Source organism: Liquorilactobacillus mali (genome assembly GCF_001437155.1).
GTDB classification, from domain to species: domain Bacteria; phylum Bacillota; class Bacilli; order Lactobacillales; family Lactobacillaceae; genus Liquorilactobacillus; species Liquorilactobacillus mali_A.
Genome location: NZ_JQAR01000011.1, coordinates 1 through 57,671 on the forward strand (window position 1 = coordinate 1; position 57,671 = coordinate 57,671).

Here is a 57,671-nt window from a genome sequence, read left to right on the forward strand (position 1 = left end):
AAAACCAAAGATTTTTCCAAACCGGCCTTTATTATGGAGACTTATGTCACAGCCTCTCCAGAAAGTAGAAGATTTTGATTATTAGTGAGTACGCTAATAATTAACTGCGGATTTACTGAATGATTGTTTAGTTGAAGTCAGTTCATAAGCGTCTCTGGCAATCATCAGTTCTTCATCTGTTGGGATTACCAATAAGCGTGCCTGACTATCAGTGGTTGCAAAATCAAAAGGTGAGTCATGGTATTGATCCTGTATTGACTCAAATTTAATACCCAAACAATTTAGACGCTTGCAAATCAATTCTCGCACGTGATTATCATTTTCACCGATTCCCCCAGTAAAGACTAGAGCATCGGCACCACCCAATTCAAGCCAGTATGCTCCGATATAATCGCAAATTCGTTTTACAAACATTTTTATTGCCAGTTCAGCTTGTGGGTTTCTTGGAGATTCACGTTCAATTTCGCGCATATCTCGGCTGACTTCAGATACACCCAGTAAACCGGAATGCTGGTTTAAAACTTTCATGCATTCGTCCATATTCGAAAAGGCGTGATGTTTCAGCAAATAAACCAAGGCCGATGGATCAACATCACCGCAGCGAGTACTCATCATTAGTCCTGTTAGAGGAGAGAAACCCATTGAAGTATCAAGACTTTTACCATTTTTAATTGCTGTTACCGAAGCCCCAGAGCCTAGATGTAATGTAATCAATTTCAATTCATTTAATGGTAACTTCAGCATTTTTGCTGCTTGTTGTGCAACAAAGCGGTGACTTGTACCATGTGCACCATACTTTCTAACTTTATATTTGCGGTAGTATTCAAGCGGTAATGCATACAAAAAGTTTTCTGGTGGTAGATCAGTATGAAAAGAAGTATCAAAGACAGCAATTTGAGGACAATTTGGTAGTATTAGTTCCGCGTCCAAAATACCAGCGACGTTTGCTGGGTTATGGAGAGGGGCTAGTTCGTTGATGCTTTCTAATTTTTGTATTACCTCTGGTGTAATTTTTGTTGAATGTTGAAAAAGTTCTCCACCTGCAACAATACGGTGGCCGATCGCAGTAATTTCTTGCGAGGTAGTGATAATTTGGTATTTCTTTAATAAATCTAAAGCGAGTTCAACAGGTGTAATTTTTCCTGTATAGTGTTGTGCAATTAACTCATGATTCGGTAACGTGATGGTAACTAGTTGATTAGTTTCATTTGAGTAATCAACCATAATTTTTGCTAAGCGCTGTTCTGTGGGCATTGCAAACAAGCTGATTTTCAACGATGAACTACCGGAATTGATCGATAATACTTTTTTCATCAACAAAATCTCCCTCCATACATGTGATTATATTCACACAAAATGGTAACACTATTAAATTTTTTGTCAATTATTAATTTTTGATCATTTATAATTGCTTATTTATAGGCTGTTATAAATTATAAAGCTTGTTTTGATTTTATTTTTATTAAGTGTTGTAATTCACAAGTGAAAGCGGTATTATTAACTTGTATCAAAATAGTGATTATTTTCACAAATGATTAAAGCAAAATTGACATTTAGGGAGGATTAACACATGACAATTACTAAAAAAGTTAAAAAAACGCTTTCTCCTGAAGAAAAAGCGAAACAATATGAACAGGCAGAAGCTTATACTGGTAGTTTGGTTGAGAAAGCCTTGATTGCTGAGAAGTCTTATGCTACTTATACTCAAGCTGAGGTTGATAAAATTGTAGCAGCTGCAGCCCTTGCAGGCTCCGAGGCAGCTTTGTTGCTAGCACATGAGGCTGTTGATGAAACTCAACGTGGTGTTGTTGAAGACAAGGATACAAAAAATCGTTTTGCAACTGAAAATGTTTACAATCTTATTAAAAATGAAAAAACAGTAGGTATTATTGGAGAGAATAAGGTTGCCGGTCAAGTTAAAATTGCTGCCCCGCTGGGTGTTTTAGCTGGGATTGTTCCTACTACCAATCCGACATCAACAGCAATGTTCAAAACTTTGTTGGCTCTAAAGACACGAAATGCAATTATCTTTGCCTTCCATCCGCAAGCACAAAAATGTTCAGCTCATGCCGCTAAAATATTGTATGATGCTGCAATCGCTGCGGGTGCTCCTAAAAATATCGTTCAGTGGATTGAAGTACCAAGTTTAGACAATACGACAGCCTTGATTCGCAATCCGAAAATTGCTTCAATCTTAGCTACTGGTGGTCCTGGGATGGTTAATGCTGCATTGAAATCCGGAAATCCCTCAATGGGTGTGGGTGCAGGAAATGGAGCAATCTTTGTAGATCATACGGCCGATTTGGATCGAGCGGTCGAAGATTTGCTGTTATCTAAAAGGTTTGATAATGGAATGATTTGTGCAACTGAAAACTCTGTTGTTGTTGAAGCACCTGTTTATAATGACTGGTTGAAAAAGATGCAAGATAAAGGTGCCTATATTGTTCCTAAGAAGGACTATCAAAAAGTTGCCGACTTTGTTTTCAACGATCGACATGGTGTTAATGGACCAGTTGCTGGGAAAACTGCTAGATGGATTGCAGAGCAATCGGGAGTTGTTTTGCCAGAAGATAAAGACGTTATGTTGTTTGAACTTGATCCGAAGAATATCGGTGAGAAACTCTCTTCTGAAAAACTTTCACCGCTGCTGTCAGTTTACAAAGCGAAAGATCGTCAAGATGGGATCGAAATTGTCAGCAAGTTACTCAATTATCAAGGTGCCGGTCATAACGCGGCTATTCAAATTGGTTCGCAGTCGGATCCATTTATTAATGATTATGCAGATCAGACCAAGGCTGCGCGAATCTTGGTTAATCAACCAGATTCACTTGGTGGGATAGGCGATGTTTATTCTGATGCATTGCGCCCAAGTATGACACTCGGAACTGGATCATGGGGGAAAAATTCATTGTCACATAATTTATCGACCAGTGATTTATTAAATGTAAAGACTGTTGCTAAACGCCGTAATCGACCTCAATGGGTCCGTTTACCAGAAAAAATATACTATGAGAAAAATGCAGTTTCCTATCTGCAAGATCAAGTTGAAAATATCAACCGTGCCTTTGTTGTTGCTGATCCCGGAATGGTAAAGTTCGGCTTTGTTGATAAGCTTTATGAACAATTATCGTTACGCGACGAACCTGTAAAGACTTCGATTTATGGGACAGTTAGACCTGATCCAACGCTAGGCCAAACAATTGAAATCGCAAAACAGATGGCTCAATTTGGGCCAGACACTATCATTGCTATCGGTGGTGGTTCGGCTTTGGATGCTGCTAAGATCGCGCGTTTCATTTACGAGTACTCTCTTGACCAGCCTGAAGGATTCTTAGATAGTTACGATCAGGTAAGTGAACTCTTTACGCGCTTGCAGCAGAAGTTTATTGATATCAGGAAGCGAATCGTTAAGTTCCACCATCAATTGAATACTAAGCTAGTAGCTGTTCCAACAACTTCTGGTACAGGTTCCGAAGTGACACCATATGCAGTTATTACTGATGATAATACACATGTTAAATATCCATTAACGGATTATGAGCTGACACCACAAATTGCGATTGTTGATCCAGAATTTGTTATGACAGTTCCAAAACGTACGGTTGCTTGGTCAGGACTTGATACTTTGTCACATGCACTTGAATCCTATGTTTCAGTAATGGCCTCAGACTTTACTCGTCCATGGGCATTGCAGGCAATCAAGTTAGTTTTTGAAAACTTGAGCGAATCGTACAAATTTGATGCAAAAAACCCAACACGTGGAGGAGAAAAAGCTCGTGAGAATATGCATTACGCCGCTTGCTTAGCCGGAATGTCGTTTGCCAATGCTTTCTTAGGGATTAATCATTCATTGGCACACAAAACTGGTGGTGAATTTGGATTACCTCATGGGTTAGCGATCTCTATTGCAATGCAGCATGTTGTTCGTTTCAATGGTGTTGCCGGTAAGGTTAAACGGACACCTTTCCCTCGCTATGAAGTCTATAGCGGACAAAAAGACTATGCTGATATTGCACGTTTTATCGGTCTTCAAGGTAAAAATGACGCTGAATTGGTTGAAAAGCTTTGCCAAAAGATTGAGGAGTTGATGGCTTCAGTTGATGTTACACCAAAATTATCAGCTAACGGTGTTACAAAGGAAAAATTTGAGGCTTCGCTGGATAAATTAGTGGACTTAGTCTATAACGATCAGTGCACACCAGCTAATCCACGTCAGCCTAGTCTAGATGAAATTCGTCAGATATTGATTGATCAATTTTAGAGTCTATTAGCTGATTAAGGTGGGCAAAATTGGCTAGTATATAAAATTTATCAATTTTACTGATGGATTTAAAGAGCTCTCTTCGGAGGGCTTTTTTTAGATTATGTATAAGTTTGCCTCACAAGTAGAGTAGCTATATTTTCCACCAATTATCGAATTATATATTGCAAAGAAAATATTGTGTCTGCATAATTTCACGTTAGTATTCAAATCTTACCAATTTAGTTACATACTAATAGTTAGTATATATAAATAACTACTATTTGGAACGTAAATTAATACTTGTAATCACTTAAACATTTTTGGAGTTTTCCGATAATATCTTTTGAAACGTTTTATAAAGGGATGGTGCGTCAAATGAAAAAAAGTTTAGGTAGGCTTATTGGTGAGATAGTATTTAGTGTTACACTGTTGACTATTCTGGTGTTAATGGCAAGTTTTTATATTTCAATGACAAAATTATTAACACAACGAAATCTGTTTAGCCAGCAAAGTGCTGTTGAGTCTTTGGTAAATAGTAATAAGAATTTCAAAGTTTCCACGCAAAAAGAATTAATTAGATTATCAAAAGGGGCAACTTTTAATGGTAAATCATTTAACAATAGTGATATTAAGCGAATATTAACAGATTCGCAAAATGCTAATGCACAGATTAAGTATAGTGGGTTTGGAACAAGTAAGGGAGATTATCTTACTTTATCAAAAATGCCCAAGGGTTATGATCCGCGTTCGCGTCCGTGGTATAAAAAAGCTATCGCCTCATTTGGGAAAGTCGTTTGGACAGCACCTTATCAAGATGCAGAAACTGGTCAAACTGTAACAACGGCTGCAATCGCATTGAAGAATGCTAGCGGACAGGTAGGTGTACTGGAACTGGATTTGACTTATGACGGAATCAGTCAAGCTATTGATGCAATGAAAATTGGACGAACTGGGAGTGTTACGTTGGTTCATAAAAATGGCATCGTGATTGTTTCAAATGGGAAATCCAAGAAGTACACATTTAAGCAAGGAAATAGTATAAAAGGACAAACTATTTTTAAAAAGATTGCTAAGGCAGATGCTATCAAAGGAACTTTGCAAATCGATAAGATTGGAAAAGTATATTACAATAAGGGAAACAAAAATAGTGATAATTGGAGTTTTGCCGTGGTTGATGGCGATGATTTAAATAGTGAATTGAATTCATTGCTTATTATTACAATCATTGTTGTAATACTTATGTTAATAATTGCAACATTATACGCAATCTATTCTTCTAAAGTAATTAAAGCAGCTATTGAAGTTTATGTTAAGCATTTTGAAGCGGCTAGCAAGGGAGAATTTGTTAAGATTAAGTCTTTTGGTGACAAGAAAAATTGGAAATTATATTTTCAGCCGGCTAAATTAGGTCGTAAAATGAGTGAGCCCGATAAAGATGGTCAAGAGTTTAATCAAATTTCGTATCAATATAATGAAATGCTAGATGCTGTTGGTAAATCATTTGTTCAGATTCAAGGTGAAAGCAAGGTCGTTGCCGATAAATCAGATTCTTTGTTAGAACTATCACAGCAAACCGATAGAGCCACCGAAGAAGTGGCTCAGGCCATTACTGGGATTGCACAAGTTACAACGTCACAAGCTCAAGAAACTTCAGGTAGTGTAGAACAAGTCAGAAATCTTTCAGATGTTATTACGACATTGCATGATAATGTTAAAAAGATGAATGAACGTTCATCAAATTCAAGCAAATTGAATCAGAAAAATCTTGATATCTCTAATGAGGTTATAACGAGTTGGCAACAAGAAGTAGCTAATATGCAAGAATTAGAAGATAGTGTTGGTAATTTAAATCAACAAGTTAAAAATATTAATAAAATCATCAGTGTAATTAATAGTATTTCACAACAAACTAATTTACTAGCTTTAAATGCTTCAATTGAAGCTGCAAGTGCAGGTGAAGCTGGAAAAGGATTTGCCGTAGTTGCAACAGAAATAAGGAAGCTCTCCGATCAGAGTAAAAAGGCCACCAAGGAAATTGATGATATTTTAGGTGGAATTCAATTAGACTCTGAAGAAATGGTCAAAAGAATGGATGATTCTGTGGCCGGAGGAGAACGACAAACAGAATTATTAAACCAAGCTATTAGCTCTTCAAAAGATGTATTCAGTGTAAATCAGGAATTAATTCAAGATATTCAGGAAATTGAACAAGCAAGTGGAAAAATTACGCAGGTCCAACTTAAAATTGAGGAAAGCTTAGAAAATATTTCTGCAGCAACGGAAGAAAATTCAGCCGGTGCAGAAGAAGTTTCGGCTAATTCAGAAGAGGTTCAAGCGACTATAGAAGAATTTACTAACCATATTGCAGAACTAGGGAAGACAGCTGATACATTGAAAAATGTCGTAGCAAGTTTTAAGTTTGAAAAAGAGGAATAGGTAATTTAATAACTGAAGTTTGAACTATTAAAAAAATACATTCAAAAGTGTACCGCAACAAGAAAAGGTGTTTATTTTCTTGCTGCGGTACTTTTGGCATATGAAAACAGAAAGATGTTGCAATGCAGTGAAATGTATGGGTTCAGACACTATTTTCAGTTGAACTGTGTTTGAAAGTATCAGAGAACAATTAGTAATAACTGAAGATGATATGTTGATTGGCACATTAATACAAATTAAAGGCTGAGAAAAAGCTTTGTAAATAAAATTTTAAAAATAGACTAGTTTTTGAACCCTTTCAGGATCTTACAGTCAATAGAATTATTGGAGACGTAAACATCCAGGTAGTTAAAAGAAATAATCTTTTTTTGAATAAATTAATCTCAATACTGAATCTCCGTAACCATGCTGTTAGATATTGTTTTTTGATAGTTCTACAACTGGCATTCACATTGCAGGTAGAATCTAGTCTTAAGACATCTGTTTGAAGTTTGTTCTACAAAGTACATATACTTTTATTAGAGCTGGCTGAAAAAATTGTTTGGTCATTGGTAATAACCTCCTTATATTATTGAAAAGTCCGTTTTAAGAAAGGCAGAGTGATCTGAAAATCGTAAAAAAGGAAAGCCGTTCCTGATTTCATCAAAAGGAGAATCTGTCGAGCTTGAAACAGGCATTATTGATTGGAATAAAAGTGATAAACTATATTTTATGGTCTCTGGAAACATGTTAACTCGAAATAGAAAGAGGAGCCAAGTCAAAAGTTAAATTCTGACTTGGCTCCTCTTTCTATTCAGGATAAACAATATGATACTTGTAATAAGTGGTAATAAAACTATTTTTTGAAGTCAAATTTCTCGATGACTTTTTTCAATGAAGCAGAAGATGCCTGCAGCTGAGCTACGTAATTAGTAAATTCTTCCATTGATGCTTGTACTTCCTCTGAATTTGCTGAAACTTCTTCTGTACCAGCTGAATTTTCCTCTGTAGAAGCAGCAATATTTTCCAAATCTGTCTGAATCTTAGCTTGAATTTTTTCAATTTTTTGACCAGCTTCTTCAAGTTCTTTGATTCCGAGAATTAATTCTTGATTTATGTCGAAAACATTTCTAGAAGACGTAATCGCTTGATCGATTAATTTGGTTTGTTTTTCTCCACCTTCAATAGAAACATTCATTTTATTAGCAATATCATCAGCATTATTTCTTATCTTTCCTAGAATATCAATAATCTCTTTAGTTGACGTCTTGCTCTGATCGGAGAGCTTTCTAATTTCTGTCGCAACTACGGCAAATCCTTTTCCAGCTTCACCTGCGCTTGCAGCTTCAATTGAAGCATTTAAAGCTAGTAAATTAGTTTGTTGTGTAATACCACTGATAACAGACACAATCTTGTTAACATTTTGAACTTGTTTATTTAAGTCTCTAATACCCTCTCCAAGTTCCCTTGTTTTAGCCAATTCATCTTTCCAGTTGTCAGCAACATGATTGGAGAGTTCAAGATTTTCTTGGTTCATCTTACCCGAATTCTGTGAATGTTTCATCATGCGATTAGTTTTAATTCCCAAGTCACTAATGATAGTAATTAAATTTTTTAATTGACTTACACTATCAGAGGTCTCTTGTGCCTGCGAAGTAGTAACTTCGGCAACGCCTGTGATGGCCTGTGCAACTTCTTCTGTTGCTTTGCTTGTTTGCTGTGACAAGGATAATAATGATTCAGACTTATCCGCAACAGTATCAATTTCTTTTTGTACGCTGTCAATTACTCTACCCACGGCATCGATCATCTTATTGTAGTGAAAACTAATTTTATTAAATTCATGTCCATTTTCGTCCGGGTTACTAAATCTCCGCCCTAATTCTTTTGGATTGAGGACAACACTGAATGGCTTTCCATTTTCTTCAGGACCATTTATTTTTGTGAATTTTCCCTTGCTTGAAGCTTCAAAATGCTGGGTATATATTGCAACAGTTTCTCGAATGAATTTTGAAACATACAATGCGAAAAATGATACGATAAGTATGAATACCAGCATAGTAATAATTGAGATTATTAATAAGGTATGCAATTCTGTTTGTAAGTCATTTTTATCTACAACAGAAAAGGACCATTCGCCCCCTTTTTTATTATAGAGGATTTGAGAGGTATCACTATTCTTAACCTTTAAGGTTCCCTGTTTTTGTTTTGCGGCTTTAATAGCTTTAATACGACATTTTTTGAAATACTTTTACCGCTTTTAAAAGTATACTTCTTAGATTTTCCTTGAGAGGCAATTATTGTTCCACTTTTAGACACCAATGTTACGCTACCTGTTCTCCCAATATTCAAGCCAGAAATGGTCTTTTGAACACCAGCATATGATAGATCAATTCCTAAAACACCAATTATTTGTCCCTGTTTATCTTTCACGGCAATTGCTGCTGTAGTCAGCATTTTACCAGTTCCAGCATCTTCATAGGGACTTGTCCAAAATACATCTCCATTTTTTTTTGATGGCTCCCTTATACCAAGGACGTTCACGTGGATCAAAGCCTGACGGTAATTTGACAAAGGTAATCGTCTCTCCATTGGTAGATCCAAATTCAATTTGTTCCATTGTGACATTGCCTTTTTTAGCCATCTTTAAAGCATAGCGAACGTCTTTGGAATTATAATTTGATTTTGAAAAAACGGAAGTTGATGCTATTTTTTCTAGTTCTTGGTTTATTGAACTATGTAGATTATTATTGCTTTCAACTAGGGTGTTAACAGCACCTTTCTGACTGGTCTCATTGCGCGTGGTCAGCATTGCTTTTGTCGAGAGATATGAAAAAAGCATGATTAAAAGAGCATTGGCAACAATGAACCACACCAACAAATTCCAGACAAATCTTCCCAAACTTTTTTTAATTTTCATCCAATTAAACACTCCTTTTTATTAAACGCTTATAAGGTTAATCGGGTTCTTTTTCTGAAAATTAAGAGGTTGGAAGTATAAATTTTATTTTGTATGTAATGAGAAATGACTATGTAAAATCATCTTTTTTCAACGGATGATTAAAATAATGAGCATAAATTATATTTAATGAAAAGATTTTTATAGTACGGTAGATAATGTGTAAAAAGGTGATTAGAATTTTTTTGTCTAACTTTGCAAAATTGAACTTAGAACAAATGATAACTGGTATAATTAATAGTAATTAGAGGTGTAGTTTGACACCGAAAAGGTATTAATAATTGAAAAGGGAAATCTGCGATGAATTTTTATTCTTATGATTACTTAATACAGCAAAATAGTCAGCAAAATATTTTTTATTTTATCAGTATTGTCGTTGTGGCAATCGTTGCGATAGTGATGGGAACTCTTTGGTGGAGACAACGCACAGAATTAAAGTATCGTGACTTATTTGTTATAATGATGCTTCTGTTATTTCTGGTTATTGGAAGTCAGGTGAATGAGTGGCAGAATGTAAAAAACGAGTATAATCAGAAATCACAGGTAATTCGAGTTGTTCAGAGCGCTGCTAAGGAAAAGCATGTAAGAAAAGAGCAAGTTTGGGCAAATACCACTAATATTACAAACGGGATGTTGATTAAAATTAAACAGCATTTTTATAAAGTAGAAGTGAGTGATGACAGCAACAGTTTTACTCTGTCCAAGTCAGTTCTAATCAATCGTACAATTCATTACGTGAGGGTGAAAAACTAAAATGTTATCTTATACAGATGTGACAATTAAATTAGCAATAGGATTGCTGACGATTATTTTACAAATCAATTTGTCTGGGAAAAGTAATTTGGCTCCCATCAATGCTCTTGATCAGATGCAAAATTATGTTTTAGGTGGGATTGTTGGTGGAATGATTTACAATGAAAGCGTTACTGTACTGCAATATATTTTGGTTTTACTAATATGGACATTATTGGTAGCAATTCTTAGATTTATTACTAAGCACAATAAGTATATGAAGTGGTTAATTGACGGTAAACCACAGACCTTGATTAAAAATGGTAAGTTGATTGTTGCTACTGCATTGAAAAATGGAATGAGTGCCAATGATTTAACATTTCGCTTGCGTACAGAGGGAATTTCAGACATTAAGCAAGTAAAATCAGCAGTACTTGAGCAAAATGGGCAATTAACAATTACACAATACGGCGATGAGGCAATCAAGTATCCACTAATTTTGGATGGCCAGGTAAACGAAGACATATTGGAAGAGACAGGTCATGATCTTGAGTGGCTCAGGGAACAACTAGCGTCTAAGAATTTAGAAATCAAAGATGTTTACTTAGGAACATATGTTGATAAATACTTGAATGTTTTTACATACACTGAGTCTGCAACAGCTAAGCAGAAATAGTGAATTATGATGTAGTTTGCCAAATGGGTAAAGAATTTTGACTGGAAAGAATGTTTATTGAATAACGATTTCAGTACCTAATTCATTAGCAATGAATTCCAATAATTTTTTTTGCTCATTTGTAAAATAATGGTTGCGTCGATAGGCAATACTTGCGATTAACTGTGGTTGGACTTCATCCATCAAAGGAATACTTACAATATCAGGGTAATTGTTCTGCGCGGCTTCAGAGAGTATTGTGATGCCAATATTTTGTGAGACCATATTCATTAAAAAGCTTACGTTATTGGTTTCTAGGACTTCATGCAGTTGTAATTTATTTGCTTTGGACAGAATCTGTGCGACTTTTAAATGAACAAAGTTTTGATTTAATAATATGAAGTTTTCACCTTTTAGCTCGGAAAAGTGGACACCTTTCTTCTGTGCTAGAGGATGTTTTTTTGACACGAAGATATGAAAACTACTTACAGCAAAGTTTTGAACAATTAAGTCATTTTGTGTTGTCTCAGTGAACTCCTCAGTATTTAATGAACCAATCAAAGCAGCATCAATTTTGCCATTTTTTAGAGATCTTTTGAGGCTGTTAGATCCCGATTCGTAAATTTTGATATGATTCAGCAACCCCCTGTTATTTAGCTTTTCAGCTATTTTATAAAAATATGTATTCTCAATGACAGAGGCTAGTCCTAGGCTGAAATTTTTGGCAGTAAGGCGTATAATTTCTTTTTTTGCGGCTTCAAATTCATTAATAATCGTAATTGAATGGCGGAAGAGCTGCTCCCCTGCGGGTGTGATAATAAGTTCCTTACGTGAAGATTCGCGAAGCATCAGCTTGGCATCAAACAATATTTCTAATCGTTTAATGGAGTTACTGATTGCAGGTTGACTAACGTTATAGAACTTGGCAACTTTTGAGAAGTTTTTTAGTATATACAGTTTTCTAAAATACTGGATATCTTGAATATTCATATAGATGTTGCTCCTTTTTAATAACATATAGTTATAGTATTTGTTAAATTTGATTATACACTTACTTATAATATATCCTATAAGATGTTTTTTACACAGATATTAAAATACAGGTAATTAGTATAAATTTTGTTTGATAAGGGAGAAAAAATGTCAACAGTTGAAGAATTAAACGCAGTTGTCGGGAAAAAACATGTTATTACAAATAAAGCTAAGTCACTACGTTTTCGAAAGGGATATCGTTCTGGCAAGGGGGATGCGTTGGCCGTTGTCTTTCCAGCTAATCTTGTGGAGCTTTGGCAAGTGCTAACGATATTGCATCGACATGATATCATCATCATTATGCAGGCTTCCAATACAAGTCTAACAGAGGGATCTATACCCGCAGATGGATATGATCGTGAAGTTGTTGTTGTAAGTGGACATCGCATTAAGGACTTGCAGTTAATTAATCATGGGAAACAAGTGTTAGCATTCCCTGGAACAACATTGTTTAAATTGGAAAATGCTTTGAAACCAATTAATCGTGAGCCGCATTCAGTGATTGGGTCATCGACTTTAGGTGCTTCTGTGGTTGGGGGAGTCAGCAATAATTCTGGTGGCGCATTAATCCGTCGCGGACCTGCATATACAGAATTGTCATTGTATGCAAGAATTGACGAGAATGATGAACTTCATTTAGTCAATCATTTGGGGATTGATTTAGGAACGACACCAGAAGAAATTCTGACTAATTTAGAGCAGCGTAATTTTGATGTTGATAACGTGAAGAAGGCCGAGCATTATGGCCATATTCCAAATTATCAAGCACGTGTACGTGATGTTGAGGCTGACACACCAGCACGTTATAATGCTGATCCGCATCAATTGTATGAAGTCTCAGGCTCTGCAGGCAAGGTTGCTACCTTTGCAGTACGCCTTGATACCTTCCCTAAAGATGGTGAATCACAAGTCTTTTATATTGGGACAAACCATCCTAGTGTACTAGAAGATCTCAGACGTCATATCATGAAGAATTTTGAAAACTTACCAGTTTCAGGGGAATACATGCACAGTGAAGCGTATACTTTGGCAAAAAAGTATGGTAAAGATTCACTGATTGTTATTGATAGATTGGGAACAGATTTCCTACCATATTTGTTTTCTTTAAAGGCAACAGCTGAAAGAATATTAGGACATTTTCATTTTATTAAACCATATCTACCAGATAGAGTTCTGCAAAAACTTGGAATGTTATTTCCAAATCAGTTACCAAAACGTTTAGAAGAGTTCCATGAAAAATATGAGCATTATCTTATCTTAAAAATGGAAGGTGCTGGTATCCAAGAGGCACGTGAATATTTAAAAGATTATTTTCAAACGGCTGAAGGGGACTATTTTGAAGCAACTCCTAAGGAAACGAAGAGGGCTGAACTTCATCGTTATGTAACAGCGGGGATCGCAATTCGTTATCAAGAAGTCTTTCAAGATACAATTACCGATATTTTACCTATCGATGTTGCATTGAGACGTAATGAATATGATTGGTTTGAAAAATTGCCAAAGGAAATTGAAGATAAGATCGAACATAAATTATATTATGGGCATTTTTTGGATCATGTTATGCATCAGGACTATATTCTAAAACCTGGTGTGGATCCGCATGAATTAAAGGAAGAAATGTTGAAATTATTGGATAAACGTGGTGCAATTTATCCTGCAGAACATAATGTTGGGCATTTATACAAGGCAGCACCGTCATTGGTTGCACATTATAAGAAGAACGATCCAACAAATAGTTTTAACCCTGGAGTTGGTAAGACAACAACACAAAAATACTGGGGTGAGTATTAAAAAAGTAACAAATATAAATTTGTACTGGGCTAAAAGTTAGATTTGAGATGTAGTTTATAGTTTATTATAATTAGGAATTGAAATTGTGATAATAATAAAACTATATGTCAGTTAGGTTGTGTATCGCGTGAATAACTTTTTAAAAAAAAGTAATTTTGTTCTTTTGTTCTCTACGATTATGCTTGGAATTATAGTCGGAATTAGTTCGCTATTGCTGAGCCTTTTGCTAGATGGAGTTGAAAGATTATTTCTTAGCTTTCAGGAAAGTGCAGGAAATCCGGCATCATTAGAGATACTCCCAGTACATCGACTCTTATCTGTTTTTATTGGGGCAATAGTTGCGGCATTTATTTGGTGGATTATTAGAACAAGAGTCAAAAGGCCAGTGACTATCGCCAAAGGGCTAGCGGGTGAGAAAATGCCTCCTGTACAAACTGCAATACATGTAATGACTCAGATCTTCTATGTGGGAACAGGCGGCTCAGTTGGGCGAGAACTAGCACCGCGTGAAGCTGGGGCGATGCTCGCACAATGCTGGAATGGCCTATTGCATAGATTACGGCTTGACTTATCTGAAGATGACAGCAAATTATTAATTGCTGCTGCTGCTGGTGCAGGATTTGCCGGCATCTATAGTGCCCCTTTCACCGGAATGCTTTTTTGTGTGGAAATATTACTTAAAAAGGTAACGAAAAAAGCGATTGTAGTAAGTTTAATCATGTCCTCAATTGCAATGCTTATTGGTACAATTGTAAAAGGCTTCGGACCGTATTATTTAGTTGGTAACCAACAATTTTCACTGACTTTTTTAATATTTGTGCTCATTGTTGCACCTCTTTGTGGAATACTAGGTGCAATTTTCCGTAGGAGTTTCAAATGGGCTGGAAAGTTCCAGGCAAAAGGAAATTGTATTCTATGGCAATTACCACTACTGGGATTAGTAACGGGGATAGCTGCTATATCATTTCCACAGATTATGGGGAATGGGCGTGCACTAGCACAATTGTCTATTGATACCTTTAACCAGCAAATGATCTGGCTATTACTCGTTGGTGCCTTGGCAAAGGCGATTATTACAGTATTCACTATTCGAGCAGGTGCTTCTGGTGGAACGTTAACTCCTTCAATTGCAATTGGAGCAGTGATTGGAACTGTTTTAGGAATAATCTTTCATTCTTTTTTTATTGCTATTCCGATTTGGCAATGTTCATTATTAGGAGCATGTACGCTATTGGCGGCTTCACAACAAGCACCTCTGATGGCTTTGATGATGATCATTGAGATCAGTCATCTGAATTATTCTGCTTTTTTGCCTCTTGGAATTGGTGTTGCACTGGCAATAGCAGCTTCAAAATTGATTCCAGAATAATTGAATTAACAAATTGAGATGTCTTGGAAACTATATGATGGTTTATATGAAATAAACAGAGGGACTGGATCAAGAATTAACTTTTGATCCAGTCCCTTTTACTTATTTAGCGTATATAAAAACAGGAGGGCACTTTTCTTCACTATAAACATATACAGATATAAATAATAGCTTAACCCCACTGTATACGACTAGTAAATGACTATACCTTTATCAAATTATGATAAATACTCTTTAAAGGAAACACCTAGACGTGTTGCAATTGACTTAATTTCAGAAATTGTAACATCATCGATTTTGATTCCATTTTCTTTTGCATCAAGGTAACTAATTTGTTCTTTATCACCATGAACATAGATTGTGCGACCGGTAACAGCAGGCAATTCGCGGATTTCTTGCAGATAATCAGAAAAGCGGGCAATAATCGCTTCTTTATTGCCAAAAATGTCTGGGTCAATTGCAATGAAACTTTGACATGGGCCAACTTCAGGATTGCTGCCATCAATTTCAGATGAGATGTCGCCTTGTGAAAGAATCGAGGTGAATATTTCTACTATTATACCTAAACCAAATCCCTTATGACCACCTGTCAGTTCAGAAACTCCACCGAGTGGGGTTAAACCAACATTTGATTTTGGAACACGGAGTAAGTCTAAATCCTGATCATTGGTATGATCATATATGGGGTCGATCCCATCTTTGGCTACCCAAAATTCAGGGAAATCTTTTCCTAATTTACGATAGACTTCAATTTTACCTTGTGGAACAGTAGTAGTCGCAAAATCAAGTATAAAGTTATGCGGTTTAGCAGGCATTGCAAACCCAATTGGGTTAGTTCCTACAAATGGTTGGGTTGAATTGGTCGGCACCATTCCAGGACGAGAATTTGTTGAAGACATTCCGATTAATCCTTGTTCTGCAGCCATATTTGCATAGAAACCGGCTATTCCATAATGGCTTGATTTCTTTGTAGTGACAATGCCCACTCCATGTTCTTTGGCTTTTTTGATTGCAAGGTTCATGCTGTAGATCCCATTTAATTGACCAATTCCAAAATGAGCGTCAATGACAGCACTAACAGTAGTTTCCTTTACAATTTCAGGAGTACTATTGATTTTAATCTTACCGTTTTGAATGAATTTATCGTACATGGTCATGCGCTGAACTCCATGTGACTCAATTCCATGCATATCAGTATAAATCAATGTATGAGCAATTTTTTTGCTGTCAGCAGATGAAAAACCGTAAGCTTTGTAGATTTTAACGACGAGTTGAAGCATTTTTTCACTATCATATTTCTTAATCACATTAATCACCCTTCCATTTTTAGGAGAATTACAACGACATTTTAGCATAAAAAACATATATCTAAAGTAAGTATTGATGAAATTAATTGGGATTTTCTATGATTATCAAATGGAAATTCATGTAAAATTTAAAAAAAGTTTTATATAATTTATAGTTTAGATTAGCTTTAAATAATTAATGGACATGGATTTGACTATGAATGTGTTAATATGAGCAAATATATAATATTTCTCTTTTTAATATATTTATATTCCCAATATTAGGAGCTTATATTACACGATCTATTTGACAAATCATTCACAAATAGTATGATAATTAACTGTAAGAAGGGGGAAGAATTAATGTTAAATTTATCAAAACCAAAGATATCTTTTAAAACAATTGTTTGGAAGAGTATATGGTATGGTTTTATAGCTGGTATGATTTCAGGAATGGTCAAAATTGGATGGGAGAATATTTTGCCTCCCCGTACTTTGGCTAGAAATGCCACAAATCCACCACAGCACTTATTAGAACAATTCGGAATGTCTTCAAAAGCTGTTCATGCGTTTGTTTATTATTCTACGGATCAAAAAGTATATTTTGTTGCACTGATTATTCATTTTGCATTTTCAATTGTTTTTGCGGCATTATTCATTTTCTTGGCACAATATTGGAAGAAAACAACATTATGGCAGGGCGCTGCATATGGTATTGTGATTTGGATCGCATTCCATATAATTATTATGCCAGCAATGGGAACTGTGCCAGCACCTTGGAACCAACCATTCGATGAACATTTTTCAGAATTTTTCGGACATATTGTTTGGGCATGGTCGATTTATGCAGTTGCAGTTTGCCTAGCAAAAAATGAAAAGAAAAATAAATTGGAAAATTTATAATTTTTGGTAGACCGCTATTATTAAAACTTACGAGAGTTGCGACAAAAGTAGGGTGTTGCTGCTCTTTTTTTATAGATTTCTTCAGAAAAATTTTGGTTTAAATTTAGCAATGGTCTATTATTGATTTTGAATAAGTTTATTGATGATTCAAGAATAAGGTAGTAGACTTCAATTGTAAAAAGAATAAGTCTAAAAATTTGATTGCTGAATAAAGAATTGCTACGGCTTTATTCCTGAAAAACGAGACGCACTATTTTTATTTGTTATAAAGTATGTAGTCTTTGCAGCATTTTTAATAATAGACTAACAAAATATGTTGTATATGGAGGTATGAAATTGAGTGTACAAATTGATTCTTTATCTGCCGTAGGCTCCCAAATTGAGGGTTTACAAATTATTAATGCAAAAATGGTGACTGAAGGTCGTGGAACTGTTCGTGAACTTTACCGTCAGAGTAGTTATTCTGAAATTCTACCAAGCACTGTTTCTGCATGGAGCCAAGTGAATTTAACAAGAACTCAGCTTGGTGCGGTTCGCGGGCTTCATGGTGAGGCTATGTCAAAACTTGTCACTGTTGCTTATGGTTCTGCTTTGGGTGCGTATGTAGATACGAGACCAAATAGTAAGACAATAGGTGCGGTTGTGACAGTTCGTCTCACGCCAGGGATTCAAGTCTTTGTTCCTCAAGGGGTGTGCAATGGATTTCAAGCACTTGACGACAACACTGAATATCTATACTTTTTTGATAATGAATGGGCTCCAGGAATGGCAGGAGTAGCATTATCTCCCTTAGATCCAGGGTTGAATATTGACTGGCCAATTCATATTGATCCAAATAACCGTGAGCAGATATCTGAAAAAGACTCAAAGGCACCGAGTCTTAATGAGGTACTTGACCTTTTGTCTTCAAAGAAGCGTAAAGATTAAAACTGATTAAGCTAGAGAAAAACAAGTTAGAAAATTTATAATTTTTATAGCTATCCGCCATATGCGTGTTAAGAAAAGAGAGTATATTTTAATTAATAAAGAAGAGAATGAGCAGAATATAATTGCTGCTGAGCTCTTCTTTTTTAATTTGGAATAAATGCAAATTCTGTTAAGTGTTGTGACAATCTTTTTTTGGTATAATTATACTGATAGAAATTAGAACGTATAGATTCATATAATGAAACGAACGATTTATTGAAATTAATCGGAGGATAAGTATGACTAAAAAACCAATTATTGGTATTTCGGGAAGTATTATTAAAGACCAAGGGGGAATATTTCCAGGTTATCGACGCGCATATGTAAATAATGATTACATCAGAGCTGTGAATAACAATGGAGGAATTGCACTAATTTTACCAACAAGTCCTGCCGAAACGGCTAAGCAAATTATTGACGCAGTAGACGGCTTGATTCTTTCAGGAGGGCAAGACGTAAGTCCTTTTAATTATGGTGAAGAAATTCAGCAGAAATGTGGTGCAATTTTTCCAGAAAGGGATGAATTTGAGTTTGCATTACTTGAGGCGGCAGAAGAGAAAAAGATACCGGTATTAGGTATTTATAGAGGTGCGCAAATAATAAATGTTTACCGAGGAGGGTCACTGTATCAGGATATTTCATATCGTGATGAACATACGTTACGTCATTTTCAACTTCAAGGTCCATCTGTTCCAACGCATAAGATAAAGATTACAGGAAGTTCTTTGTTAAATAGAATTATACAAAAGGATAGCGTGATCGTTAATTCATTTCACCATCAGCTAGTTAAATCTGTGCCGGCAAGTTTACAGATTACGGGGACAACTTCTGATGGGGTAGTAGAAGCATTTGAAGATTCTAACTTTGAATTCTTTCTAGGTGTTCAATTTCATCCGGAAATGTTAATTGATAGCGTTGAGAGTGCAAATAAAGTATTTCAGAGAATGGTGGAAGCCGCGAAATAATTAGGGTAGATTATTGGGAAATATGAAATTTGGGGGAATTATCATGAAAAAAGAGAAGAAATCTATTTTATTATTGGTTTTATTATCTGCAGGCCTATTGACAGCATGTGGGAACCAAAAACAAGCATCAAGTTCCAGTAAAAAAATAAGTTCAGAGCAGACTTCCGCGGAGAAGAGTTCTAATTCTTCTCAAAAAAGTAGTAGTAAAAAGAGTTCTGCTGCTGTCGTTGAGTCCTCATCTTCTGCTAAAAATACAACTGGTTCGAGCACGTCTAACTCGACATCTGCATCCAGTGGCAGCAGTGTTGCTTCAACAAATCGGTTAAATACATTCAACCAGCAGCTGCGTAAAACTCTGGGCAATGTTATCTTGCCAACTGTCGATGGGTTAGGAACTGGGAGTGACAAATTAAATGTTCGTTATGAGGGAGATCAGGCTAATTATACAATTAGTTATAGCGTTGGCAGTGTTGCACGCCAATTTAATGATTCTGCAGTAACAAACGAAATACCATATGTACAGCTAAAAAAGACATCTTATGGTACTTCAAGTGAAGCAAGTGCACAAGTCGATTATGTGAGTCAAGATGATTTGAATGGTTTACCTACTATAGATTTAGGTCACAATATAACAGGTTACGAAGATGCTGGAGCAGGACAAAGATATCTTTCGTGGCATGAAGGAAAGTGGTTGATAACGGTCCATGCGGCCGCAGTTAATCAACAGGATCCTAAGCCTTTAGCTACGAATATTGTAAATATGCTGGAGTCTTATAGATTACCAGCACCTACGCAATATGGAGCAATCAGAGCGGATGTGGCTAATTCATATGGTAGCCGCAACCAAGTGATTACATGGCAGCAAAATAACGTAGTATATCAATTGAGTGCGCATGACATTACAACAGCTATCAAAATGGCAGCAAGTATGAAATAATTATTTTTTAAGACTAAGTCAGCAGAGTTTAATATCTTGAAAAAGTGATAAGTATTAGTCTTTTTCAAATTTTATCCATACTTATTTAATATTTGTGTGTTACTTTGGATTATAGTGCTATATAAAAAATCAATTCTTAATTTTACGTATTAAAAATATTAAATTAGTAATTGAGGGACTGAATAATATGGAAATATACGGAACTTATGGGAAATATCTTCCAGAAATAAAAGATGAAATTATGCATAAAATTGATGAACTTAATCACGAAATTGATGGACAAGGTGGAAGAAAGTTGTATGAGCATTTAATCGGGAGGGTCAAATGTGAAGACAGCATGATTGAAAAGTGCCAAAGAAAGGGTTTGGCGCTGACACCTAAGAGTGCACTTGGCAACTGCAAGGATGCAATTGGAATTAGAGTCGTATGTAATTTTATTGATGATATCTATAAATTGGTCGATCTTTTGAAAGCACAGGAATGGTGTAGAGTAATCAAAGAAAAGGATTATGTTTCAAAATCAAAGCCTAATGGTTACAGAAGCTATCATTTGATTATAAAGGTTAGTACCCCATACCCAGATATTTATGAGAAAAAACCTGGTGAATATTATGCCGAGATTCAGTTGAGAACGATTGCTATGGATTCTTGGGCAAGTTTGGAGCATGAATTAAAATATAAGCACAATATTAAGAACCCAGAGCAGATAGGCAATGAGCTGAAGCGCTGCGCAGATCAGTTGGCCTCATGTGATGTGCAAATGCAAACAATTAGGCAAGTAATTCATGAGTATGATTAGGGAGTGACATGATGCGAATATTACTGGCTGAAGATGAAAAAGAATTATCAAGAGTTTTAATAGCTGCTATGCAGAGTACAGGGTATGAAGTTGTGCCAGTGTATAATGGTTTAGAAGCTGTAAAAAAGGCTGAGGCAGAGGTTTATGATGCCATGCTTTTTGATGTTATGATGCCTGTAATGACTGGTATAGAAGCAGTACAAAAAATCCGTGCTGCCGGGAATCAAACATACATTATCATGCTGACTGCAATGGCAGAAGTTGATGACAAAGTTACAGGATTAGATGCGGGGGCTGATGATTATATAACAAAGCCGTTTTCTCTAAAAGAGTTACTTGCACGGCTGAGGTCCTTGGAACGGAGAAATGAAAATTACACTGAAGATACACTAGATTTTGGAGATATAACATTAATAACGACAGAGCAGAGATTGGAAAGTTATAACTCAATCAGCCTATCTGCAGAAGAAACAAAACTGTTAAATATACTCATTCTGAATTCTGAGAAAAAGTTAGATAACAAGACATTAATTGAACATACTTGGGGCAAAAATGAAAAAATCGATTCAGAGATGCTTTGGATTTATATTTCCTACTTAAGACAGAAACTGCAGTCTGTTAACGCACATGTAGGTATTTGTGGTAATAAAGGGGGACCTTACCAACTTATTAATAATAGTAAGGAGGATCCTAAATGATCCAAAAAATTCGCTATAGCTTTATCTATATGTCGACTGTCGCACTATTCATTGTATTAGTTACACTTACGGGCAGTATTGTGGGTGTGTCATATTATAGGGCAAAGCAGCAAATTAATAATGTACTCATAATACTTCTGCAAAATAATGGAAAAATAGATGCACAGATTAATACTCAAAATGTTAGAAAACGTTTTGGGCCAACATTCAATCAGGAAAGCCTATACCAATATCGCTATTTTAGTGTTTCATTCAACAGTGAAGGTAAACAAGTAGCTTTAGATAACTCTCATATTGTCAGTGTACCCAGAGAAACCATAGCTAGCCTAGGTTATCAAGTGTTTAAGAGTAAGCAGAAGTCTGGTACTGTTCGATCTGAGGTATCAAGCTACGCTTATAAAACTCAAAAAAAGAATGGGAGAACAACAATTGTTTTCCTTGATCAATCTGTAATTATGGAAAGCACCAATAATATTATGAAGATTGGCCTGATTTTAGGAATAACAAGTCTAATTCTGTTTACTTTGATGTTGATCGCTGTGTCCAAACGAGCAATTAGGCCAATTGTATTAGCAGATAAGCGACAACGGGAATTTGTTACAAATGCTGGACATGAGTTAAAAACACCATTGTCAATAATCAAGGCCAATAATGAGCTGCAGGAAATGACAACGGGGCAAACAGAATGGACCATAAGTAATGAACAACAGGTTGATCGTTTGACAAAGCTGATAAATAATTTGATCTCATTAGCTCGTTTAGAAGAACAGCAGCGACTAAACTTATCGGTGATTGAGGCTTCAGAGATACTTGAACATGCAACAAATAGTTTTAAGTCTGTTGTTTCGCAAGAAAATAAAAAGCTGAAAATTACTATTTCTCCTAGTCTTAGGATAAATGCAGAAGAAAATAGTTTCCTTGAGCTTTGCAATATTTTACTGGATAATGCCAATAAGTATTGCGATGACGGGGGGACAGTAAGTGTGGCATGGGTCCCTGACAAAAAGCTTAAGAAAGTAACCTTAATGGTAGGTAATACTTATGCTAAAGGCAAGAGTATCAATTATAGCAAATTTTTTGAGCGATTCTATCGAAATGATAAGTCACGAAACAGCGCGAAAAAAGGATTTGGGATAGGTCTTTCAATGGCAGCGAATATAGTTGATGCTTTTAATGGAAAAATAGGAGTAAGTTATCAGAAAGAAACTATTTTCTTCAGAGCTACATTTAAGCTTGTAAGATAGCCTCTTTTGAGCTACTCACTCTTACTGATTTCCTTTTTTATGCGGTACACAGTACCATGACTAATTCCGTATTTGGTGACAAGTTCTGCTACGGAGTGTCCATTACTGAGATCTTTTTTTATCGCAAAATAAATTTTTCTTTTCTGAGGGTTTGGTGAATTAGCACCATATAGAACGGGGCGTCTATAAAGGACGTCCCGTTTTTTTGCTAGTGCAATTCCCTCTCTCTGGCGCTCCTTAATTTTTTCACGTTCACTTTGAGCTTGAAATTTGAACACGGTCACTAAAATATCGGTTAACATATTTCTTAAATTTATGTCTGGAACATTTGAAAAGTCAGGTAAGTCTAGACTCTGCAGTGACGCGCTCTTTTTTTTAATATACTGAATAATTTCTGTTAAATCATCAGCATTTCTTCCAAGACGATCTAGACTTGTAACATAAACAATATCATTTTTTTTAATACACTTTAATAAATTTAAAAGTTCAGAGCGGTTATTAATATTCTTTCCAGATTCTTTTTCCGAAAAAATTTTCTCTACTGGAATTTTTTTAAGCTGTTCAATTTGTCGCGCTAAGTTCTGATCTTTTGTAGATACTCGTACATAACCAAATTTCATATAATAACATCCCAAATAAATAATTATGAATATATTCGTATTTTTCTGATATTCATATTCTACTATGGGTAGACCCTAATTAACATGACTTTACTATAGAATAGGACTTTATGAATGTCAAACAAGCTTTAAAATTAAAAATATAGTGTGCATATTCAATGAATTTAAATGCGATTTCTCAAATAAGTGGTAAAAAATGATTATTTTTTTGTTACAAATCGATATGCATTTATAAGAATTATTGAGAAAGTAGGCCCAAAATAATTTCAATTTTGGGTCTACCCTAATAAAAAATAGATTCAATGGTTATATTTTTCTATCAAAAGATGTCTAAATAATTTATAAAAAAGAATATCTTACTTTGGAAAGTTTGGTACAAGGAGGTATTACTCCAGTGAACATTAAAAACAATGAATGTAGCAAAAGTTTGCTAAATAATTTATTTTTTTGCTTGCAGCCAATTATTAGAAATGGTGATGATAGCAATATAAATGAATATGAGTTACTCCTAAGAAGGAAAAAAGATCAAAAGTTTCCTGAAGTTGAATTTGAGTATCTGAGTCAAAACAACAACAGGAATGAATTGTTAATGGCGTGGAGCTACAGAGAAATTCAAAAGTTCTTGGAACTAAATACGCAGTGTCTACTATGGATAAATATTAATCCTCAACAGCTTTCCTTTAATTCGACATATTTATTTTTGAAAAGCCTAAAAAAGTTCAGAAAAAATATCAAGATAGAAATAACAGAGCAGATTCCTGATAAAGGGGTGGATAAAAGTACAAGTCTAAGTTGTATACGCAAGATAAGGGAAATGGAATATGAAGTTGCAATTGATGACATCGGAATGGGCCTTAATACGCTTTCATTTGTGTTAGAAAATATTACGCAAATTAGCAGGTTAAAGTTATCACTAGTTTCTCTTAGGCTGTTAAACCAAGAAGAGCTGATACTATTAATTAAATTCTGGAAGTTAGTTGCGAATGAAGCTAAGCTAGAACTTGTGGTTGAGGGAATTGATTCTGAGGAATTAAGAGTACTGGTTTCAAACATTGGTATTACAATGCAGCAAGGTTTTTTATGGGAAAACGAATTTAAATATCTTTACTAAAAAAGACTTTTTAAGTTTGAAGAATATCTTCAGAATTAAAAAGTCTTTTTATTTAAAAATCATTGTTACAGTATAAGGGGGAAGAATTAACTTTGATTATTAGGGTGAGTCTTCCAAAATATCACTGACATAACAATCAAGAAGAGTGCTCCAACCATTACTGAAATCCTAGTTTCTGGATTGAAAAACATAAATAACAAAGTTAGAAATAATGCAAAAAGAGCAAAATAACTACTAAATGGATATAAGGGTAACTTGAAAGGATGATTTGCTAATTCATTCTTTTTTAGTTTGCGGAATTTTAACTGGCTAAATAGGATTACAAACCATGGCACCATTCCTGGTAGAACACTTGAACTATAGACTAAGACAAAAATATTAGAACTACTTTTAACAAAATAAGGTAAAACTTCATTTAGTATTAAGCCAAGTAAAATTCCAAGAGAAATTGTCAAAACCGGCAAGACCGGTACACCTTTTGATGATAATTTTGTAAACTTTGCATTGATTTCTTTTTTTAAACCAAGTGTATAAATCATACGGCTTGAACTAAATATTCCAGAATTGCAACCTGACATTGCAGCTGTTACAAGTACGAAGTTGATGATTGCAGCAGCGGCGGAAATCCCCACACGCGAGAACGTTTCAACGAATGGAGAGCCAACTTTAGCCAACTGATTCCAAGGATAGATTGTGACAATGACGAAAATCGAACCAATATAAAATAACAGAATACGAGCAACAATAGATTTAATTGATTTAATAACAGTAACCTGTGGGTCCTTCGCCTCGCCAGCAGTGATTCCAATAACTTCGATTCCCTGATATGAGGCAATTACAATTGAAAGAGCAAAAATAAAGCCCTTAAAACCACCTGTAAAAAATCCACCATGTGACCACAAATTAGAAAAACCAATTGGGTGCCAGTTATTTCCTAAGCCCAAAAGAATTACGAGTGCTCCTAAGATTAACATGAAAATAATGGTTAAAACCTTAATTAACGCAAACCAGAATTCAAGTTCACCATATGCTTTAACTGAGACCAGATTTGCTATGCAAAGTGTAATAATAACGATTGTTCCCGAAATCCAGTCGGGAAGATTCGGCCACCAATAATTTAAATACTGGCCAACAGCGATTACCTCGCTAATACCAACCACTAGATATTGAAAAATGTTACTCCAGGCAGTGAGATAACCAGCAAGCGGATGAATATATTCTGAGGCATACTTTGCAAAAGATCCTGTTGAAGGATCAACATAAAGCATCTCGCCCAGTGCGCGCATTACTATATACAATACTAGTCCTGCTAAACCATAGGCCAATAAAACGGATGGGCCAGTCCATTTGATTGTAGCGGCAGAACCCATAAAGAGCCCAACCCCGATTGTGCCGCCTAAAGCAATCATCTGCATTTGACGTGAAGATAAAGCACGATTTAATTCTTTATTGTTTCTTTTCACTATTACACTCCTCTGACAGAAAAAAAGACTGCGACAAAATGATTTTTTGTCACAGCTTTTCTGCTAATTTATGCGATAAACGCATTTTTTCATTAACTAATTCTTTGTGACTAACAAAAAACTGACCATACTGACATAATTGCGGAACCAACAAGTTACAAAAAAAATTAAATTTTGATATCTTTTAAAAAAATTAAGAATGCATAATTCTCATAATAAATTAATAAATCAATTTTAACCTATTTGCTTTAAAAATACAATGCTGTAAAAAACTTTGCTTTTTTAATTATTCACTGCATAGAGCACTCTTTTTGTAATATAGAGTGAATGACATTGAATTTTTATACTACTTGACAAGCAGACCAAAAATGTTACTTTTGAATAGTAATTTAATAAGATTAATTAAAATTTATGGAGAATTAAGATGACAGACAAAAGGCAACTTACATTAATGAGTGTGATGCTCATGATATTTACTTCTACATTTTCGTTCGATAATACCTCAATTGCGTACTACACTATGGGGGATGCCGGAATCATATGGTATGTTCTGGCTGCCCTTTTCTTTTTTGTTCCTTCAACGCTGATGTTTTCAGAATTTGGCGTTGCAATGCGTGATGAACCAGGTGGAGTCTTTTCATGGTTAGAAAAGTCTTTAGGGTTGAAATGGGCATTCATTGGTGGTTTTATATGGATTGCATCTTGGATAATCTTGACTGTTTCAACAGTTTCTAAAATCTGGATAATGTTGTCTACAACGATTAGCGGTTCGGATAAAACTGGACAATGGCATATTTTGGGCCTGAATTCAACTGAAACAATTGGTTTTATCAGCATATTATTCATCATAGTTGTTACAGCAATTTCTGTGAGGGGACTAGATAAAGTTTCTAGTTTGGCAGCAATTGGTGGAGTAGCAGCAGTTATTTTGGCATTATTTTTTATAGGAGCAAGTCTTTTTTTTCTTGTTCTGAATGGTTTCAAACTGGCAGAACCAATTAATTTTCCAAAGAGTTTCATTGAATCACCCCGACCAAGTTATCAATCAACTAGCCAAATGATTTCTTTTCTAATTTATGCTGTCTACGCATATGCGGGGATTGAAGCATTAGGCGGTATTTCGGATAAAATGAAAAATTCAAGAAAAAATTTTCCAATTGCTTTAGGCATTAGCGCATTACTGATTACAGCAGCTTATGCAGTTATTATCTTTTTATGGAGTGCTTCTGCAAATTGGCACGAAGTATTCCAAAGGAATGGCGTGAATTTAGGTAATACAACATATATTTTGATGAGTAACTTAGGATATAGTATTGGTAATACTCTTAGGTTATCATCCGGCCAATCTGAATCATTGAGTTTCTTCTTTGCTCGCTTTGGATCCTTCACAATGCTATTGAGTTATCTGGGTTCCTTTTTTGTAATTGTCTATATGCCGATAAAGTCATTTATCTTAGGAACCCCTAAAAAATTATGGCCAAAATCATTGCCAGCGCTTAATCGCTTTGGAATGCCAAGCAATGCTATGTGGTGGCAAGCACTGATTGTTTGCATACTGATTGCATTGACTTCATTTGGCAATAATTCTGCAAAAGCCTTTTATGAGATTCTAACATTGATGGATAATGTTTCATCTACCTTGCCATATTTGTTCTTAGTAAGTGCTTTTATTTTCTTTAAGCACAATCAAAAAATTGTGAAACCCTATGAGATTTTTAAGGTGAAATGGAAGTATGTGACTATTGTTATTGCAGTTAACTTTGTCCTTTTAATAGGGGTTGTTTCGACAATGATTGATGCAATTTCAACTAAAAATTATTTGAACCTCTTTTTGGAATTAGTTGGACCAGTCTTATTTGGGGTTATTGGTTATTGGCTTTATGTACTGTACGAAAGACGCATAAAAAGATTGGGAAAATAATTTAATTTTTGGGTTGACATATAGATTATGAAGTATTAGAATTCCATTAAGCTATTAGAACGATATGAATAATCTTGTGAGAAGAAGAGTAGCTGATTATAATTTTTTACAGAAAGTCTGTCATTGCTGAGAGCGGATATTAATTAGGTTAGTGAAGATGAGCTTTGAGATAGAGATATTTGGTAGATTGCTGAATATCCGGTAGGAACCGTTAGCTTCCCAGGCATAGTATCTATTATGTGCTGATGAGACACTTTTTTAAGTGTGAACAAGGGTGGTATAGCGCTAATTCGCCCCTTACCTGTTTCTATGAGACGGGTAGGGGGCTTTTTTGTTGTTTTAATAGTCTGAGCTGTTGTCAAGTACTGGTTTTAAGTCAATGAAAGGTGGATTTTAATTATGGTTAATTCAACAGTTACAAAATTACATTATGATATTGTGGGTAGTTTTTTGAGACCCGATGAGTTAAAGAAGGCCCGTGAGGATTTTCATAATAAGAAGATTACTGCAGAAGAATTACAAAAAGTTGAGAATGATTTGATTAGCAAATTAGTCGAGAAAGAAAAAGAAAGTGGTTTGAAAATTGTAACAGATGGTGAATTCAGAAGAAGTTATTGGCACCTAGATACATTTTGGGGGTTTGAGGGAATCGAACACGTTAAGCCTAGTCATGGATATCTATTCCATGATGAAGAAACCAGAGCCGATTCTGCAAGGGTCGTTGGGAAAATAAAATTTAAGGAAGATCATCCGGATTTATTAGCTTACAAGTTTCTAGCAAAATTAGTTGAAAACGATAGTGAAATAACTGCACGACAAAGTATTCCAGCACCTGCTCAATTTTATTCAGAACTTGTTAGGGATGAAGCAAATACTGAAGCCTTAAGGAAAGTTTATCAGGATGATGATGAGTTGATTGCTGACATTGGTAAAGCATACCATGAATTGATTCTTGCATTATATGAGGCAGGTTGCCGAGATATTAAGTTAGACGATTGTACATGGGGAATGGTCGTCGATAACAATTATTGGGCTACTCGTGCAAGCGAAGGACTAGATCGGCAAGAAATCCAAAAGGTATATCTCGCAGCTAATAATGCAGCATTGGCAGATCTTCCAGATGACTTAAGAATCAGTACACATGTCTGTCGTGGAAATTATCATTCGACATGGGCTGCTTCAGGTGGATATGCACCAGTAGCAGATTATCTTTTTGCAAAAGAAAATGTTTCTGCATTTTACCTTGAATTCGATGATAACCGTTCGGGGGACTTTGCACCATTAGCCAAGGTCCCAGAAGGAAAAGATGTCGTCTTGGGATTAGTAACAAGCAAACACCCAGAGCTTGAATCACCAGAATCTCTGATTGCTAGAGTGAATGAGGCTACACAGTATGTTCCACTAGAACACTTGCAACTGAGTACACAATGTGGATTTGCCTCAACTGAAGAGGGAAATAAATTATCACCAGATCAACAATGGGCAAAAATTAAATTGGTAATTGACACGGCAAAACAGATTTGGAAATAATACATTGAAAATGAAGCCGATTGTTATTCAATGACGAAATTTAGTATATTTTGATTTTTCAAAACAAACATGAATTGAAATAGGAGGAACCCACCATGACAAGAGAACAATTGCATTTTGAAACGTTGCAGGTACATGCTGGACAAAAGGTTGATGAAACTGGAGCTCGTGCCGTTCCAATATATCAAACAACATCTTATGTATTTAAAGATGCGGCGCAAGCAGCTGCACGCTTTGCTCTTCAAGATCCTGGGAATATCTATAGTCGTTTGACCAATCCGACAACAGCAGTTGTTGATGAACGTATTGCAGAATTGGAACATGGAACTGGTGGAGTGACACTGGCAACAGGTGCAGCTGCGATTACGGCAGCAATTACCAATATTGCTGGTCAAGGTGATGAGATTATTTCAGCAAGTACGATTTATGGTGGAACTTATAATTTATTTAATGTAACTCTGCCCAAGCTGGGAATTAAAACACATTTCGTAGATTCAGACGACCCGAATAATTTTGCTGAAGAAATAAATGAGCACACAAAAGCAATTTATGTTGAAACAATCGGTAACCCGGATATTAATCTGATTGACCTTGAAGCAATTGCAAAGATTGCCCATGACCATGGAATTTTGGTTATTTCTGATAACACGTTTGCTTCACCATACTTGTATCGACCACTCGATCATGGAGCAGATATCGTAGTTGAGTCCGCAACTAAGTTCATTGGCGGACATGGAACTGCAATGGGCGGAACAATTGTAGAAAATGACAAATTCGATTATCAAAAGAGTGGAAGATATCCAGAATTTACGACACCAGATCCTCAGTATAATGGATTAATTTTTGCTGATTTAGCTGGCGGAGCATTTACGACAAAGGTTCGCGCTGAAGGGTTACGTGATACCGGAGCTGCCATAAGTCCATTTAATTCTTTCTTACTACTTCAAGGATTAGAAACATTGTCACTAAGAGTAGAACGTCATGTTGAAAATACAAGAAAAGTTATTGAATTTTTGCAAGCACATCCGAAAGTATCTTGGATTAAGTATCCTGAATTAGCAGATAATAAGTATAAAGAATTAGCTAAGAGAGATTTTCCAAATGGAGTGGGTTCCATCTTTACTTTAGGATTAACAGGCGGAGAAAAGGCAGGGAAAGAATTAATTGAGAACCTTGAAATCTTTTCATTGCTGGCTAATGTAGGAGATGCAAAGTCACTAATCATCCATCCAGCATCGACAACGCATGCACAGTTGAACGAAGATGAATTATTACAGGCTGGAATCACACCAGATTTGATTAGAATTTCAATTGGAATTGAAAATGCCGAAGACTTAATTGCGGACCTTAAACAAGCATTAGACAAGATTGAATAGTACTCAAGAGAGTGAAAGGCGGAAAAGGTGGATGATCAATTAACAAGGAAACGGGCAATCATCGAGACGATGCCTACTGTTCTTGGATATGTTGGAATTGGAATAACTGTTGGAATCGTCGGCAGAGCCTCGGGGTTGACAGTATTAGAAGTCTTATTAATGTCAATGATTACGTATGGCGGGTCTGTTCAATTTGTTATAATTAGTATGATTATTAAACATAGTGAGTTACTGCCAATTATTTTGGCAACCTTCCTAGTAAATGCAAGAATGATCCTGATCAGTATGTCAGTTGCACCCTATTTAGAGAAAGAGTCAGTCTTTAAAAATATATTATTGGGTTCGCTGTTGACTGATGAAACATATGTATTGAGTATGAATAAAATTAATTATACAAAAAAAAGATTGAATTTCGAATGGCTTAATATAAGTAATCTGATAGCATATTTTACGTGGGCAATTGCATCACTTACTGGAGCTTTGATAGGCGATTATGTAGGAACACCACAGAAATTCGGTTTGGACTTTGCGTTAGTTGCGATGTTCATTGGTCTACTGTATCTGCAAATCATCAGTGAACGAGAAATCAAGATGATGTTGCAATTATTGGTTGTTTTATTCACATTACTTGCAATATATATCGGATTGATTTTTATTCCTGCAAATATACTAATTTTGTTAGTAACAATTTTAGGATGTTTCTTTGGAGTGATAATGAAAAATGTATTCTTTTAATTATGTGTTTACGATTATTATATCTTCTGGGTTTGTAGTCTGGCTGTCTAAAGTTTTTCCTCTGGTGATTTTGAAGAAATATAAATTGAATGAAAAAACAGTGAGTTTTTTGAGTTTTGTCCCAATCACAATAATGTCTGCTCTCTGGTTTGAAAGTTTATTTGTTCAGCATCTAGGACAGTTGCCAAGTTTAAATATTGAGAACTTAGTGGCGTCAGTTCCAACGATCCTAAGTGCAATATTAACTAGAAGCCTTTTGGTAATTGTAGTTGTTGGAATTATCTCCTTAGCTTTTATCAGGGTGATTGGAATATAGATTTTGAAACAACAAATAACGAAAAAAAGAACCGCGATAATTATTTGATGAACTCTTGAATTAGATCAAAATCTGATTTTCGAGAATCATTACATTTTATCGCAGTTCTTTTTATTTTATTTTGATTATTCGACTGGTACAGTAAATTGACTATTGTATAAGTCTGCATAAAACCCATTTTGTTGCATTAATGAGTCATGATTTCCGGTTTCAACAATGGAGCCATGATTCATTACCAGTATATTATCTGCATCACGAATTGTAGAAAGACGGTGGGCAACTACGAAGCTAGTACGATTGTTAAGTAAGCGTCCCATTGCTTTTTGAATAAGAATTTCGGTTCTAGTATCAACCGAACTGGTCGCTTCGTCTAAAATTAAGATATCTGGATTTGCTAAGAAAGCACGTGCAATTGTTAGGAGCTGGCGCTGGCCTTGTGATATATTCGAAGCTTCTTCATTCAAAATTGTTTGGTAGCCACCAGGTAATTGTCGAATGAATGTATCAGCATGGGCGGCTTTAGCGGCTTGATAGACTTCTTTTTCTGAAGCATTTTCACGCCCGTATTTGATATTATCATAAATCGAACCGGTGAAGAGCCAGGTGTCTTGCAAAACCATTGCAAAATGTGAACGGACTTGTTCACGCGTTAGATTTCTAGTATCACGGCCATCAAGTTTAAGTGAGCCGCCTTTAATATCATAAAAGCGTTCAAGCAAATTGATCAAAGTAGTTTTACCGGCACCTGTCGGACCTACAATAGCAACCTTCTCACCGGATTTAACTGTAAGATTCATATCCTTAATTAGAATTTCGCTGTTATTGTAGCCAAAAGTGACATGCTCAAATTTAATTTTTGCGATATTTTGTGATTCATCTGCTATAGCAACACTGGTATCTTGCATTTCTTCTTCATCTAATACCTGAAAAATACGCTCAGCGGACGCAACCGTGGCCTGAATAGTGTTAGCCAAATTGGCAAGTTGTGTAATTGGTTGAGTAAATTGGTTGACGTATTGTAAGAAGGCCTGAATATTTCCAAGTGTGATTTGACCGTTTGCTACTTTTAAACCACCAACAACGGCAACAAAGACATAGCCAATGTTAGAAACAAAGTTCATGAGCGGCATAATAAGACCGGAGATAAATTGAGCCTTCCAAGAAGAACGATAGTAGGTATTGTTTTGCTCTTTAAATTTCTTGATACTTGACTCTTCTTTGTTGAAAGTTTTAACAACGGTATGCCCAGAAAAGCTTTCTTCGATTTGATCATTAAGCAGTCCTAAGCTCTTTTGCTGTGCTGCAAAATACTTCTGGGAACGTGGAGCTACCAGTGAAATAACAAGTACACCTAGCGGAACCGTAATACAAGCAATTAAAGTCATTTCCCAACTGATTGAAAGCATCATGAACAAGACACCAACAAAAGTTACTGCACTCGTGACAATCTGTGCGAGGCTTTGTTGAAGTGTTCCGGCAATATTATCCATATCGTTAATTGCACGAGACATGATATCACCATTTGAATGAGTATCGTAATATACGATTGGAAGCCGCTGCAGTTTTGACTTAAGGTCTTGACGAAGTCGGAAAACGATTTTTTGTGAGACATTAGCCATGATTAATTGCTGGAAGAAAGATAGAGAAGCTGAAAGAGCATACATGACACTGACAGTCAGTAAAATATTTTTAATTTTTGTAAAATCGATTGGAAACGAGTTGAGCTGTTGCCCAGCTTTCATTTCTTTGTATCCTTTTAGGAAACCATTATAAATAGTAGTGGTTGCTTCGCCTAAAATTTTGGGTGAAAGGATTTGGAATATTACAGAACCGATAGCGAATGCAACAACGATGAATAAGAACCATTTCCATGGTGCCATGTATTTACACAAACGCCATGTTGTTTGCCAAAAATTTTTTGGCTTTTCTGTTACTTTACCAATATTGCCTGCTGGCCCGTGATTAGCCATTAGATATCCTCTCCTTTCAATTGTGACTTAATAATTTCTTGATAGGTTGAGTTACTCTTTTTTAGTTCTGTGTGCGTTCCTTGACCAACATTTTGTCCCTCGTCAAGGACAATGATTTGATTAGCCGTCGTAACGGTTGCAATTCTCTGAGCGACTATGATAACGATGCTTTGACTAATTTTAGTATCGTTAGATAAAGCCTTACGCAATTTTGCATCTGTTTTAAAATCAAGCGCAGAGAATGAATCATCAAAGATATAGACGGATGCTGGTTTAATAATTGCACGAGCAATTGCGAGTCGTTGCCGCTGGCCACCTGAAAAATTGGCTCCGTTATGCTCCACAATGGAGTCTAGGCCATTATCCAGAGTGTTAACAAATTCAGTTGCTTGGGCAATTTCGAGTGCATGCCACATTTCATCCTCCGTTGCATCTGGTTTTCCAACTTGCAAATTACTGCGAATTGTACCTTCAAATAGGAAGGCCTTTTGTTGAACAAATGCAATCTTTTCATGAAGCTTACTTTGTGACAGTGTGGAAATATCTGTTCCATTAAGATTGATTTGACCTGATTCAATGTCATATAATCTCGGAATCAGATTTATCAAAGTTGATTTACCTGCACCAGTTCCGCCAATGATTGCGAGTGTTTCACCTGAATGTAGGTTGAAGCTGATTGAATCAAGTGCTCGACGTTCGGCATGAGCATAGCGAAAGGCAACATTTTTAAATTCGAGTGATAGTTCAGAATTATTCAAGAGAGCAGGATTTGTATCTTCCTTAATTGAATATTCTGTATCTAGGACCTCTTGAATACGAACCGCTGCTGCCTGAGCCCTTGGAATAAATACAAAAACCATTGAGAGCATCATGAAACTAAATAGAATCATTGCAGCATAAGTCATAAATGATACTAAGTTTCCTATTTCCATTGAACGGTTGGAAACTAAGTTAGCTCCAATCCAGATAATTCCGATATTTGTTCCATTCAGAATCAATGTCATAATTGGAAACATTAAGGATACTAGGCTGAATGCTTTGATTGCAGTATCTGTATATGATTTATTTGCATCTTCAAAACGATTTTGTTCAAAACTATCCTGTCGGAAGGCCCTGACAACACGAACCCCAGTTAAGCCTTCACGAAAAACAAGGTTAATGCGGTCAATCTTTTTTTGTAAACTGCTGAATAATGGACCGGCAAATGACATAACAATTCCAATTGCAATTGCTAATAGTGGAAGTGATACAAGAAATACGATTGTAAGTTTCTTTTCACTTAAATAGGCCATTATAATACCGCCAATTAACATTGCGGGTGCCTGAAGCATCATCCGCAAAATCATAACTGTTACATTTTGGATTTGTAATACGTCGTTTGTTGTTCTTGTTGTGAGCGAAGAGGCACCAAATTTATCAACTTCGTGATTTCCAAAATTAAGAACTTTTTCAAATAATGCATTCCGTAATTTAGTACCAAGTCTTTGAGCTTGAGTAGACGCAAAGAAAACATTGCCAGCTGAAGCTAAAATTCCAATTAGTGCAATTCCTAACATTTTTGCACCAGTCTTCCAAATATATGTTGTGTTACCGGTTGCTACCCCTTTATTGATCATATCAGAAGTAAGCGTTGGTAAATTGAGGTTACATAAAACCTGGATGATCATGAATAATGCAGCGGCTAAGACAGGCCATTTTTCTAAACGGTTGCGAACTAATTTGTACATAATCGACCTCCATAACATCTGAATTAATTTATTTTTGCAGCTCCGTATTTAAGCCAAGAAAGCATTGTAAGGCATCTCTCTTGGATCGCAGTGACAGAAAGTGGTTTTTCACCTTTTTGTTGATAGTGAAAGTAATTTCTAATAGAACTAAAGAAGATATTCAACATCAGATTGACCAAATCGCGAAATTCTTCAAATGATTCAATTTTTAAAAGCGATAAATCAGTTTGTTCATATAGTTTCTGAACCAATTGATGCATATTCCCATGTCCCAATGACCTCTGGAGACGGAAATCGTGTGCTTCAATCATTGTTTGATAAAATTCAGAATAACTTCCTTCTATCACATCCATAATACTTACTGTGAAAAACTGTTTGGATGCTTCGAATAAATCACCAGCGTTCTTCTGCAAAATAGATAGGTAAAGTTCATTTCGTTCTTTTTGAATTCGTCCAACAAAATAGAGATAACAATCTAATTTATTATCGAAATATTGGTAGAAGCTACCTCTAGGAATGCCAGCAGCTTCGACAATTTCACTGATTGCTGAATCATCGAAACTTTTTCTCGAAAATTCATGACTGATTGCAGCGAAGAGTCTCGCTTTTTTGGGGAGAGCAAGATTGAAAAAAGTATCTTTGGGCATTATAACTTCCTCCTTTTTATGACGACTTGTCATGTGACAATGTGTCATTATAGTTTATTAAAAAAGAAAAAACAAGAGCAATTCAAAAATAATAAGAAAGATTAAAGATAGGCAGATAATTTATATTATTTTTAAAAAATCTAATGTAATAAATATTGTGCACTAATAAACTTTCTCATCTATATAAATTTTTTTTGATTAGTTATTGAATATTTCCGTGAGTGTGCTAGAATTAGTTCAACTTAATTGATATTGATTCTCAATTAAAGAATAGGGGGAATACTTAATGAAAAAGAAGTTTGTTTTTGTGTTAATGATTGCGTTTGCATTTTTTACACTGGCCTTTAAAACCGCGAATGCGAATGCAGATAGCGTAAAAGTCTTGCCATCAGGTACATATACATTGAATGTTGGATATTATAAAGACGAGGCTACAACCACTGCTTCATCAATGGATAATATGTGGGGTACATCTGTACAACTTGTTGTTGATTCAAGCAATGAGGCAAAATTAATTTTTTCTCAAGTATCGGGCATGTCAATAATGACTGGTGCTAATTTCGATGGGCACTCGCTAGTTGAAAAAAGTGAAGGAAATACCGGTACGTGGACTGCTAGCTTAACGTCTCAAGAGGCTTTAGATTTAGTTAATGGTGATGTGTATTTAGCAGATGTAAGTTATAGTTCTGGTGGATATAATGGAAATCCTAGTTTTTATGTAAAAATTAATAGTGGTGTACCTGATGCAGTTATTAAGACAATTTCTGATGCAGATTCATCAAGTTCCAGTTCAGCAAGTTCATCATCGAGTTCGGCAAGTTCAAGTGGCGCATCAAGCTCTAATGCAACTTCAACGAGTTCCAGTTCAGCAAGTTCAAGTAGCGCACCAAGTTCTAATGCAACTTCAACAAGTTCAAGTAGCAGTGCAGCAAGTTCAAGCAGTGTATCAAGCTCTAATGCAAGTTCAATAAGTTCAAGTGCCGCTTCAACAAATTCTGTTGAAACAGCAACAGTTGAATATCATCAGGTTGATGGTAACGGTAATGATCTAAATGTTTTGTCCATGATTCAAGAGGATGGTATCTGGGATACAACAATTAAGATCCAAAAGAATGCTGATGGAACAGCAACTGTTACAATTACACAAGGTAAAATGATGGATTACATGACAACGGTTAAATTTGATGGTGTAGAAATGACCAAAAACGTCGCTTCAGCAGATGCAACAAGTGGAACATGGACTGCTGTTTTGAGCAAAGAAAAAGCTGCTGATTTAACAGCAGGTAACAAAATTTTGCTTGATATGACATATACAGTTCCTAATATGTTTACTCATAATGTTCAAGCATTGGCAGTCATTAAAAGTATCACTGGAGGAACAAGTGTGGAAACTGATAATGATGGTAAAGCTGCAACAACTGGGGGAAATGGAGATATTGAAGATGTAGTTGCACCAGCTAAGGCAGTTTCTACAGATCCAAGTGATAGTTCATCAAGTACAGATGGTTCTGTAAATTTAAGTGCTGATAGTTCTGTGAAATCAAGTGGAACAACTCTTCCACAAACAGGTGAGTCTAATTATTCCTATGCTTCAATCTTAGGTGTCTTGGCACTTATTACTGCGGTTGGATTAGGAGGAACACTTTTAAGTATTAGGAGATTTAGTAAATGAGAATTAAATATTTATTATTAGTTGCAGGGACTTTCTTATTGGTTTTCTTTATGAAAACGATAGAAGTTTCTGCTTCTTCGTATCAAGTTAACTATACAATTGAAAAATATGGGACATCGCAGACATCTATTGCGGATGCGTATTTTGTGAAGCCAGCAACTGTTTCTGTTGGGCAAGGACAATATAATGTTAGTATTACGATCAAAACAAGCCATGATCTAGGTTCATTTCCTGTACAAATTTTGAATATTAATGGTCAGGGACCACAGGTCAGCAAAAGCACCTCTGGAAACGAAGATTATTACACTTTTTCCTTTACTACAAAGTCTGTAAAGCAGTCGATGTCAGGTAATATGAAAGTTGATATTGATAGCATGGATTACCATCACACGTATGGTTTTACCTTGCTAATGAATGGTGGCAGTGTTCCTGAACTTACTAGTAGTTCATCTTCGGTCAGCCAGCAAAGTACTGCACAAAGTACTGCACAAACTATTGCAGCAAGTTCGAAGCAAAACAACAGTTCAATATCCAGCAGCAGTGCAGCTAATAAAACTGCATCTTCAAACAGCACTAGTTCAACTGCCGCAACGACTTCTTCTAGTTCTGTCTCAATAGAATCTTCTGCCACTTCAAACATATCCAGTCAGAGTACAAGTAAGACAGCTAGTAAAAAGGAAAATAGCAGTAAAAAAACTAAGGATAAAGAAGATAAAACAAAAAAGAATAAGAACAAGAAAAAAGAAAACAAGAATAAAAGCAAAAATAGTAATAAGAGTGTGCTCGGATTTTCAATAACGGCAATTTTAATTGGTGGCTGTGTTGGAGCGTGGGGGTTGATTCGCCATTATAAGATCTAAAAAAGTAATAAAAATAATTTCAGGTATTATTATTTTAGTTGCAGTGCTTGGATTGGTGTATTTGAGTCAGCAAAAGCTGGATAGTCAATCATCAGAAAAACAGCCTAGAATAGTTACGACAACGGTAGCCATTACGGATGTTTTCGCCAACTTAAATATGAAATTGGTCGGTGTTCCGAGTGATAGTAGTCTTCAAAAAGTACCTAGTAAATACCATAATGTTACGCGTGTGGGCAATCATGTGAGTATTAATTGGGATAATCTGTTGACGGCTAAACCCGATATAGTCTATGTAGACTCTGAACTGACGGATGAGTATCAAAGTAAGTTAAAAGAACAAAAGGTACGTATGAAGTCCTTGAATTTTCAAAATTACGAGAGTTTAGTAAAGAGCATTAAGTACTTGGGTAGAAAGTATGATAGACAAAAAGATGCACAAAAGTTACTTTCACGAATAAAGATAAGGAATGTCAGCAGAGTTAAGAAACCCAAGGTATTGATATTAATGGGAATGCCGGGCGGAAGTTTTTTGGCAATGAACTCAAAAACGTATCTAGGTGATTTAGTTAAAAGAGCTGGTGGTGAGGTAGTTGGTGCAAGTCCGACTTCGCTTTATACCACAGCAAGCAGTGAAACAATTGCAGAGGCTAATCCGGATATTGTTATTCGGTTAGCGCATGCAATGCCTAAACAGGTAAAAGCGGCCTTTGTAACAACTTTCAAACAGAGCCCTTATAATAATTTGAAAGCAGTCAAGGAGAAACATGTCTACGATGTAGAAGCACCAAAGTTTTCACCAACAGCTAACTTGAAAGTTAGACAAGCATACAATCAGGTAAAGAGGTGGCTTGATCAAGTTGACAAATAAGCAAAAAAAAAGTTTTGGGTTAATGCTTTTAGGATGTATTTTTCTAGTTTTTTTTCAGTTAATATTCAGAATAGGAAACCAGAGCAATTGGCAACTAATTATTATTCAATTAAGACTGCCAAGGTTAATATTTGAACTTGGAACAGGGTTTGCTATAGGATTAAGCGCATTGTTGCTGGCAGCAACATTGAGACAGCCATATCTTGATGGTTCCATGATAGGGATTGCAAGCGGTTCGGAATTAATGATTGCACTAATAACGGTTTTAGTACCAAATTCATTGATTTATCGTGTCTTAGTTGGGACAGTTGCGGGAATATTGTGTTTGTTATTACTGCGCGGCAGTATCTTCAAATATCATAATCATGTTTTGTTCTTAGTTATAGGTGGATTTTGCCTTGCAATGTTTTTCAATGCCCTCACAACTATCTTGACTGAAAGTAGTGGTTGGACTGGTAAAAGCCTAGCAAATGTCACATGGCTTGATGTTGGCTGGTTGGTCCTGATTGTTTCAGTAGCAATTGCTTCTTGGAGAAAAAATAGCAGATATTTACAATACTTTGCTTTGCCTGAGCTGCAGACCAAACAACTTGGGATCGATGAAGCTAAAATTGCCTTGAATTTACAGTTAATTGCAGCAGGGTTATTAGGTGCAGTAACTGCTGTTTTAGGAACTGTTTTCTTTGCAGGAGTGGTAATTAATCAGTTGATTCGTGAATACACTCATCTTGGAATAATCGCAAGAATACCATTTGTTATTATTTTTAGCATTTTGGATGTTCTTTTGGCAGATACGGTCGCACATTTTATTTTATATCCGACGGAATTACCTACGAATGCAGTTTTACTAGTATTACTAGCACCTGCATTCTTATTGCTACTAATGAGGTGGTCGCGTGCAGTTTGAAGAGTTAACAATGGAATACAACAATAAACCGGTTTTTCAAGAAATCAGCGGAACCTTACAAAGTCAACAGATAACAGTTCTTTTAGGTCCGAATGGCAGCGGGAAGACAACCTTGATGATGGCGATGGCCCAACTTAAGAATCCTAGCAAGGGAAAAATAATAAAAAATGAAGAAACGGTTTTTTACTTGTCGCAGAAGAATCAAGTTTTTGATTATGTTACAGTAGGACAATTACTTGAAATTGCTCAATTGCATGGTAGGAGAAAGGACATTATTAATGTAGAAAAAACAATAAAAAATTTAGGATTGTTGGAATTACTGACTAGTGATATTAATACTTTGTCAGGAGGCCAGCAGCAAAGAACATGGTTAGCATACGCTTTTTTGCAGGCAACAGACATTTTATTACTTGATGAACCTTTGACATATTTAGATGTGAAATATCAGCAAGTCTTGTATAACATGATAATGGAAGGAAAAGAAAAGGGACAGACTTTTCTTGTTAGTTTACATGACATTGAGTTCACACGTAGATGTAGTGATAATATTTGGTTTTTGACAGCCAATCAGCTAGTTTCAGGAACAAAAGAGCAGCTTTTGACACAGGCGTCGATTTATCAGTATTTGGGAGTTAAAAACTATTTTATATAGTAAATACTGTGAATTTGATAGTGAACAAAATTCAAAAAAGATAATAAATAGTGAAGTAGAGTGAATTGAAATTTAATTTTCGATGCACTTTATTTTTTTTATGAAAAAAATAAATATAATAATAAAAGTAAGAATAATAGGTGAAGCAATTTGTTTTACAAAAAAGTTAGCGCTTACATAATTATTTAGAAAAAATGCAAAGCAATAAAGTTTATAAATAATAAAGAAAAAGGATGAATTAACATAGGATGTAAGTTGCCCATTATTAAAATTATGTTAAAATAGCGGAAATTAAAAGGTATCAAGAAAAAGGATGGAGGGTTAATTATGTCAGACACTTATAGCAATGATGTCGTGATCGGTGGCAAAAAGTACCAGTATTACAATATCGATAAATTTATGGTGGATCATGGTAAGAAGATTCAAGAGCTACCATATTCAATTAGAATTTTATTAGAGTTGACGTTGCGTAAAAGTGAAACAAATGCAGAAATGCGACAATTTCTATCTAATTTTCTGGATTGGGATCAAAAACATGATCATGATATTCCATATAAACCTGAACGAGTAATATTGCAAGATTTTACAGGAGTACCTGCGTTGGTTGATTTAGCGGCAATGCGCGAGGAATATGAAGCTCGCGGACAAAATCCGAATGAGATAAATCCTGATGTTCCAGTTCATCTCGTGATCGATCACTCTGTTCAAGTTGATATGGCTGGGAATGAAGATGCATTTGAATATAACATTAAACAAGAATTCAAGCGTAATCGGGAACGTTATTTATTTTTAAAGTGGGCACAGGAAAGTTTTGATAATCTATCTGTAATTCCTCCAGATACCGGAATTATTCACCAGGTTAATCTTGAATATCTTTCGTCAGTCATCAGACAATCTGATGATCCAGTACCAGTCTTATTTCCGGATACTTTGGTAGGTACAGATTCACATACTACGATGATCAATGCGCTGGGTGTGCTTGGCTGGGGAGTAGGCGGGATTGAAGCCGAAGCCAGCATGCTGGGACAAGAATCATACTTTCCAATGCCACAAGTTGTAGGGGTACGTCTGACAGGAGAGCTGCCTGCTACTGCAACTGCAACAGATTTAGCGTTGACCTTAACCCATGTGCTAAGAGATTTTAATGTTGTTGGGAAGTTTGTTGAATTCTATGGACCAGGTTTAAAGAATTTACCACTGGCTAATTGCGCAACAATTTCAAATATGGCTCCTGAATACGGAGCTACATGTGGGTTCTTCCCAATTGATCAACAGACAATTGATTATTTGCGGCTGACAGATCGTACTAAAGGGCAAATTGAGATTGTTGAAGCATATGCACGGGAAAATTCTTTGATCTATCAAGAAAATCAAGATAGTCAAAGAAAATATTCAGAATATGTGGAACTAGATTTAAGTGAGGTTGAAAGCAGTGTTGCTGGGCCTAAGAGACCGCAGGACTTGGTCAAGTTGCCTCAACTTGCACAGCAGTTCAGAAAGTATGATGAGCTAGATGATTGCGTTGTTAGTATTGAGGAGGAAAATTTTCAGTTGCGTCCAGGTGCATTAGGAATTGCTGCAATCACGAGTTGTACAAATACATCAAATCCGGAAATTTTGATTACAGCAGGTTTACTAGCTAAGAAGGCAGTCGAAAATGGTTTGAAGATTCCAGAGTATGTAAAGACCTCTTTTGCACCTGGTTCACGCGTAGTTACAGAATATCTTGCTGCTGCGAAATTACAAGAGTATCTTGATGATTTAGGATTCAACATAGTTGGTTATGGCTGTACGACATGTATTGGTAATTCAGGAAAGTTAAAAGATGGCGTGCAGGAAGTAATTGCGGAAACTGGGTATCCGCTGGCAGCGATTGAAAGCGGTAATCGTAATTTTGAAGGTAGAGTAAATCCGCTTATTAAGGACACATATTTAGCTTCACCTCCATTAGTCGTTGCGTATGCATTGGCAGGTACGCTGGATATTGACCTAAGTAAAGAAGCACTTGGATACAATCAAAAGAAAGAACCGGTATATTTAACGGATCTTTGGCCTGCTGCTGAAGAAGTAAGTGAAGTAATACACAAATATTTGAAACCAAGCTTATTCTCTAAAAATTATGGAAATATTTTTAAACAAAATGCAAGCTGGAATGACCTTCCAAGCACTAAGTCAACCAATTACAATTGGGATAAAAAATCAACATATCTTGCTTCACCACCGTTATTTGAAAAGAATGAAGAAAATTTGACTGGCTTGAGAGTGTTAGCAAAATTAGGTGATTCAATTACTACTGATCACATCTCCCCGGCTGGGTTCATAGGTCAAAGAACGCCAGCAGGAAAATATTTGTTATCACGAGGGGTAAAACCTCAGGATTTTAATTCCTATGGCTCACGACGGGGGAACCACGAAGTTATGATTAGAGGAACACTTGCAAATATTCGTCTTCAAAATCAGCTGACTCCAGATAAACAAGGTGGTTTTACCAAGAATTGGTTAACCGGTGAAGAAACTACAATTTATGATGCTGCAATGAGTTATCGTGCAAAAAAAATAGGCTCAATAATTTTGGCTGGAAAGGACTATGGGATGGGATCATCTCGAGACTGGGCAGCAAAGGGAGTTCAATTGTTAGGTGTCAAGGCCGTTATTGCTGAGAGTTTCGAAAGAATTCATCGTTCTAATTTGGTAATGATGGGAGTTTTGCCGCTGCAATATTTACCAAATGAAAATGCACAATCACTTAAACTAGATGGGGCAGAAAGTTTTTCAATTGAATTAGATGGGAAATACGCTCACATAACAGCCAAATCTGCAAATAAGATTACTAGGTTTGATGTGGTTTCGCGGTTTGATGCACCTATTGATATCAAGTATTATCAGTCAAATGGAATTTTGCCATATGTATTAGAAAAAAAGATTGCTGGTAACTAAGTTATTATACAAAGGAGGAGAATTGGGATGGATTATCCAAGAGGACTGGCAGGTGTAGTGGTCGACCAAACTAAAATAAGTTCTACGGCTGGGGCACATTTAACTTATGCAGGGTACCCGATCGAAGAATTGAGTGAAGCTTCGTTTGAAGAAGTTGTTTTTTTACTGTGGCATACAAGACTGCCTAGTGAGCAGGAACTTCGCGATTTTCGGGCTGATTTGGTTAGTAAGATGATTTTACCTGCTGAAACAATTCGTTTATTACTATACATTGCCAAGGAACCACAGCATCCAATGAGTATTCTCAGAACGACAACATCTCTTTTGGGAACGACAAACGATGTTGAACATGATGAACCACCTAAAATCTTAGCAAAAATGTTAACAGCAATTGCTGCTATTTTGCGAATTAGAGATAATGAAACGTTAATTGATGTTGACCCTAATTTGAGTGTTGTTGAGAACTTTTTATACATGATTAGGGGAGAACGGCCCGACGCAAAACTAACTAAAATGTTTTCGAGCGTCATGATTTTACAAGCTGATCATGAGTTTAATGCCTCGACATTTACTGCTCGTGTTGTTGCTTCAACTTTTGCTGATTATTATTCATGCCTAACAGCAGCGGTTTCTGCCTTAAAAGGTCCACTTCATGGCGGTGCTAATGAACGTGTTTTTGAGATGATTGAAGACATTGAGAAGAAGCAGATTAAGCCTAAAGACTATGTTGAACTTCAACTGAAGAAAAAGCGTAAAATAATGGGATTTGGTCATCGAATTTATAAGAACGGAGATCCCCGTGCATTTATTTTGGAAAAGATTGCAGCAGAATTGGCTCCGCAAACTGGAAATGAACGATATTTCAAGATTCAGCAAGAACTTGCCGAATATATGTTAGAGCGGTTTGGGCTTCATCCGAATGTCGACTACTATACTGCTTTGATATATCATTGCTTAGGTCTTGATAAATCAGTTTTTACTATGATTTTTGCAACTTGTAGGACTGCAGGCTGGTTAGCTCATATTATGGAGCAACGTCAAGAAAATTGTCTGATTCGTCCTAACTCAGAATATGTTGGGCCAATTGACCGACACTGCGCAAAGAAATAATTAAGGTGGAATGATAAATGAAACAACCAGAAAAATTAAAACTTGTCGATGGCAAACTGCTTGTACCTGATAATCCAATAATTCCTTTTATTGCAGGAGATGGAATCGGGCCGGAAATATGGCAGGCAGCACAGCGTGTTTTTGATAGTGCTGTCAATAAGATCTATGGTGATAGCCGGCAAATTCACTGGAAAAAGGTTTTAGCTGGTGAGGCTTCTTATCGAAATAGTGGAAGCTGGCTTCCAGACGAAACTTTAGCGGCTTTCAAGGAATATTTAGTTGCTATTAAGGGCCCGCTGACAACACCTGTTGGGGAAGGACACCGTTCAATTAATGTGACACTAAGACAGGAATTGGATTTATTTGCATGTGTCCGACCGGTACACTATTATGCGGGGACCCCATCACCTGTTAAGCATCCAGAAAATGTTGATATTACCGTTTTTAGAGAAAATACAGAGGATATTTATGCTGGAATTGATTTTGAGAGTGGTTCGGCAGAGGCAAAAAAATTATTAGATTTATTAAAGGATAATCACCAAGAACATAAAGTTCGCTTTCCTAGAACATCATCTTTTGCAATTAAACCAGTTTCAAGTGAAGGCTCTAAGAGAATCGTAAGAGCGGCTCTTGATTATGCGATTTCGCAAAAGAAAAGTTATTTGACCCTTGTACATAAGGGAAATATCATGAAAAAAACGGAAGGCAATTTTAAAAAATGGGGCTATGAGGTTGTGGCAGAGTTAAAAAATCAAGTATTTACAAGTGTCGAATACAATCAAATTAAGCAACAGCAAAATAAGACCGCTGCGGATAAAGCTCAACTACAAGCAAAAAAGGATGGCAAGGTGATTGTCAATGATATTATTGCCGATAACTTTTTTCAACAGTCATTATTACATCCTGAAAATTTTGATGTAGTTGCAACACTGAACTTGAACGGAGACTATATATCAGATGCTCTAGCTGCTCAAGTTGGTGGTATTGGGATCGCACCTGGTGCAAATATTAATTATCAGACTAAGCGAGCTGTTTTTGAAGCTACACATGGGACGGCTCCTCAATTTGCGGGACAAAATAAGCTGAATCCAACTTCACTGATTCTTTCAGGAGTAATGTTATTTGAATATATCGGGTGGAATGAAGTTGCGGGGGAAATTAAACGTGCGGTCGCGACTGCAATTAAACAACAAAAGGTGACAGTTGATTTTGCAGCAGCATTACCACAAGCAACTGAATTATCAACAAGCGGATTTGCGGATTACTTGATTGAACTAATAACCAAAAATGAATAATTAATAGAACTAGCCAAGTTTTGTTGACATTGTTTAAAGTGAACGACCTTTTAATTATTTTTAGAGATTACAGACAAGCATGGTGTATAAACCAAAATTTTCTAATTATAGTTGTCCTAAGTTATATAGAACCTATTAATTTACGTTAAAATTCATTAGTATGGATAGAGTGTCAGAAAATTCATTAAAGTAAAAAATATTTAAAAAAATGATTGACGTAATAATTGATGAGCGTTAAAATAACTTTAAGTTTTTATTAAAGATGATAATCTTATGAGAAGAAGAGTAACTGTGAGGGCTAATTATAAGAGAGCCTAGGATGCTGAGAATAGGTATTAGTGCGATTAGTGAAGATGGACTTTGAACAAGTGGTATTTGGTTATAAGCTAGGTATTCGGTAGGAACCGTTAAATTCCCAGGTATTTTTGTACTGTTGAGGCACATTTGGTGCGAAAAAGGGTGGTACCACGAGTAATTTCGTCCCTTGCTTGATAATTATTTATGAGCAAGGGACTTTTTTTGTAGATAAAATTGGAAGAAAGGTTTTGTTATTCTTTATTATAGTTAGTAGTGTATATCTGAGTCATTTATTTATGAAAGATGAGTATTTTGTTTGAACATGCACAGAGAGACTACGACGCTGAGAGTAGTTCATGAAAGGCAAGAGAAGATGGTCTTTTTAGAAAAATTGATTGCGAGCTGATAAGAAGTGAGCATGAGACGGTTATGCCCGTTAGCGTATCAGGGTTATGATTTCTAGAGTGGAATCAGGACTCGTTGAGAATTGTTAAGATGACTTAGCAATCAAAGATCGAGTGGTACCGCGATTAATCGCCTCGTAGTCTAAATTGACTATGAGGTTTTTATTAGCATAAAAATTATGGATTTTATAAAAAATCCATAATTCGAATTTGAAATTAAGCAATTCAATTAATAGAGTCGAAGGTACTTAACGCTTGAGATAGTAAGAGATAAAAGTATTTGAAGAGAAATATCCAATATTTTTTTAGAAAAGAAATATGTAACAGTGCTAGTCTTGTATTAAGCGTGGTTGAAATTTTTTAAAATAGTTATTTAAGAATGGAGAATTTGTTATGACAGATAAAGGCGAAAAATTGAAGCGAGAGATGACGGTAAGGCATCTATTTATGATTTCCTTAGGTGGTGTAATTGGAACTGGTCTTTTCTTGAGCTCGGGTTATACAATTCATCAAGCAGGGCCCGTGGGAACGATTCTAGCCTATGGAATTGGTGCGGTAATTGTTTATTTAGTAATGCTTTGCCTGGGAGAATTGGCAGTTGCTATGCCACAAACAGGTTCTTTCCATGTTTATGCAACACGTTTTATCGGACCCGCAACGGGATTTACTGTTGCTATTTTGTACTGGCTTACATGGACTGTTGCATTAGGTTCAGAATTTACAGCCGCAGGATTGATTATGCAAAACTGGTTTCCTAGAACGCCAACATGGTGTTGGAGTTTGTTATTCATGATCATTATTTTTGCTTCTAATGCATTTTCTGTTCGTTTTTTTGCTGAAACAGAATTTTGGTTTGCAAGTATTAAAGTATTGGCAATTATTTTCTTTATTGGAGTTGGGATACTTGCTATCTTCGGAATATTCTCTTTTAAGAAATATAATCCGCAACCATTATTTCACAATCTTTATGCAAATGGGCTTTTTCCCACAGGATTTAAAGGTGTTTTTACCACAATGCTAACTGTTAATTTTGCTTTCTCAGGAACAGAATTAATTGGTGTCACTGCTGGAGAAGCTAAGGACCCAGCTAGAACAATCCCCAAAGCAATTCACACAACACTTTGGCGACTAATTATTTTTTTCATTGGCAGTATTACCGTAATGGCAACACTTATTCCTTGGAAACAAGCAGGAGTAGGTCAAAGCCCATTTGTTCTTGTTTTTAAGAGTATTGGGCTTCCATTTGCAGGCGACATTATGAATTTTGTAATTTTAACAGCAATTTTGTCAGCTGCTAATTCCGGCCTTTATGCTTCAACCAGAATGTTATGGTCGTTATCGCACGAGAAAATGATTAACTCTTTTTTTGCTAAAACGACAAACAATGGAGTTCCATTGTATGCATTAACAGCTAGCATGCTGGGCGGAATTCTAGCACTGTTGTCAAGTGTTGTAGCAGCATCAACTGTTTATTTAGTATTGGTTTCAATTTCAGGACTTGCGGTTGTATTAGTTTGGGCAGCAATTGCACTTTCAGCAATTAATTTCCGAAAAAATTGGATAAAAGAAGGTCATAAAGTTAATGAACTTAAATTTGTGACACCTGGATATCCCTTTATCCCATGGACCGCATTAATAGCCAGTTTATTGTCGTGTATTCTAATTGTATTTGATTCAACTCAAAGACCAGCATTATTTTATATGATACCTTTTGTTCTAGGGTGTTATGGCCTGTATTTTTTCAAGAGAAAACATGAGGAAAAAGTTGAGAAGGAGGAATCTTAAGGTGAGAGCACCATTATTGGAATTATTAAATGAGAGAAAATTATTGGTACTTGATGGAGCAATGGCAACGGAACTTGAAAAAGCTGGGGTAGATACTGCTAATGAACTATGGTCGGCAACTGCTCTTCTCGACGCATCGAAGAAAATAACAGAAGTGCATCAGGAATATTTTAATGCCGGAGCAGATATCGCAATAACGAATACCTATCAAGCAACAAAGCAGGCATTTATGAAACAAGGAATAAGTGCTGACGAGAGTGTTGCATTGATAAAACAAGCTGTTTTTTGCGCGCAGGAAGCAAGAGATAGGGCCTCAGAAAACAAAAAATTATTATTGGCAGGAAGTATTGGACCTTATGGAGCCTTTCTAGCCAATGGTAGTGAATACACTGGCAATTATCATTTGTCTATTAAATCTTTCCAAGATTTTCACTATCCAAGGATGCAAGCTCTGTTTGAGGCTGGAGCAGATTTATTTGCTATTGAAACTCAGCCTAACTTTGTTGAGATTGAAGCCGTTACGGAGTTACTAGAGAGAAAATTTCCAAAAATGACTGCCTGGGTAGCACTTAGTATAAAGGATAGTAAACAATTATGTGATGGTACACCTTTGAAAAAGGTCGTGAAGTATCTTGACCAATTCGAGAGTATTAGTGCAATTGGAGTTAATTGTACGGCTATGGAGAATATAACTCCTGCATTGAATGAAATTCACTCATTAACAACAAAGCCATTAATCGTCTATCCCAATAATGGTGATATATATGATCCTATTTCGAAAAAATGGCAAGTTAACGACAAAGCTCAGAAATTTAGTGATTTAGTTCCAACTTGGATTAAGTCAGGAGCTAAAATAATTGGCGGTTGTTGTCGTACTACGCCACATGATATTCGGGAAATATCCATGGCTTTGACGCACGTAAGATCTGAGCTAACTTCTTAGTAAAAAGTCTTTTTTTAATGTTTTCAATAGCAAACAATTTCTAGAGTCCGAGCGTTATTAAATGTTTAATCATAGTTTTGAATATACAATGGAAAATATTTGCATAATCATTGAAGGAGGTTTATTAAGTGAAGAACAAAATTATTGTTTTACTAGTCGTGGTTGCAATTGCTATCGTTGCTTTTTTTTCATTTGGAGTGAATAAGGAAAATGACGAACAAAAAATTATTATGGGGTCACAGGGAACAGATACACAGGTTTGGGAGCATATTGCTAAGAGTAAAGAAGATGGGTCTAAAAATTACAGTCAAAGATTTTACAGATTCTGCATCGCTGGATAAGGGCGTTGCTGATGGAAAACTTGATGTAAATGCATTCCAATCTTATGCGTACCTGGTGACATACAATGAAGGGAACAAAGACGGACAGCTAGCAGTTCTAGGAACAACATATATTCAGCCGATGGGACTATATTCTAAAAAATATAGTAAATTAGGCAGTATACCTGATGGATCAACCTTGGCAATTGCCAATGATCCAGCTGCGGAAAGTCGTGGGTTAAAGTTGCTTGCATCTGCTGGTTTGCTGCAATTAAAACAGCATGGATCAAATGTTTTAGTAACGCCTCAAGACATAAAAAAGAATCCACATAACTATAAAATTACAACAATTTTATCGACCAATGCACCAAGTGTTCTAAAAGATAATAGTGTAGCAGCAGTCGCAATTGATAATACTACTGCACAAGAAGCTGGTCTCAATGTTTTCAAGGATTCCATTTATCATGAGAAACTTGAACAAAATACTAAAGCAAATGTTAACGTAATTGTAACGACTAAGAAGAATGCAAATAATGCAACGTACAAAAAATTAGTTAAGCTTTATCATAACAAAGCAATTCAAAAGTATATTCAGAAGAAATTTCCAGGAAAGGTTGAAGTTAATAAGTCAGTTAAGTATTTAAAAAACTAAAAAAGGATATTAAATAAAATGAAAATTACGTTGACGGGTGATAGCTTATTTTCAAGTCGAAATTTGAATAAGAGAATCGAAAAAAATATATGTAGTTTTTTACAAGAATCAGATGCAGTCTTTACTAATGCGGAATTTTGTACTCCCAAAAATCAAACGGCACCAGCGGCAGGTCGTGGTTACGTCACGGCAGTGAGAGAAAATCGTCTAGATGAGCTAAAAAAACTGGGTTTTAATCTTGTAAATTTTGCTAATAATCATACTGGTGATTTTGGTGTACAAGGTATTATGGATACAATCCATGCTGCCGAAGCACGAGATTTAGATTCAATTGGGCTTGGGAGAAGTTTAGATGAAGCTAACCAGCCTAGATTCTTAGATACAGAAAGCGGTCGCGTTGCAGTTGTTGCCGCTTCCGCAACACGTTCAGAGATTTTTCTAGCAAGTAATGGAGGTAACGGAGTACCGGCTCGTCCTGGGTTGAACCCGTTACGATGGGAACAAATATATGTTGTACCAGCAGCAGATTTTGATAATCTAAAAAAGATAAACAATCGATTAGGCTTGAGTGAAAGTATTGATGTGGGGACTGAAATTGAGCGATGGGAGCCCCTACCAGCGGATGAGATTTACGTTGGTTCAATGTATCAAGATAAAATACATTTTAAGAAGGGTAAGGATTATCAGGTCAGAACGACGCTTAACCTAGCAGATGCAGCTGCATTGATTAAGCAGGTTCGTGATGCAAAAAACAGGGCAAACTTTACGATTTTTAGCTTACACACGCATGAAGGATTAAATGAGAATTGGTACGCAGACAAACCAGCTGATTTCGTGAGAGAAATTGCACGGCAAGCTATTGATGCTGGAGCAGATGTTGTGATTGGACACGGAGCGCATTTTTTGCGGGGAATCGAATTATATCACGGTAAACCAATTTTTTATAATCTTGGTAGTTTCTTAATGGAATTTGAAGCAGGTGAGTCGATAATCCCACCTGAAATGTATGAGGCTTACCAACTACCGGATTCGTCACTTCCTTTTGTACTGCATCGTAAACGAGCTTACAATAATGGCAAACTTGCTGGTTTTAACAGCAAACGGATCTTTTCGGCGGGTTTAGCTTTACAAATTGATTTTGTTGATGGAAAAGCCGAGTATCGTTTATTACCGCTCGACTTGCAAATGGATGCACCTGATTCTTTAAAGCGTGGTATTCCAAAAATTGCGAGCAAAGATTTTACTGCAAAAACGATTCAGCGCATGCAGATGCTGAGTAACAGTTTTGAAACTAAAGTTAGTTTTGAATATAAAACTGGAAAGCTAAAATTAGAAAAAATAAATTTTTGTTGACAAAAAGGTAGTAAAGTTTTAAGATAACTGTAATTTAATATTCGTCCATACAAACCGATGAAGTGGAGATCAAGATAGTTGTGCACATACAGAGAACCGGCGTTGCTGAGAGCCCGGTTGAACGCAAGCTGTTAAATGGACCACTGAGGGTGCGGTTAAAGCATGAAAAGTGTTAGTACTCCGTAACGTAAGATACACGTCAGATATCAGGGATGTGATTGCATCCTGTAAAGAGTGTGGTTTATTAAGCAGTAATTGACTGCTTTTTGAGCTACGAATTAAGGTGGTACCGCGGAAAATCCGTCCTTAGCAGGTAACTGTTATGGACGGATTTTTTTGTAGAAAGGAGTAACAAAATGTTTCCTGAAATTGATGAGTTAAAAAAGATTGCTTCGTCTTATAATTTTGTCCCAGTTGCTAAGCGTTTATCTTTAACAAAAGACGAGGAAGAACAGTTATTACTATCCCTGGCACGCGATAAGGAGACAGTTTATTTTTCAGGTGGGAATCATGCACTTGGAAATTATAGTTATTTTGTAATTCAACCAACACGAAGCATTACCGTCTTAGATGGGGTTTTAATTGATAGCAGCAAACATGGGGACAAAGCAGTAAAAGGTGTAAATCCTCACAATTATTTGGAGAGAATCCTAAAGGAGCATGAACAGCCTGTTATTTCAGGGCTTCCACCCTTTACTGGAGGACTAATAGGCTATTTCTCATATGAATATACTAAATATTATCAAAGGCATATTAATTTTCAGCATACCAATCCAGATAATATTCAAGACATCGGATTATTCTGTTGTGACAAATTAATTGCGTATAATCGTGATAAATCAGAAGTGAGCTTGATCATCAGTATTGCAACTGAAAATTTAGAAGCTAACTATAAGCAGGCAAAAGAGAAACTTGAAGAACTGAAAACAAGGGTGTTTGCACGAATTGGCAAAACTTATGAAATGCCACAATTGAAGATGACCGGTGATTTTCAAATGCATTTTAATGAAGCTGAGTATTCAAATAAAGTTCAAATTGCAAAAGAACATATCACGGTAGGAGATATTTTTCAATTAATCATGTCCAATCCGCAGAAAGTAAACTTGACTGGTGATTTATTACCGCTTTTAAGGCAATTAATGATAGATGAACCGCATGCTTATCACTTTTATTTTAAGCAAAAAGACTTTGCCGCCGTAGCGGCTTCACCTGAAACATTGATTACGAGACAAGGACAAGAACTTGCAAGTTATCCTTTGGCAGGAACCCGAAAGCTGACAGATGATGATGCAAAGAATCGAAAAAATTGTGCAGAATTATTAGGCAGTGCAAAAGAATTAGCAGAGCATAACATGTTAGTTGATCTTGGGAGAAATGATCTTGGACAGATAAGCAAATTTGGAACAATTCATGTCACAAAGCATGCTTTTCTAGAAAAGTTTTCGACCGTTGTTCATTTAGCATCTGTCATTAAAAGTCAGGCATTGCCAGAGAAAAGTGCATTGGATGTCTTAGATGCTGTTTTTCCAGCGGGAACCTTGTCGGGGGCACCAAAAGTTAAGGCAATTCAAATTATTAATGAATTGGAACACTTTAAACGAGGAATCTATGGCGGCTGTTTCGGCTATATGAGCTTTTCAGGTGCTCTTGATATGGCAATTGGAATTCGATTACTGCATAGGAACGGACGAAATGGTATTTTGCATACAGGAGCTGGGATTGTGGCCGATAGTATAGCAAAAAATGAATATCAGGAATGTCTGAATAAATCGAGATCAGTAAGAAATGCATTGGCTAAGGTTAGTGTTAGAGGTGAAAAAAATGGAATTACTAATTGATAATTATGATAGTTTTACCTATAACTTGTATCAGCAAATTGGCCAATTTACTTCTGATATTGTGGTAAAAAAGAATGATGAGGTTGATTGTGATGCAATTGCGAGGTTAAAGCCAGAACATATTATTATTTCGCCAGGTCCAGGCCGTCCAAATGATGCAGGTAATTGTGTGGAGATCGTTGACAAATTTGCCGGTAAAATTCCAATATTGGGTGTTTGCATGGGATTAGAGGTAATCGCTGCAGCATTTGATACCGATGTTGTTATTGCACCAAAGCTGATGCACGGGAAAGTCGATACTATCAAGGTAGAATATGTTGATGAGATTTTAAAGGGAACACCCCGTAAATTCCAAGCAGCTAGATATCACTCGTTAATTGCGGATTATCAACAGTTACCTTCGAATTTTAATATTACAAGCGTCTCAAGTGATAATGAATTAATGTCTTTTTCAGATAGTCAAAAGCACATATATGCAATTCAATATCATCCAGAATCAATTATGACGGATAGAGCGGTTGGAGATACGATTATTCGGAACTTCTTAAAAGTTTAACTAGTAAAAAATAATAAATTGAAAATTTAATATTTATCCATACAAACTACTGAAGTGGAGATCAAGATAGTTGTGCACATACAGAGAACCGGCGTTGCTGAGAGTCCGGTTGAACGCAAGCTGTTAAATGGACCACTGAGGGTGCGGTCAAAGCACGAAAAATGTTAGTACTCCGCAACGTAAGACTCACGTTAGATGTCAGGGATGTGATTGCATCCTGTAAGAGTGTGTGTTTCATAGGCACAGTAGCTAACTGGCTTGAGATTGCAAATTAAGGTGGTACCGCGGAAAATCCGTCCTTAACAGGTGACTGTTATGGGCGTTTTTTTATAGGAGGAGAAAAGATGGAAGAATTTCGATGGCGGATTCTTTTAAAACATGGGTTGCACATATAGAAATAATTCTTAGGGAGGATATAAATATGATAAAAGAAGCAATAAAAAAAGTTGTTAGTGGCAGTAATCTGAGTTATGAGGAAATGAATCGGGTAACAGATGAAATAATGTCAGGCAAAGCTACGGATATTCAGATTGCCGCATTTTTGACAGCATTAGCAGAAAAAAAGGAAACAGTCGATGAGATCGCAGGAGCGGCTCAATCAATGAGGGAGCATGCGCTAAATTTTGATTCCAGTCAAAAAGAAACACTTGAAATCGTAGGAACTGGTGGCGATAATGCCCATACATTCAATATCTCCACAACAACAGCCTTTGTTGTTTCGGCGACCGGAATATCAGTGACAAAGCATGGCAACAGAGCGGCTTCATCTTTGAGTGGTGCGGCGGATGTATTAGAGGCTCTAGGAGCGAAAATAAATATCGATCCTAAAAAATCGTCTGAAATCCTAGATAAAATTGGCATTTGTTTTCTATTTGCGCAAGAGTATCATCAAGCGATGCGTTACGTTGCAAAGGTCCGCAAAGAGTTGGCTTTTAGAACTATTTTTAATATCTTAGGACCACTTGCAAACCCGGCTGGAGCAAAGATGCAATTAATGGGTGTATATGATGATCAGCTACTCCAAGTTATACCTGGAGTAATGCAGCGATTAGGTGCTAATTCAGGGATGATTGTTCATGGAACCGATGGACTAGATGAAATTACATTAACCGGTCCAACTAAGGTAGCCGAGTTCAATGAAAAAGAAATAAAAAATTACGAATTGATGCCAGAACAATTCGGCTTTCATAGTTGTACGGAACAAGATTTGGTTGGAGGAACTCCACAAGAAAATGCAAAAATTACCCGTGATATTTTGAGCGGAGTGACCGGCCCCAAGCGAGATGTTGTACTTTTGAATGCTGCAGCTGCAATTCATATTGTACATCCTGAGGTTGATTTTTTTGAAGGAATTCGTGAAGCAAAAGAAGCAATAGACAGCAAAAGGGCATTAGCTAAGCTAAATGACTTCATTAAACTGACGAATGATGACGAGGTAACCGTATGATACTAGATGATTTGGTTGCAGCAACATCTGAACGACTTGAGTTATGCAAAAAGAAAGTAACGTTTGAAGAATTAAAGTTGCTTAGTAGGCAGAGTAAAAGCAAGGGGCTTGCGGAATCTTTTAAACAGAATTTGAGGGCTGACGGGCTGAGTGTAATTGCAGAGGTAAAGCAAGCTTCTCCCTCAAAAGGGATAATCGTTAACGAATTTCCTTATTTGGAGATTGCTAAGGAATATCAAGCTGCAGGAGTTAGCGCGATATCTGTGTTAACGGAAGAAAAATATTTCCATGGGAAGCTAGAATATCTGAGAGAAATAGCTCAGAAAAGTGAACTACCAATCTTACGGAAAGACTTTGTAATCGATCCATATATGATTTATGAAGCTCGGGCTGCAGGAGCAACACTTATTTTATTGATTGTGGCGATTCTCAGTGATGAACAATTAAATGAGTATTTGGAATTGGCACGTGATTTGGGAATGGAGGCAATTGTAGAAGTTCATAATCATCATGAATTAACACGAGCTTTAAATACGGATGCAGCGATTATTGGGATTAATAACCGAGACTTGACTAATTTCAAGGTTAGTCTAGAAACTACTTGCAAACTCAGCGCTTTGGTTCCAGAAAATCGGTTGGTGATTTCAGAGAGTGGGATACAAAGTGGAAAAGACATAACCTATTTGCAAGATAATGCAAGAATTAATGGAGTTTTAGTTGGAGAGTATTTAATGCGTGCAAAGAATAAAAAAGATACAATTTTAAAGATGAAAGGATAAGAAATGACTAAAGTAAAGATTTGTGGCATCAAAGATTTAAAAACAGTTGCCATCCTAAATCGGACCCTCCCTGATTATGTGGGCTTTGTCTTTGCTAAAAGCTCACGTCAAGTAAGCATTGAGCAGGCAAAAAAAATTCGTAAGCAGCTTTTACCTTGTATCAAAACAATCGGTGTCTTTACAGAGTTTAAGAAACAAACCATTGAAATTTTAATTGAACAGAAAATAATTCAGGGAGTCCAATTTCATACTAAGATTTCGACTGTAGAAGTTGATAATCTCCAAAGCAAAGGTTTATTGATTTTTCAAATAGCAAACAAAACGACAAAGCCCGCTAAAAAAGTGGATTACTGGATGTTTGATTCAAAAGTACCAGGTTCGGGACAATTGGCTGATTGGAATCAGATTGATGCAAAAGGACATCCATTCATAGTTGCAGGTGGATTAAATGCAGATAATGTGGGTACTGTCATTTCTAAGTTGCATCCAGAAATTGTTGATGTTAGTTCTGGAGTAGAGATAAATGGTCAAAAAAATGATAATGAAATAGCTAAATTTATAAGGAGTGTTAAAGATGCAGACGAAA

47 protein-coding genes and 1 pseudogene (2 of these 48 only partly in view) are annotated in these 57,671 nt (G+C 36.1%); 37 read left to right on the forward strand and 11 right to left on the reverse strand.

Features of this window, described 5'->3' with window-relative positions; translation table 11 throughout:
• Positions 1–93 precede the first annotated feature (93 nt).
• Positions 94–1,314 carry an acetate/propionate family kinase gene (locus IV36_RS06135; protein WP_056991376.1) on the reverse strand — a complete coding sequence of 407 codons (1,221 nt, stop codon included), beginning with the start codon at positions 1,312–1,314 and terminating at the stop codon, positions 94–96.
• A gap of 256 nt (positions 1,315–1,570) precedes the next feature.
• Between IV36_RS06135 and adhE the strand changes: the two genes are divergently transcribed.
• On the forward strand, positions 1,571–4,261 hold the full coding sequence (gene adhE, locus IV36_RS06140) for a bifunctional acetaldehyde-CoA/alcohol dehydrogenase (RefSeq protein WP_056991328.1): 2,691 nt from the start codon (positions 1,571–1,573) through the stop codon (positions 4,259–4,261).
• Between the two features lie 357 nt (positions 4,262–4,618).
• Entirely contained in the window at positions 4,619–6,679 is a 2,061-nt protein-coding gene (locus tag IV36_RS06145; RefSeq protein WP_235810251.1) for a methyl-accepting chemotaxis protein, read from the forward strand.
• An 835-nt stretch (positions 6,680–7,514) separates the two neighbouring features.
• On the opposite strand, the gene IV36_RS12390 is transcribed toward IV36_RS06145, so the two are convergent.
• The 3 genes from IV36_RS12390 to IV36_RS12400 all read right to left on the reverse strand — a co-directional run bounded on the left by IV36_RS12390 (position 7,515) and on the right by IV36_RS12400 (position 9,578).
• Positions 7,515–8,750, reverse strand: a complete 1,236-nt coding sequence (locus IV36_RS12390) for a methyl-accepting chemotaxis protein (protein WP_235810252.1) — start codon at positions 8,748–8,750, stop codon at positions 7,515–7,517.
• Positions 8,751–8,845: 95 nt separating this feature from the next.
• Entirely contained in the window at positions 8,846–9,250 is a 405-nt protein-coding gene (locus IV36_RS12395) for a cache domain-containing protein (RefSeq protein WP_235810255.1), read from the reverse strand.
• Positions 9,135–9,578, reverse strand: a complete 444-nt coding sequence (locus IV36_RS12400; RefSeq protein WP_235810260.1) for a hypothetical protein — start codon at positions 9,576–9,578, stop codon at positions 9,135–9,137. The genes IV36_RS12395 and IV36_RS12400 overlap by 116 nt, the downstream gene beginning before the upstream one ends.
• Before the next feature lie 339 nt (positions 9,579–9,917).
• On the opposite strand from IV36_RS12400, the gene IV36_RS06155 reads away from it, so the two are divergent.
• The gene (locus IV36_RS06155; RefSeq protein ID WP_056991330.1) at positions 9,918–10,370 is read left to right on the forward strand and encodes a DUF3290 family protein; all 453 of its coding nucleotides are present in this window, start codon (positions 9,918–9,920) and stop codon (positions 10,368–10,370) included.
• A 1-nt stretch (position 10,371) separates the two neighbouring features.
• Positions 10,372–11,025: a DUF421 domain-containing protein gene (locus tag IV36_RS06160; RefSeq protein ID WP_056991331.1), complete on the forward strand. Its 654-nt coding sequence runs from the start codon at positions 10,372–10,374 to the stop codon at positions 11,023–11,025.
• Between the two features lie 54 nt (positions 11,026–11,079).
• Here IV36_RS06160 and IV36_RS06165 read toward each other — a convergent pair whose 3' ends face one another.
• Positions 11,080–11,994: a LysR family transcriptional regulator gene (locus IV36_RS06165; protein WP_056991332.1), complete on the reverse strand. Its 915-nt coding sequence runs from the start codon at positions 11,992–11,994 to the stop codon at positions 11,080–11,082.
• Between the two features lie 150 nt (positions 11,995–12,144).
• Between IV36_RS06165 and dld the strand changes: the two genes are divergently transcribed.
• Positions 12,145–13,827 carry a D-lactate dehydrogenase gene (dld, locus tag IV36_RS06170; RefSeq protein WP_056991333.1) on the forward strand — a complete coding sequence of 561 codons (1,683 nt, stop codon included), beginning with the start codon at positions 12,145–12,147 and terminating at the stop codon, positions 13,825–13,827.
• Between the two features lie 127 nt (positions 13,828–13,954).
• Entirely contained in the window at positions 13,955–15,196 is a 1,242-nt protein-coding gene (locus tag IV36_RS06175; protein ID WP_056991334.1) for a chloride channel protein, read from the forward strand.
• Between the two features lie 218 nt (positions 15,197–15,414).
• Here IV36_RS06175 and IV36_RS06180 read toward each other — a convergent pair whose 3' ends face one another.
• On the reverse strand, positions 15,415–16,503 hold the full coding sequence (locus IV36_RS06180) for an Ldh family oxidoreductase (RefSeq protein WP_056991335.1): 1,089 nt from the start codon (positions 16,501–16,503) through the stop codon (positions 15,415–15,417).
• 342 nt (positions 16,504–16,845) lie between these two features.
• On the opposite strand from IV36_RS06180, the gene IV36_RS06185 reads away from it, so the two are divergent.
• The 7 genes from IV36_RS06185 to IV36_RS06215 all read left to right on the forward strand — a co-directional run bounded on the left by IV36_RS06185 (position 16,846) and on the right by IV36_RS06215 (position 22,994).
• Positions 16,846–17,385, forward strand: a complete 540-nt coding sequence (locus IV36_RS06185; RefSeq protein WP_056991336.1) for a YagU family protein — start codon at positions 16,846–16,848, stop codon at positions 17,383–17,385.
• 330 nt (positions 17,386–17,715) lie between these two features.
• A complete protein-coding gene (locus IV36_RS06190; protein WP_056991337.1) occupies positions 17,716–18,312 on the forward strand; it encodes a dTDP-4-dehydrorhamnose 3,5-epimerase family protein in 597 nt (198 codons plus the stop codon).
• Positions 18,313–18,590: 278 nt separating this feature from the next.
• Positions 18,591–19,316, forward strand: coding sequence for a gamma-glutamyl-gamma-aminobutyrate hydrolase family protein (locus tag IV36_RS06195; protein WP_056991338.1), 726 nt, complete (start codon positions 18,591–18,593; stop codon positions 19,314–19,316).
• Between the two features lie 43 nt (positions 19,317–19,359).
• Positions 19,360–20,253, forward strand: a complete 894-nt coding sequence (locus IV36_RS06200) for a hypothetical protein (protein ID WP_056991339.1) — start codon at positions 19,360–19,362, stop codon at positions 20,251–20,253.
• 187 nt (positions 20,254–20,440) lie between these two features.
• A complete protein-coding gene (locus tag IV36_RS06205) occupies positions 20,441–21,052 on the forward strand; it encodes a GTP pyrophosphokinase (RefSeq protein WP_056991340.1) in 612 nt (203 codons plus the stop codon).
• Between the two features lie 11 nt (positions 21,053–21,063).
• Positions 21,064–21,750, forward strand: a complete 687-nt coding sequence (locus IV36_RS06210) for a response regulator transcription factor (protein ID WP_056991341.1) — start codon at positions 21,064–21,066, stop codon at positions 21,748–21,750.
• Entirely contained in the window at positions 21,747–22,994 is a 1,248-nt protein-coding gene (locus IV36_RS06215) for a sensor histidine kinase (RefSeq protein ID WP_056991342.1), read from the forward strand. The genes IV36_RS06210 and IV36_RS06215 overlap by 4 nt, the downstream gene beginning before the upstream one ends.
• A gap of 11 nt (positions 22,995–23,005) precedes the next feature.
• On the opposite strand, the gene IV36_RS06220 is transcribed toward IV36_RS06215, so the two are convergent.
• On the reverse strand, positions 23,006–23,614 hold the full coding sequence (locus tag IV36_RS06220) for a recombinase family protein (protein ID WP_056991343.1): 609 nt from the start codon (positions 23,612–23,614) through the stop codon (positions 23,006–23,008).
• Positions 23,615–24,008: 394 nt separating this feature from the next.
• Between IV36_RS06220 and IV36_RS06225 the strand changes: the two genes are divergently transcribed.
• The gene (locus IV36_RS06225) at positions 24,009–24,725 is read left to right on the forward strand and encodes an EAL domain-containing protein (protein WP_056991344.1); all 717 of its coding nucleotides are present in this window, start codon (positions 24,009–24,011) and stop codon (positions 24,723–24,725) included.
• Positions 24,726–24,811: 86 nt separating this feature from the next.
• On the opposite strand, the gene IV36_RS06230 is transcribed toward IV36_RS06225, so the two are convergent.
• On the reverse strand, positions 24,812–26,140 hold the full coding sequence (locus IV36_RS06230; RefSeq protein ID WP_187328435.1) for an amino acid permease: 1,329 nt from the start codon (positions 26,138–26,140) through the stop codon (positions 24,812–24,814).
• Between the two features lie 472 nt (positions 26,141–26,612).
• Here IV36_RS06230 and yjeM point away from each other — a divergent pair, with 472 nt between their 5' ends.
• From yjeM to IV36_RS06255, 5 genes are all read left to right on the forward strand, one after another.
• Positions 26,613–28,109 (forward strand): glutamate/gamma-aminobutyrate family transporter YjeM, encoded by a 1,497-nt coding sequence (gene yjeM, locus IV36_RS06235; RefSeq protein WP_056991346.1) that lies wholly within the window; start codon positions 26,613–26,615, stop codon positions 28,107–28,109.
• Positions 28,110–28,508: 399 nt separating this feature from the next.
• A complete protein-coding gene (locus IV36_RS06240; protein WP_056991347.1) occupies positions 28,509–29,639 on the forward strand; it encodes a 5-methyltetrahydropteroyltriglutamate--homocysteine S-methyltransferase in 1,131 nt (376 codons plus the stop codon).
• A 95-nt stretch (positions 29,640–29,734) separates the two neighbouring features.
• Positions 29,735–31,015 (forward strand): O-acetylhomoserine aminocarboxypropyltransferase/cysteine synthase family protein, encoded by a 1,281-nt coding sequence (locus IV36_RS06245; RefSeq protein WP_056991348.1) that lies wholly within the window; start codon positions 29,735–29,737, stop codon positions 31,013–31,015.
• 27 nt (positions 31,016–31,042) lie between these two features.
• A complete protein-coding gene (locus IV36_RS06250; protein WP_056991349.1) occupies positions 31,043–31,750 on the forward strand; it encodes an AzlC family ABC transporter permease in 708 nt (235 codons plus the stop codon).
• Positions 31,737–32,066: an AzlD domain-containing protein gene (locus IV36_RS06255; RefSeq protein WP_056991350.1), complete on the forward strand. Its 330-nt coding sequence runs from the start codon at positions 31,737–31,739 to the stop codon at positions 32,064–32,066. Before IV36_RS06250 ends, IV36_RS06255 begins: the two co-directional genes overlap by 14 nt.
• Positions 32,067–32,191: 125 nt before the next feature.
• On the opposite strand, the gene IV36_RS06260 is transcribed toward IV36_RS06255, so the two are convergent.
• The 3 genes from IV36_RS06260 to IV36_RS06270 are packed head-to-tail and all read right to left on the reverse strand — an operon-like array spanning position 32,192 to position 36,410.
• Positions 32,192–34,036 carry an ABC transporter ATP-binding protein gene (locus IV36_RS06260; RefSeq protein ID WP_056991351.1) on the reverse strand — a complete coding sequence of 615 codons (1,845 nt, stop codon included), beginning with the start codon at positions 34,034–34,036 and terminating at the stop codon, positions 32,192–32,194.
• Positions 34,036–35,763 carry an ABC transporter ATP-binding protein gene (locus tag IV36_RS06265; protein WP_056991352.1) on the reverse strand — a complete coding sequence of 576 codons (1,728 nt, stop codon included), beginning with the start codon at positions 35,761–35,763 and terminating at the stop codon, positions 34,036–34,038. Before IV36_RS06265 ends, IV36_RS06260 begins: the two co-directional genes overlap by 1 nt.
• 23 nt (positions 35,764–35,786) lie before the next feature.
• Positions 35,787–36,410 (reverse strand): TetR/AcrR family transcriptional regulator, encoded by a 624-nt coding sequence (locus tag IV36_RS06270; RefSeq protein ID WP_056991353.1) that lies wholly within the window; start codon positions 36,408–36,410, stop codon positions 35,787–35,789.
• A 286-nt stretch (positions 36,411–36,696) separates the two neighbouring features.
• Here IV36_RS06270 and IV36_RS06275 point away from each other — a divergent pair, with 286 nt between their 5' ends.
• Positions 36,697–38,082, forward strand: coding sequence for an LPXTG cell wall anchor domain-containing protein (locus tag IV36_RS06275; RefSeq protein ID WP_056991354.1), 1,386 nt, complete (start codon positions 36,697–36,699; stop codon positions 38,080–38,082).
• Entirely contained in the window at positions 38,079–38,942 is an 864-nt protein-coding gene (locus IV36_RS06280; RefSeq protein ID WP_056991355.1) for an NEAT domain-containing protein, read from the forward strand. Before IV36_RS06275 ends, IV36_RS06280 begins: the two co-directional genes overlap by 4 nt.
• Positions 38,943–38,997: 55 nt before the next feature.
• The gene (locus IV36_RS06285) at positions 38,998–39,810 is read left to right on the forward strand and encodes an ABC transporter substrate-binding protein (RefSeq protein ID WP_235810258.1); all 813 of its coding nucleotides are present in this window, start codon (positions 38,998–39,000) and stop codon (positions 39,808–39,810) included.
• Positions 39,800–40,717, forward strand: a complete 918-nt coding sequence (locus IV36_RS06290) for an iron chelate uptake ABC transporter family permease subunit (protein ID WP_056991357.1) — start codon at positions 39,800–39,802, stop codon at positions 40,715–40,717. The genes IV36_RS06285 and IV36_RS06290 overlap by 11 nt, the downstream gene beginning before the upstream one ends.
• Positions 40,707–41,369, forward strand: coding sequence for an ABC transporter ATP-binding protein (locus IV36_RS06295; protein ID WP_056991358.1), 663 nt, complete (start codon positions 40,707–40,709; stop codon positions 41,367–41,369). The genes IV36_RS06290 and IV36_RS06295 overlap by 11 nt, the downstream gene beginning before the upstream one ends.
• Before the next feature lie 327 nt (positions 41,370–41,696).
• Positions 41,697–44,306, forward strand: a complete 2,610-nt coding sequence (acnA, locus tag IV36_RS06300; RefSeq protein ID WP_056991359.1) for an aconitate hydratase AcnA — start codon at positions 41,697–41,699, stop codon at positions 44,304–44,306.
• 27 nt (positions 44,307–44,333) lie between these two features.
• Positions 44,334–45,416, forward strand: coding sequence for a citrate/2-methylcitrate synthase (locus IV36_RS06305; protein ID WP_056991360.1), 1,083 nt, complete (start codon positions 44,334–44,336; stop codon positions 45,414–45,416).
• Positions 45,417–45,433: 17 nt separating this feature from the next.
• Complete coding sequence (gene icd, locus IV36_RS06310) at positions 45,434–46,711, forward strand: NADP-dependent isocitrate dehydrogenase (RefSeq protein ID WP_056991361.1); 1,278 nt, start codon at positions 45,434–45,436, stop codon at positions 46,709–46,711.
• A 1,094-nt stretch (positions 46,712–47,805) separates the two neighbouring features.
• Positions 47,806–49,197 (forward strand): amino acid permease, encoded by a 1,392-nt coding sequence (locus IV36_RS06315; RefSeq protein WP_056991362.1) that lies wholly within the window; start codon positions 47,806–47,808, stop codon positions 49,195–49,197.
• Position 49,198: 1 nt separating this feature from the next.
• A complete protein-coding gene (gene mmuM / locus IV36_RS06320; RefSeq protein WP_056991363.1) occupies positions 49,199–50,140 on the forward strand; it encodes a homocysteine S-methyltransferase in 942 nt (313 codons plus the stop codon).
• A gap of 128 nt (positions 50,141–50,268) precedes the next feature.
• Positions 50,269–51,112: pseudogene (locus IV36_RS06325) on the forward strand (MetQ/NlpA family ABC transporter substrate-binding protein).
• An 18-nt stretch (positions 51,113–51,130) separates the two neighbouring features.
• Complete coding sequence (locus IV36_RS06330) at positions 51,131–52,465, forward strand: CapA family protein (RefSeq protein WP_056991364.1); 1,335 nt, start codon at positions 51,131–51,133, stop codon at positions 52,463–52,465.
• Positions 52,466–52,821: 356 nt separating this feature from the next.
• Positions 52,822–54,303, forward strand: coding sequence for an anthranilate synthase component I family protein (locus IV36_RS06335; RefSeq protein ID WP_056991365.1), 1,482 nt, complete (start codon positions 52,822–52,824; stop codon positions 54,301–54,303).
• Positions 54,287–54,859, forward strand: a complete 573-nt coding sequence (locus tag IV36_RS06340) for an anthranilate synthase component II (RefSeq protein ID WP_056991366.1) — start codon at positions 54,287–54,289, stop codon at positions 54,857–54,859. Before IV36_RS06335 ends, IV36_RS06340 begins: the two co-directional genes overlap by 17 nt.
• Positions 54,860–55,280: 421 nt before the next feature.
• Positions 55,281–56,306: an anthranilate phosphoribosyltransferase gene (gene trpD / locus IV36_RS06345; RefSeq protein WP_056991367.1), complete on the forward strand. Its 1,026-nt coding sequence runs from the start codon at positions 55,281–55,283 to the stop codon at positions 56,304–56,306.
• Complete coding sequence (gene trpC / locus IV36_RS06350) at positions 56,303–57,085, forward strand: indole-3-glycerol phosphate synthase TrpC (protein ID WP_056991368.1); 783 nt, start codon at positions 56,303–56,305, stop codon at positions 57,083–57,085. The genes trpD and trpC overlap by 4 nt, the downstream gene beginning before the upstream one ends.
• 3 nt (positions 57,086–57,088) lie before the next feature.
• On the forward strand, positions 57,089–57,671 hold the 5' portion of the coding sequence (locus IV36_RS06355; RefSeq protein WP_056991369.1) for a phosphoribosylanthranilate isomerase. The gene runs 11 nt beyond the window's last position; only the first 583 of its 594 coding nucleotides appear in the window; the start codon lies at positions 57,089–57,091; its stop codon lies off the right edge, out of view.
• A protein-coding gene (trpB, locus tag IV36_RS06360) for a tryptophan synthase subunit beta (RefSeq protein ID WP_056991370.1) crosses the window boundary here: on the forward strand, positions 57,660–57,671 show its beginning. The gene runs 1,194 nt beyond the window's last position; the window shows 12 of its 1,206 coding nt (coding positions 1–12); it begins with the start codon at positions 57,660–57,662; its stop codon lies beyond the right edge, outside the window. The genes IV36_RS06355 and trpB overlap by 23 nt, the downstream gene beginning before the upstream one ends.

Excerpts from the sequence above, each read along its gene's own strand:
- IV36_RS06145 (WP_235810251.1), top strand. The coding sequence starts at position 4,619 with ATGAAAAAAAGTTTAGGTAGGCTTATTGGTGAGATAGTATTTAGTGTT.
- IV36_RS06340 (WP_056991366.1), top strand. The coding sequence starts at position 54,287 with ATGGAATTACTAATTGATAATTATGATAGTTTTACCTATAACTTGTAT.
- IV36_RS06315 (WP_056991362.1), top strand. The coding sequence starts at position 47,806 with ATGACAGATAAAGGCGAAAAATTGAAGCGAGAGATGACGGTAAGGCAT.
- IV36_RS06205 (WP_056991340.1), top strand. The coding sequence starts at position 20,441 with ATGGAAATATACGGAACTTATGGGAAATATCTTCCAGAAATAAAAGAT.
- dld (WP_056991333.1), top strand. The coding sequence starts at position 12,145 with ATGTCAACAGTTGAAGAATTAAACGCAGTTGTCGGGAAAAAACATGTT.
- IV36_RS06275 (WP_056991354.1), top strand. The coding sequence starts at position 36,697 with ATGAAAAAGAAGTTTGTTTTTGTGTTAATGATTGCGTTTGCATTTTTT.
- IV36_RS06155 (WP_056991330.1), top strand. The coding sequence starts at position 9,918 with ATGAATTTTTATTCTTATGATTACTTAATACAGCAAAATAGTCAGCAA.
- IV36_RS06215 (WP_056991342.1), top strand. The coding sequence starts at position 21,747 with ATGATCCAAAAAATTCGCTATAGCTTTATCTATATGTCGACTGTCGCA.
- acnA (WP_056991359.1), top strand. The coding sequence starts at position 41,697 with ATGTCAGACACTTATAGCAATGATGTCGTGATCGGTGGCAAAAAGTAC.
- IV36_RS06160 (WP_056991331.1), top strand. The coding sequence starts at position 10,372 with ATGTTATCTTATACAGATGTGACAATTAAATTAGCAATAGGATTGCTG.
- IV36_RS06200 (WP_056991339.1), top strand. The coding sequence starts at position 19,360 with ATGAAAAAAGAGAAGAAATCTATTTTATTATTGGTTTTATTATCTGCA.
- trpC (WP_056991368.1), top strand. The coding sequence starts at position 56,303 with ATGATACTAGATGATTTGGTTGCAGCAACATCTGAACGACTTGAGTTA.
- yjeM (WP_056991346.1), top strand. The coding sequence starts at position 26,613 with ATGACAGACAAAAGGCAACTTACATTAATGAGTGTGATGCTCATGATA.
- IV36_RS12400 (WP_235810260.1), bottom strand. The coding sequence starts at position 9,578 with ATGAAAATTAAAAAAAGTTTGGGAAGATTTGTCTGGAATTTGTTGGTG.
- IV36_RS06165 (WP_056991332.1), bottom strand. The coding sequence starts at position 11,994 with ATGAATATTCAAGATATCCAGTATTTTAGAAAACTGTATATACTAAAA.
- IV36_RS06255 (WP_056991350.1), top strand. The coding sequence starts at position 31,737 with ATGTATTCTTTTAATTATGTGTTTACGATTATTATATCTTCTGGGTTT.
- IV36_RS06230 (WP_187328435.1), bottom strand. The coding sequence starts at position 26,140 with ATGCAGATGATTGCTTTAGGCGGCACAATCGGGGTTGGGCTCTTTATG.
- IV36_RS06245 (WP_056991348.1), top strand. The coding sequence starts at position 29,735 with ATGACAAGAGAACAATTGCATTTTGAAACGTTGCAGGTACATGCTGGA.
- trpD (WP_056991367.1), top strand. The coding sequence starts at position 55,281 with ATGATAAAAGAAGCAATAAAAAAAGTTGTTAGTGGCAGTAATCTGAGT.
- IV36_RS06280 (WP_056991355.1), top strand. The coding sequence starts at position 38,079 with ATGAGAATTAAATATTTATTATTAGTTGCAGGGACTTTCTTATTGGTT.
- IV36_RS06330 (WP_056991364.1), top strand. The coding sequence starts at position 51,131 with ATGAAAATTACGTTGACGGGTGATAGCTTATTTTCAAGTCGAAATTTG.
- IV36_RS06305 (WP_056991360.1), top strand. The coding sequence starts at position 44,334 with ATGGATTATCCAAGAGGACTGGCAGGTGTAGTGGTCGACCAAACTAAA.
- IV36_RS06135 (WP_056991376.1), bottom strand. The coding sequence starts at position 1,314 with ATGAAAAAAGTATTATCGATCAATTCCGGTAGTTCATCGTTGAAAATC.
- IV36_RS06335 (WP_056991365.1), top strand. The coding sequence starts at position 52,822 with ATGTTTCCTGAAATTGATGAGTTAAAAAAGATTGCTTCGTCTTATAAT.
- IV36_RS12395 (WP_235810255.1), bottom strand. The coding sequence starts at position 9,250 with ATGGAGAGACGATTACCTTTGTCAAATTACCGTCAGGCTTTGATCCAC.
- IV36_RS06270 (WP_056991353.1), bottom strand. The coding sequence starts at position 36,410 with ATGCCCAAAGATACTTTTTTCAATCTTGCTCTCCCCAAAAAAGCGAGA.
- IV36_RS06190 (WP_056991337.1), top strand. The coding sequence starts at position 17,716 with ATGAAATTGAGTGTACAAATTGATTCTTTATCTGCCGTAGGCTCCCAA.
- IV36_RS06220 (WP_056991343.1), bottom strand. The coding sequence starts at position 23,614 with ATGAAATTTGGTTATGTACGAGTATCTACAAAAGATCAGAACTTAGCG.
- IV36_RS06260 (WP_056991351.1), bottom strand. The coding sequence starts at position 34,036 with ATGGCTAATCACGGGCCAGCAGGCAATATTGGTAAAGTAACAGAAAAG.
- IV36_RS06265 (WP_056991352.1), bottom strand. The coding sequence starts at position 35,763 with ATGTACAAATTAGTTCGCAACCGTTTAGAAAAATGGCCTGTCTTAGCC.
- icd (WP_056991361.1), top strand. The coding sequence starts at position 45,434 with ATGAAACAACCAGAAAAATTAAAACTTGTCGATGGCAAACTGCTTGTA.
- IV36_RS06185 (WP_056991336.1), top strand. The coding sequence starts at position 16,846 with ATGTTAAATTTATCAAAACCAAAGATATCTTTTAAAACAATTGTTTGG.
- IV36_RS06195 (WP_056991338.1), top strand. The coding sequence starts at position 18,591 with ATGACTAAAAAACCAATTATTGGTATTTCGGGAAGTATTATTAAAGAC.
- IV36_RS06240 (WP_056991347.1), top strand. The coding sequence starts at position 28,509 with ATGGTTAATTCAACAGTTACAAAATTACATTATGATATTGTGGGTAGT.
- IV36_RS06210 (WP_056991341.1), top strand. The coding sequence starts at position 21,064 with ATGCGAATATTACTGGCTGAAGATGAAAAAGAATTATCAAGAGTTTTA.
- adhE (WP_056991328.1), top strand. The coding sequence starts at position 1,571 with ATGACAATTACTAAAAAAGTTAAAAAAACGCTTTCTCCTGAAGAAAAA.